56 protein-coding genes (2 of these 56 running past the window's edge) are annotated in these 56,607 nt (G+C 69.3%); 41 read left to right on the top strand and 15 right to left on the bottom strand.

Going from position 1 to position 56,607, the window contains the following annotated elements; genetic code table 11:
• Both ACGFIF_RS22845 and rpmB read left to right on the top strand, forming a co-directional pair.
• Nucleotides 1-631, top strand: the 3' portion of a protein-coding gene (locus ACGFIF_RS22845) for an aldo/keto reductase (protein WP_393157063.1). It extends 1,352 nt beyond the left edge of the window; 631 of the gene's 1,983 nt are visible here — the last part of the coding sequence; the start codon falls outside the window, past its left edge; the stop codon is at nt 629-631.
• Between the two features lie 83 nt (nt 632-714).
• A complete protein-coding gene (gene rpmB, locus ACGFIF_RS22840; protein WP_132153237.1) occupies nt 715-936 on the top strand; it encodes a 50S ribosomal protein L28 in 222 nt (73 codons plus the stop codon).
• Nucleotides 937-1,007: 71 nt separating this feature from the next.
• On the opposite strand, the gene ACGFIF_RS22835 is transcribed toward rpmB, so the two are convergent.
• Nucleotides 1,008-2,009, bottom strand: a complete 1,002-nt coding sequence (locus tag ACGFIF_RS22835; RefSeq protein ID WP_393157062.1) for an SAM-dependent methyltransferase — start codon at nt 2,007-2,009, stop codon at nt 1,008-1,010.
• 35 nt (nt 2,010-2,044) lie between these two features.
• On the opposite strand from ACGFIF_RS22835, the gene ACGFIF_RS22830 reads away from it, so the two are divergent.
• The 10 genes from ACGFIF_RS22830 to smc all read left to right on the top strand — a co-directional run bounded on the left by ACGFIF_RS22830 (nt 2,045) and on the right by smc (nt 13,751).
• Entirely contained in the window at nt 2,045-3,667 is a 1,623-nt protein-coding gene (locus tag ACGFIF_RS22830) for a DAK2 domain-containing protein (protein WP_393157061.1), read from the top strand.
• Nucleotides 3,664-5,910 carry an ATP-dependent DNA helicase RecG gene (recG, locus tag ACGFIF_RS22825; RefSeq protein WP_393157059.1) on the top strand — a complete coding sequence of 749 codons (2,247 nt, stop codon included), beginning with the start codon at nt 3,664-3,666 and terminating at the stop codon, nt 5,908-5,910. Before ACGFIF_RS22830 ends, recG begins: the two co-directional genes overlap by 4 nt.
• A 115-nt stretch (nt 5,911-6,025) precedes the next feature.
• Entirely contained in the window at nt 6,026-6,586 is a 561-nt protein-coding gene (gene rsmD, locus ACGFIF_RS22820) for a 16S rRNA (guanine(966)-N(2))-methyltransferase RsmD (RefSeq protein ID WP_393157057.1), read from the top strand.
• Nucleotides 6,579-7,049 (top strand): pantetheine-phosphate adenylyltransferase, encoded by a 471-nt coding sequence (gene coaD, locus ACGFIF_RS22815; protein WP_393157056.1) that lies wholly within the window; start codon nt 6,579-6,581, stop codon nt 7,047-7,049. Before rsmD ends, coaD begins: the two co-directional genes overlap by 8 nt.
• A gap of 129 nt (nt 7,050-7,178) precedes the next feature.
• A complete protein-coding gene (locus ACGFIF_RS22810; protein ID WP_393157054.1) occupies nt 7,179-7,700 on the top strand; it encodes a YceD family protein in 522 nt (173 codons plus the stop codon).
• A 78-nt stretch (nt 7,701-7,778) separates the two neighbouring features.
• Nucleotides 7,779-7,970 carry a 50S ribosomal protein L32 gene (gene rpmF / locus ACGFIF_RS22805; protein WP_130387616.1) on the top strand — a complete coding sequence of 64 codons (192 nt, stop codon included), beginning with the start codon at nt 7,779-7,781 and terminating at the stop codon, nt 7,968-7,970.
• Nucleotides 7,971-7,985: 15 nt separating this feature from the next.
• On the top strand, nt 7,986-8,714 hold the full coding sequence (gene rnc / locus ACGFIF_RS22800) for a ribonuclease III (protein WP_393157052.1): 729 nt from the start codon (nt 7,986-7,988) through the stop codon (nt 8,712-8,714).
• A 1-nt stretch (nt 8,715) separates the two neighbouring features.
• Nucleotides 8,716-9,570, top strand: a complete 855-nt coding sequence (gene mutM / locus ACGFIF_RS22795; protein ID WP_393157051.1) for a bifunctional DNA-formamidopyrimidine glycosylase/DNA-(apurinic or apyrimidinic site) lyase — start codon at nt 8,716-8,718, stop codon at nt 9,568-9,570.
• A gap of 182 nt (nt 9,571-9,752) precedes the next feature.
• Nucleotides 9,753-9,908, top strand: coding sequence for a hypothetical protein (locus tag ACGFIF_RS22790; RefSeq protein ID WP_233712037.1), 156 nt, complete (start codon nt 9,753-9,755; stop codon nt 9,906-9,908).
• 282 nt (nt 9,909-10,190) lie between these two features.
• Nucleotides 10,191-13,751 (top strand): chromosome segregation protein SMC, encoded by a 3,561-nt coding sequence (smc, locus tag ACGFIF_RS22785; protein ID WP_393157661.1) that lies wholly within the window; start codon nt 10,191-10,193, stop codon nt 13,749-13,751.
• A 76-nt stretch (nt 13,752-13,827) separates the two neighbouring features.
• On the opposite strand, the gene ACGFIF_RS22780 is transcribed toward smc, so the two are convergent.
• On the bottom strand, nt 13,828-14,151 hold the full coding sequence (locus ACGFIF_RS22780; RefSeq protein ID WP_393157050.1) for a nuclear transport factor 2 family protein: 324 nt from the start codon (nt 14,149-14,151) through the stop codon (nt 13,828-13,830).
• A gap of 89 nt (nt 14,152-14,240) precedes the next feature.
• Here ACGFIF_RS22780 and ACGFIF_RS22775 point away from each other — a divergent pair, with 89 nt between their 5' ends.
• The 5 genes from ACGFIF_RS22775 to ACGFIF_RS22755 all read left to right on the top strand — a co-directional run bounded on the left by ACGFIF_RS22775 (nt 14,241) and on the right by ACGFIF_RS22755 (nt 17,872).
• Nucleotides 14,241-14,735, top strand: coding sequence for a hypothetical protein (locus ACGFIF_RS22775; RefSeq protein WP_393157049.1), 495 nt, complete (start codon nt 14,241-14,243; stop codon nt 14,733-14,735).
• Nucleotides 14,736-14,781: 46 nt separating this feature from the next.
• On the top strand, nt 14,782-15,327 hold the full coding sequence (locus ACGFIF_RS22770) for a sigma-70 family RNA polymerase sigma factor (RefSeq protein ID WP_393157047.1): 546 nt from the start codon (nt 14,782-14,784) through the stop codon (nt 15,325-15,327).
• Nucleotides 15,324-16,004, top strand: coding sequence for an anti-sigma factor family protein (locus ACGFIF_RS22765; RefSeq protein WP_393157046.1), 681 nt, complete (start codon nt 15,324-15,326; stop codon nt 16,002-16,004). Before ACGFIF_RS22770 ends, ACGFIF_RS22765 begins: the two co-directional genes overlap by 4 nt.
• 41 nt (nt 16,005-16,045) lie before the next feature.
• Nucleotides 16,046-17,137, top strand: coding sequence for a threonine aldolase family protein (locus tag ACGFIF_RS22760; protein WP_393157044.1), 1,092 nt, complete (start codon nt 16,046-16,048; stop codon nt 17,135-17,137).
• Nucleotides 17,138-17,311: 174 nt separating this feature from the next.
• Nucleotides 17,312-17,872 (top strand): dihydrofolate reductase family protein, encoded by a 561-nt coding sequence (locus tag ACGFIF_RS22755; protein ID WP_393157043.1) that lies wholly within the window; start codon nt 17,312-17,314, stop codon nt 17,870-17,872.
• On the opposite strand, the gene ACGFIF_RS22750 is transcribed toward ACGFIF_RS22755, so the two are convergent.
• Together ACGFIF_RS22750 and ACGFIF_RS22745 are read right to left on the bottom strand one after the other, a co-directional pair.
• Nucleotides 17,865-18,770, bottom strand: coding sequence for a M56 family metallopeptidase (locus ACGFIF_RS22750; protein ID WP_393157041.1), 906 nt, complete (start codon nt 18,768-18,770; stop codon nt 17,865-17,867). The genes ACGFIF_RS22755 and ACGFIF_RS22750 overlap by 8 nt on opposite strands.
• Nucleotides 18,767-19,153 carry a BlaI/MecI/CopY family transcriptional regulator gene (locus tag ACGFIF_RS22745; protein ID WP_393157039.1) on the bottom strand — a complete coding sequence of 129 codons (387 nt, stop codon included), beginning with the start codon at nt 19,151-19,153 and terminating at the stop codon, nt 18,767-18,769. The genes ACGFIF_RS22750 and ACGFIF_RS22745 overlap by 4 nt, the downstream gene beginning before the upstream one ends.
• An 83-nt stretch (nt 19,154-19,236) precedes the next feature.
• Between ACGFIF_RS22745 and ACGFIF_RS22740 the strand changes: the two genes are divergently transcribed.
• From ACGFIF_RS22740 to ACGFIF_RS22705, 8 genes are all read left to right on the top strand, one after another.
• Complete coding sequence (locus tag ACGFIF_RS22740) at nt 19,237-20,655, top strand: cytochrome ubiquinol oxidase subunit I (RefSeq protein WP_393157038.1); 1,419 nt, start codon at nt 19,237-19,239, stop codon at nt 20,653-20,655.
• Between the two features lie 22 nt (nt 20,656-20,677).
• The gene (gene cydB, locus ACGFIF_RS22735; RefSeq protein ID WP_393157036.1) at nt 20,678-21,676 is read left to right on the top strand and encodes a cytochrome d ubiquinol oxidase subunit II; all 999 of its coding nucleotides are present in this window, start codon (nt 20,678-20,680) and stop codon (nt 21,674-21,676) included.
• The gene (gene cydD, locus ACGFIF_RS22730) at nt 21,673-23,298 is read left to right on the top strand and encodes a thiol reductant ABC exporter subunit CydD (RefSeq protein WP_393157035.1); all 1,626 of its coding nucleotides are present in this window, start codon (nt 21,673-21,675) and stop codon (nt 23,296-23,298) included. Before cydB ends, cydD begins: the two co-directional genes overlap by 4 nt.
• Complete coding sequence (gene cydC / locus ACGFIF_RS22725; protein ID WP_393157033.1) at nt 23,295-24,965, top strand: thiol reductant ABC exporter subunit CydC; 1,671 nt, start codon at nt 23,295-23,297, stop codon at nt 24,963-24,965. Before cydD ends, cydC begins: the two co-directional genes overlap by 4 nt.
• Before the next feature lie 43 nt (nt 24,966-25,008).
• Nucleotides 25,009-26,193, top strand: coding sequence for a signal recognition particle-docking protein FtsY (gene ftsY / locus ACGFIF_RS22720; RefSeq protein WP_393157032.1), 1,185 nt, complete (start codon nt 25,009-25,011; stop codon nt 26,191-26,193).
• A 40-nt stretch (nt 26,194-26,233) separates the two neighbouring features.
• The gene (locus tag ACGFIF_RS22715; protein ID WP_393157031.1) at nt 26,234-27,535 is read left to right on the top strand and encodes an NAD(P)/FAD-dependent oxidoreductase; all 1,302 of its coding nucleotides are present in this window, start codon (nt 26,234-26,236) and stop codon (nt 27,533-27,535) included.
• A 79-nt stretch (nt 27,536-27,614) separates the two neighbouring features.
• Nucleotides 27,615-28,022 carry a YciI family protein gene (locus tag ACGFIF_RS22710; protein ID WP_393157029.1) on the top strand — a complete coding sequence of 136 codons (408 nt, stop codon included), beginning with the start codon at nt 27,615-27,617 and terminating at the stop codon, nt 28,020-28,022.
• Complete coding sequence (locus ACGFIF_RS22705; RefSeq protein WP_393157027.1) at nt 28,019-29,248, top strand: RNA polymerase sigma factor; 1,230 nt, start codon at nt 28,019-28,021, stop codon at nt 29,246-29,248. Before ACGFIF_RS22710 ends, ACGFIF_RS22705 begins: the two co-directional genes overlap by 4 nt.
• On the opposite strand, the gene ACGFIF_RS22700 is transcribed toward ACGFIF_RS22705, so the two are convergent.
• The 5 genes from ACGFIF_RS22700 to ACGFIF_RS22680 form a co-directional block, all read right to left on the bottom strand.
• Entirely contained in the window at nt 29,202-29,858 is a 657-nt protein-coding gene (locus ACGFIF_RS22700; protein WP_393157026.1) for a DivIVA domain-containing protein, read from the bottom strand. The two genes, ACGFIF_RS22705 and ACGFIF_RS22700, sit on opposite strands and share 47 nt — an antisense overlap.
• A complete protein-coding gene (locus ACGFIF_RS22695; RefSeq protein WP_393157025.1) occupies nt 29,855-30,991 on the bottom strand; it encodes a globin domain-containing protein in 1,137 nt (378 codons plus the stop codon). The genes ACGFIF_RS22700 and ACGFIF_RS22695 overlap by 4 nt, the downstream gene beginning before the upstream one ends.
• A 7-nt stretch (nt 30,992-30,998) precedes the next feature.
• Nucleotides 30,999-31,388, bottom strand: coding sequence for a group 1 truncated hemoglobin (locus tag ACGFIF_RS22690; protein WP_393157023.1), 390 nt, complete (start codon nt 31,386-31,388; stop codon nt 30,999-31,001).
• A gap of 201 nt (nt 31,389-31,589) precedes the next feature.
• Nucleotides 31,590-32,549: an asparaginase gene (locus ACGFIF_RS22685; RefSeq protein ID WP_393157021.1), complete on the bottom strand. Its 960-nt coding sequence runs from the start codon at nt 32,547-32,549 to the stop codon at nt 31,590-31,592.
• Between the two features lie 33 nt (nt 32,550-32,582).
• A complete protein-coding gene (locus tag ACGFIF_RS22680) occupies nt 32,583-33,158 on the bottom strand; it encodes a helix-turn-helix domain-containing protein (RefSeq protein WP_393157020.1) in 576 nt (191 codons plus the stop codon).
• A gap of 80 nt (nt 33,159-33,238) precedes the next feature.
• Here ACGFIF_RS22680 and ACGFIF_RS22675 point away from each other — a divergent pair, with 80 nt between their 5' ends.
• From ACGFIF_RS22675 to ACGFIF_RS22665, 3 genes are read left to right on the top strand one after another with little or no spacing between them, the layout of a single operon-like run.
• Nucleotides 33,239-34,183: an NAD(P)/FAD-dependent oxidoreductase gene (locus ACGFIF_RS22675; RefSeq protein WP_393157019.1), complete on the top strand. Its 945-nt coding sequence runs from the start codon at nt 33,239-33,241 to the stop codon at nt 34,181-34,183.
• Between the two features lie 26 nt (nt 34,184-34,209).
• Entirely contained in the window at nt 34,210-34,662 is a 453-nt protein-coding gene (locus ACGFIF_RS22670; RefSeq protein WP_393157018.1) for a sigma factor-like helix-turn-helix DNA-binding protein, read from the top strand.
• Nucleotides 34,659-35,894: a hypothetical protein gene (locus tag ACGFIF_RS22665; protein WP_393157016.1), complete on the top strand. Its 1,236-nt coding sequence runs from the start codon at nt 34,659-34,661 to the stop codon at nt 35,892-35,894. The genes ACGFIF_RS22670 and ACGFIF_RS22665 overlap by 4 nt, the downstream gene beginning before the upstream one ends.
• On the opposite strand, the gene ACGFIF_RS22660 is transcribed toward ACGFIF_RS22665, so the two are convergent.
• Nucleotides 35,850-36,491, bottom strand: a complete 642-nt coding sequence (locus tag ACGFIF_RS22660; RefSeq protein WP_393157015.1) for a TetR/AcrR family transcriptional regulator — start codon at nt 36,489-36,491, stop codon at nt 35,850-35,852. The two genes, ACGFIF_RS22665 and ACGFIF_RS22660, sit on opposite strands and share 45 nt — an antisense overlap.
• A gap of 253 nt (nt 36,492-36,744) precedes the next feature.
• On the opposite strand from ACGFIF_RS22660, the gene ACGFIF_RS22655 reads away from it, so the two are divergent.
• Genes ACGFIF_RS22655 through ACGFIF_RS22640 form a run of 4 tightly spaced genes read left to right on the top strand, consistent with a single transcriptional unit; the run spans nt 36,745 to nt 41,766 of the window.
• The gene (locus tag ACGFIF_RS22655) at nt 36,745-38,097 is read left to right on the top strand and encodes an ammonium transporter (RefSeq protein ID WP_393157659.1); all 1,353 of its coding nucleotides are present in this window, start codon (nt 36,745-36,747) and stop codon (nt 38,095-38,097) included.
• Nucleotides 38,094-38,432 carry a P-II family nitrogen regulator gene (locus ACGFIF_RS22650; protein ID WP_132212583.1) on the top strand — a complete coding sequence of 113 codons (339 nt, stop codon included), beginning with the start codon at nt 38,094-38,096 and terminating at the stop codon, nt 38,430-38,432. Before ACGFIF_RS22655 ends, ACGFIF_RS22650 begins: the two co-directional genes overlap by 4 nt.
• Nucleotides 38,433-40,697, top strand: a complete 2,265-nt coding sequence (locus ACGFIF_RS22645; RefSeq protein WP_393157013.1) for a [protein-PII] uridylyltransferase — start codon at nt 38,433-38,435, stop codon at nt 40,695-40,697.
• 10 nt (nt 40,698-40,707) lie between these two features.
• Nucleotides 40,708-41,766: a DUF2332 domain-containing protein gene (locus tag ACGFIF_RS22640; protein WP_393157012.1), complete on the top strand. Its 1,059-nt coding sequence runs from the start codon at nt 40,708-40,710 to the stop codon at nt 41,764-41,766.
• 21 nt (nt 41,767-41,787) lie between these two features.
• Here the strand turns inward: ACGFIF_RS22640 and ACGFIF_RS22635 are convergent, their stop codons facing one another.
• The 3 genes from ACGFIF_RS22635 to ACGFIF_RS22625 all read right to left on the bottom strand — a co-directional run bounded on the left by ACGFIF_RS22635 (nt 41,788) and on the right by ACGFIF_RS22625 (nt 44,389).
• Nucleotides 41,788-42,678 carry an arginase family protein gene (locus tag ACGFIF_RS22635; protein ID WP_393157010.1) on the bottom strand — a complete coding sequence of 297 codons (891 nt, stop codon included), beginning with the start codon at nt 42,676-42,678 and terminating at the stop codon, nt 41,788-41,790.
• 77 nt (nt 42,679-42,755) lie between these two features.
• Nucleotides 42,756-43,934, bottom strand: coding sequence for a hypothetical protein (locus tag ACGFIF_RS22630; RefSeq protein WP_393157008.1), 1,179 nt, complete (start codon nt 43,932-43,934; stop codon nt 42,756-42,758).
• Nucleotides 43,935-43,936: 2 nt separating this feature from the next.
• Nucleotides 43,937-44,389, bottom strand: a complete 453-nt coding sequence (locus ACGFIF_RS22625) for a hypothetical protein (protein WP_393157006.1) — start codon at nt 44,387-44,389, stop codon at nt 43,937-43,939.
• 143 nt (nt 44,390-44,532) lie between these two features.
• On the opposite strand from ACGFIF_RS22625, the gene ffh reads away from it, so the two are divergent.
• From ffh to ACGFIF_RS22585, 8 genes are all read left to right on the top strand, one after another.
• The gene (gene ffh / locus ACGFIF_RS22620; RefSeq protein ID WP_393157004.1) at nt 44,533-46,104 is read left to right on the top strand and encodes a signal recognition particle protein; all 1,572 of its coding nucleotides are present in this window, start codon (nt 44,533-44,535) and stop codon (nt 46,102-46,104) included.
• A 252-nt stretch (nt 46,105-46,356) separates the two neighbouring features.
• A complete protein-coding gene (locus ACGFIF_RS22615) occupies nt 46,357-47,685 on the top strand; it encodes a lytic transglycosylase domain-containing protein (protein ID WP_393157002.1) in 1,329 nt (442 codons plus the stop codon).
• Between the two features lie 251 nt (nt 47,686-47,936).
• Nucleotides 47,937-49,088: a lytic transglycosylase domain-containing protein gene (locus tag ACGFIF_RS22610; protein WP_393157000.1), complete on the top strand. Its 1,152-nt coding sequence runs from the start codon at nt 47,937-47,939 to the stop codon at nt 49,086-49,088.
• 24 nt (nt 49,089-49,112) lie between these two features.
• A complete protein-coding gene (locus ACGFIF_RS22605) occupies nt 49,113-50,207 on the top strand; it encodes an amidohydrolase family protein (RefSeq protein WP_393156998.1) in 1,095 nt (364 codons plus the stop codon).
• A 130-nt stretch (nt 50,208-50,337) separates the two neighbouring features.
• Entirely contained in the window at nt 50,338-51,711 is a 1,374-nt protein-coding gene (locus ACGFIF_RS22600; RefSeq protein WP_393156997.1) for an N-acetylmuramoyl-L-alanine amidase, read from the top strand.
• A 123-nt stretch (nt 51,712-51,834) separates the two neighbouring features.
• Nucleotides 51,835-53,004: a sensor histidine kinase gene (locus tag ACGFIF_RS22595; protein WP_393156995.1), complete on the top strand. Its 1,170-nt coding sequence runs from the start codon at nt 51,835-51,837 to the stop codon at nt 53,002-53,004.
• A complete protein-coding gene (locus tag ACGFIF_RS22590) occupies nt 52,992-53,630 on the top strand; it encodes a LuxR C-terminal-related transcriptional regulator (RefSeq protein WP_393156993.1) in 639 nt (212 codons plus the stop codon). The genes ACGFIF_RS22595 and ACGFIF_RS22590 overlap by 13 nt, the downstream gene beginning before the upstream one ends.
• A 101-nt stretch (nt 53,631-53,731) precedes the next feature.
• Entirely contained in the window at nt 53,732-54,856 is a 1,125-nt protein-coding gene (locus tag ACGFIF_RS22585) for an alpha-lytic protease prodomain-containing protein (RefSeq protein ID WP_393156991.1), read from the top strand.
• A gap of 50 nt (nt 54,857-54,906) precedes the next feature.
• On the opposite strand, the gene ACGFIF_RS22580 is transcribed toward ACGFIF_RS22585, so the two are convergent.
• Both ACGFIF_RS22580 and ACGFIF_RS22575 read right to left on the bottom strand, forming a co-directional pair.
• Nucleotides 54,907-56,256 carry a flotillin family protein gene (locus ACGFIF_RS22580; protein ID WP_393156989.1) on the bottom strand — a complete coding sequence of 450 codons (1,350 nt, stop codon included), beginning with the start codon at nt 56,254-56,256 and terminating at the stop codon, nt 54,907-54,909.
• 25 nt (nt 56,257-56,281) lie between these two features.
• Nucleotides 56,282-56,476 (bottom strand): hypothetical protein, encoded by a 195-nt coding sequence (locus ACGFIF_RS22575; RefSeq protein WP_132212569.1) that lies wholly within the window; start codon nt 56,474-56,476, stop codon nt 56,282-56,284.
• A gap of 127 nt (nt 56,477-56,603) precedes the next feature.
• Between ACGFIF_RS22575 and ACGFIF_RS22570 the strand changes: the two genes are divergently transcribed.
• Nucleotides 56,604-56,607: the 5' end (the start) of a hypothetical protein gene (locus ACGFIF_RS22570; RefSeq protein ID WP_393156987.1), read on the top strand. 383 nt of this gene lie beyond the right edge of the window; the window shows 4 of its 387 coding nt (coding positions 1-4); its start codon is at nt 56,604-56,606; the stop codon falls past the right edge of the window.

Below are 56,607 nucleotides of genomic sequence, written 5' to 3'. Positions count from 1 at the left end.
CACCGAGAGTCTCGAGCGGCTGCAGACCGACCACGTCGACCTCTACCTGATGCACCGGGACAACGAGGACATCCCGGTCAGCGAGTTCGTCGACGTACTGGACGAGCACTTCAAGGCCGGCCGGATCAAGGCGTACGGCGGATCGAACTGGTCCACCACGCGGTTCGACGAGGCCAACGCGTACGCCGAGGCGAACGGCAAGCAACCGTTCACGCTGCTGAGCAACCACCTCAGCCTGGCCCGGGCCTACGACGTACCGTGGAAGGGTTGCCGGCACGTCTCCGACGACGAGTCGCAGGCGTGGTTGCGGGACCGGCAGGTCGCGCTGTTCCCGTGGTCGAGTCAGGCGCGCGGGTTCTTCACCGGACGGGCCACGCCGGAGGACCGCTCGGACGAGGAACTGGTCCGGTGCTTCTACTCCGACGAGAACTTCCGCCGACTGGACCGGGCCCGCGAGCTGGCCGCGGCCAAGGGAGTGGAGCCGACAGCGATCGCACTGGCCTGGCTGCTGCACCAGCCGTACCCGGTGTTCCCGCTGATCGGGCCCCGGCACATCAGCGAGACCAGGACCTCACTGCCCGGGTTGTCGGTGGAGCTGAGCGACGAGGAAGTGGCCTACCTCACTGCCTGAGCGGGACCCCGGACCGAATTGGTCGAGCGTCGGCGCCCATGTAACATGGTCTGTCGGTGTCAAGACCCTGAACACGGAGAATCATGTCTAAGAAGTGCGATGTCTGCGGCAAGCAGCCGACGTTCGGCAACAGCGTTGCCCGCTTGGGTAAGGGCGCGATGATCCGCCGGGTCAAGGCTCGTACGCCCCGGCGGTTCAACCCCAACATCCAGCCGGTCCGGGCGCTCATCAAGGGCACCCCGACCCGCATGAAGGTCTGCACGTCCTGCATCAAGGCCGGCAAGGTCCAGCGCGTCGTCGGCTGACCAACAGCTTTCCTCCGTGTAGGGCCTTGAATAGGCGCCCGGGATCACCCCGGGCGCCTCTTCGCGTGTCCTCACAGCTTCCGCGCGATCACGGTGATCTCGTTGCGGTTGTGATGGAGCTGCCGGGCGTGCAGTACGTCGTACTCCTGCCGCAGCACGTCCATCCCGCGGCGCGCCCCGTCGAGCGGGTTCTTCCCGCCGCCCTTCAGGGTCACGACCGCCAGCCCGCCGCGGCGCAGGTGCGCGCCGGCGTCGAGCATCATCCGGGCACTCATCACCTGGTCCATCCGCATGTCGTTCACCACGACGTCGAACCGCACCCGGTTCGCCGCGAAGAAGCGCCCGGCCGTCGTCGCCGCATGGTGAATCCGCCGGTCGCCGCGCAGCCGTGGATCGAGCGCGCCGGGATCCACCGACCAGACCTCCTGCCCGTGCTGCCGCAGAATCCGGGTCCAGCCGCCCGGCGACGCGCCCAGGTCCAAGGCCTTCCCGCCGGCCGGCAACTCCAGTCCGAAGGTCGCGATCGCCTCCTCCAGCTTGAACTCCGACCGCGACACCCGATCCTCCGACCGGGCCAGCCGCATCCGCCCGCCCGGCCAGTCCGACAGGCTGAACTCGAGCCGGTTCAGGCCCAGGAGCATGGCCCGGCGACCGGCGAAGCAGGACACCACGACCTCCTGGCCCGATCGCGTGACCGTCACTCCGCGGTCGGCGAGGGCGTCCTGGATCAAGTGGTAGTAGGACCCACCGGTGCTCGCGCTGTCGGTCCAGGCCTGCACGGCCAAGGCCTTGGGGTAGTCGCGAAGCTCTTCCAGGATGAGTTCGGCCAGCTCGTAGCCAGGGGGCAGCTCGTCCGGGGAGAAGCTCGCGATCTCCGTGGTCAGGTGCCGTACGAAGATGATCCGGCCCGCGTCGCACGCTCGCGCCAGGTCCTCGACCGGCGGCCCGGCGACACGCCCGAGGTCCGCGCTGACCCGCTCGATCCGCACGTCCCGGCCGAACTCGGCCCGGATCTCCCGCACCGCCCACTCGTAACTGTCGGCAGCGACCGAGAACAGGATCGGGGAGAGCACAGCACATGGTAGACGGACCGGTTAGCCTTCCGGGCGTGGAGGAACTGACCGTCGAAGTGTTGCGGGCCTGGGCTCGGACCGCGCTGGCCGAGCTGGGCCGGGCGCGGACCGAGATCGACGAGCTGAACGTGTACCCGGTGCCCGACGGGGATACCGGGACGAACCTCTACCTGACCTGGGAGGCCGCGTGCGACGCGCTGCCCGAGGGTGAGCTGACGTTCGCCGAGGCGGTCCAGGCGTTCGGCCGGGGCGCCCTGCTCGGCGCCCGCGGGAACTCCGGCGTCATCACCTCCCAACTGGTTCGGGCCTGCGGCCTCCGCCTCGCCGAGAACCTGCCGCGTCACCAGGACGCCGCCGAGCACGCCGTACTGGCCGATCCCAGGATGAGCGAGCCCGTCGCGTTCGCCGACGCGCTCCGGTACGCCGCCGATGCCGCGTACGGCGCGGTCGCACAGCCGGTCGAGGGCACCATGCTGACCGTCGCCCGAGCGGCCGCCACCGGGGCGATGACGGCCGCCAACGACGGGAAGAGCCTGGCCGACGTCTGCCTGGCCGCCGTCGCGTCCGCCCGGCAGGCGCTCACGAAGACGACAGAGCAACTGGACGTACTGCGGCGTGCAGGGGTCGTGGACGCCGGGGGAGCGGGCCTGGTCGTGATCCTCGGCGCGATGGAGTCGGTGCTCACCGGCAGGATCGTGCGGGTCGAGGTGCCGGCACGGGTCGAGCCCCAGGGTGAAGGCGCTGAGAGTCAGGACGGACCGGCGTACGAGGTGATGTACCTGCTGGACGCGCCGGACGACAAGGTCGGCGACTTCCGGCAGACCCTGGCCGGCCTGGGTGACTCGGTGGTTGTCGTCGGCGGCGACGGGCTGTGGAACGTGCACGTTCACACCGACGACGTCGGCGCCGCGATCGAGCAGGGCATCGACATCGGCCGGCCGCACCGGATCCGGGTCACCCACTTCGCCGACCACGCGCACCACCACGAACCGGTCCCGGGCCGAGCGGTGATCGCGGTCGTCGCCGGTGACGGCCTGGCCGACCTATTCGCCGAGGCGGGGGCGCACGTGATCCGCGGCGGTCCCGGTCGCAGGTGCTCGACCGGTGAGCTGCTGGCGGCGATCGAGAAGTCGAAGGCGCCCGAGATCGTGCTGCTGCCGAACGACAAGGACTCGATCGCGGTCGCCGAGGCCGCCGCGACCGCGGCCCGCCAGGACGGCATCCGGGTCGCCGTCATCCCGACCCGCGCGCAGGTCCAGGGTCTGGCCGCGATCGCCGTCCACGATCCCGAGCGCAGCTTCGACGACGACGTCGTCCACCAGTCCGCGGCCGCCGGTCAGACCCGGCACGGCGCGGTCACGATCGCGGTCAAGGACGCCTGGACGATGGCCGGGATGTGCCGTATCGGCGACGCGCTCGGCGTGGTGGACGGCGACTTCGCGCTGATCACGACGGATCTGGAGGCGGCCGCGATCGGCGTGGTCGACCGGCTGCTCGGCGGCGGTGGCGAGCTGCTCACGATCGTCACCGGACAGGACGTGGAGCCCGGTCTGGTGGTTGCGCTGGAGCGGCACGTACGCCGGAATCGCAAAGATGTCGATGTCGTGGTGTACGACGGAGGACAGGACAGGTACCCGCTGCTGATCGGGGTGGAATGACAACGGATATGGACCGGAAGCTCCGCGACTTCCTCGGTGCCAGGACGGCCAAGTCCTTCGCGGAAGTGCTCGGCCTGGAGACGGTCGGGGAGCTGCTGCGGCACTACCCGCGCCGGTATCTGAAGAAGGGTGAGCTGACCCCGTTCGACGAGCTCGAGGTCGGCGACCAGGCCACCGTGAACGGCCGGGTCAAGAAGGTCACCGTCCGCTCGCTGGACACCAAGGCGGAGATCCCGATCGCCGACGTCCAGAAGTGGGCCCGGCGCAAGACGCTGACCAAGGTGGTCGTCACCGACGGGCAGCGCGACCTGGAGCTGGCCTTCTTCAACCAGCCCTGGCTGGCGGCCAAGCTGCAGCCGGGCACCGCCGCCCTGTTCTGGGGCGAGGTGACGATGTTCCGCGACATCATGCAGCTGAAGAGCCCGGGCACCGAGATCCTCGACACCGACGACCTGTCCGAGGCCGAGATCGAGCGCCGGGCCCGGCCGTTCCGGCCGCTCTACCCGGCCACCGCGAAGTTGCCCACCGCAACGATCGAGCGCTCGATCAAGATCGTCCTGGACAGCCTGGACGAGAACCTGGACGACCCGATCCCGGAGCTGATCCGGCGCAAGGAGAAGCTGCTCGGCCTGCGCGAGGCGCTGCAGAAGGTGCATCTGCCGGACACCGAGAAGGACATCCGCGAGGCCCAGGCGCGGTTCCGGTTCGAGGAAGCGCTGGTGATGCAGACGATCCTGGCCCAGCGCCGGGCCGTCACCGACGCGCTGAACGCGGTGCCGCGGCCGCGGACCGAGGGCGGGATGCTGGACGAGTTCGACCAGCGGCTGCCGTTCAAGCTGACCGAGGGCCAGGCGGAGGTGGGCGAGGAGATCTTCGCCGATCTCGCCCGCCCGCACCCGATGCACCGGCTGCTCCAGGGCGAGGTCGGTTCCGGCAAGACCGTGGTCGCGCTGCGGGCGATGCTGTCGGTGGTCGACGCCGGCGGCCAGGCCGTCCTGCTGGCGCCGACCGAGGTGCTCGCGACCCAGCACCACAAGACGTTGACGAAGATGCTCGGTGACCTGGCCGAGGAGGGGATGCTCGGCGGCGCGGAGCGGGCCACCCGGGTCGGCCTGCTGACCGGGTCGCTCGGGGCGGCAGCCCGTCGTACGGCGATGCTGGACGCGGCCAGCGGCGCCGCCGGGATCGTCGTCGGCACCCACGCGCTGCTCGAGGACAAGGTGCAGTTCGCGGACCTCGGGCTCGTCGTCGTGGACGAGCAGCACCGGTTCGGCGTGGAGCAGCGGGCGGCGCTGAGCCAGAAGTCCGGCGACAACACCCCGCACGTGCTGGTGATGACCGCGACCCCGATCCCGCGGACCGTGGCGATGACCGTGTTCGGCGACCTCGCGGTCTCGACGCTGACCGAGCTCCCGGCCGGGCGCTCGCCGATCCAGTCGTCGGTGGTCCCGGCGAAGGAGAAGCCGGACTGGCTGCAGCGGGCCTGGGCCCGCGTCCGCGAGGAGGTCGGCAAGGGCCATCAGGCGTACGTCGTCTGCCCGCGGATCGGCGACGACGTGAAGAACGCGGCCGACGAGGAAGGCGAGTTCGTCGCCGGCGAAGACGAGAAGGGCGGCGCGAAGAAGCAGGCGCGGCCGCCGATCTCGGTGCTGCAGGTGTCGGAAGCGCTGGCCGAGATCCTGCACGACCTGCGGGTGGAGATCCTGCACGGCCGGCTGCCGGCCGAGGAGAAGGACGCGGTGATGTCCCGGTTCGCGGCCGGTGAGATCGACGTCCTGATCGCGACCACGGTGATCGAGGTCGGCGTCGACGTACCGAACGCCTCGACGATGGTGATCATGGACGCCGACCGGTTCGGCATCTCCCAGCTGCACCAGCTGCGCGGGCGGGTCGGCCGGGGGCGCGTGCCGGGACTGTGCCTGCTGGTCACGGACCTGTGGCCCGGATCCAAGTCGTACGGGCGCTTGGACGCCGTCGCCTCGACCACGGACGGGTTCGAGCTGTCCCGGATCGACCTGGAGACCCGGCGCGAGGGTGACGTGCTCGGCGTCGCGCAATCGGGTAAGCGGAGCAGTCTGAAGCTGCTCAGCGTGCTGCGGGACGAGGAGATCATCTTCACCGCACGGCACGTGGCCAACTCGATCGTCTCGGTGGACGCCGAGCTCGCCGAGTACCCGACACTGCGGTCGTTCGTCCGCAGCGCCCTGGAGTCCGAGACCACCGAATATCTGGAGAAGACATGACCCTGTCGAATTCCGCGCCTCCGGCGCGGGGGTCACGGGGCCTTGGCTCCCGTTCTTCCCTCGTCGCTTCAGTCGCTTCGCTCCCTACGCTCCTCAGTCCAGAACGGGAGGCCCCGTGACCCGGATCGTCGGGGGAGCGGCCGGAGGGCGGCGGATCGCTGTGCCGCCGGGGACCGGGACGCGGCCGACCGCGGACCGGGTCCGGGAGGCGTTGTTCTCGTCGCTGGAGTCGGAGTTCGGCAGCTTCGACGGGCTGGCGGTGCTCGACCTGTACGCCGGTTCCGGGGCGATCGGGCTCGAGGCGCTGTCCCGTGGCGCCGCTCGCGTCGTGCTGGTCGAGTCGGACCGCCGGGCCGCCGAGGTGATCTCCGCGAACGTCCGGGCGGTCGGGCTGCCGGGGGCGACCGTGCTCACCCGGCCGGTGGAGAAGGTCGCGGCGGGAGACAGCCAAGGACCGTTCGATCTGGTGTACGCCGACCCGCCGTACAAGCTGGAGACGGTCGAGCTCCAGGAGATCCTGATCGCGTTGGCCCAGGGTGGCTGGCTGGCCGGCGACGCCGTGGTGGTGGTCGAGCGGGGCAAGCGGGAGCCGTGGGAGTGGCCGGAGGGGTTCGCCGCGCTGCGGGATCGCAAGTACGGCGAGGCCCGGCTTTGGTACGGTCACCGCCATGAGTAAGGCCGTGTTCCCAGGCACCTTCGATCCGCCCACCAACGGGCACCTCGACATCATCGCCCGGGCCTCGGCCGCCTTCGGCGAGGTGATCGTCGCGGCCGGGGTGAACCAGTCCAAGAACCGGCTGTTCGAGGTGGACGAGCGGATCGCGATGCTGACCGAGATCGCCGCGCCGTACCCCAACGTCCGGATCGGCACCTTCGAGGGTCTGCTGGTGGACTACTGCCGGGCCGAGGGCGCCGGTGTCATCGTCAAAGGGCTGCGCTCGGCCGCCGACTACGACTACGAGCTGCAGATGGCCCAGCTCAACCACGCGATGACCGGGGTGGACACGGTGTTCCTGCCGACCCGGTCGGAGAACGCGTTCATCTCCTCCAGCTGGGTCAAGGAGATCGCCAGACTCGGCGGCGAGGTCGCCTCCTTCGTGCCGCCGGGTGTTCACGCACGGTTACTGAAGAAACTCTAGAATCGCCCCGAATTGGGCGACTGGCCGCGGAGTTGGTAATGTTGAGCACCGGTCTCGACGAGACCGAGATCTTGCCTGCCCACGCCTGAAAGGGATGTCCTGAGCGTCTTGGACCCGCGGTCCCCCCTCGTGATCGATACGCACGAGCTGACACGCCGCGCCGGGTCCCAGCGCGAAGTCACCTTCACGGCACCGGCTCCGGCGGATCTCGGAATCGACGTGATCGGCGTCCCTGAGGGCGATCCGATCCAGTTCGACCTACGGCTGGAATCGGTTGTCGAAGGGGTTCTCGTCACCGGCACGGCCCGCGGCCGTCTGGTCGGGGAGTGCGCGCGGTGCCTGGTCGATATCGAGGACGAGTTCCTCGCTGACGTCCAGGAGCTGTACGTCTACCCGGAGAGCGAAGCCGAACCCGACGAGGCCAGCCGGATGGAGGGCGATCTGATCGACCTCGAGCCGGTGCTGAGGGACCAGGTGGTGCTCGCGCTGCCGTTCCAGCCGTTGTGTACGGACGACTGTCCGGGTCTGTGCCCCGAGTGCGGGGTACGCCTGGCGGACGAGCCCGGCCACACGCACGAGGACGGTGGCGATCCCCGCTGGGCCGCCCTCAGCGGCCTGCTCCAGCAGGACGAACGACCGCAGGACAACTAGATACCGAGCACGAGTCATACACACGCACACCAGCCGGCCGGGTCCACCAGCCCCCGGCCGAACCGAGGAGTCATAACCGTGGCCGTTCCGAAGCGGAAGATGTCGCGCAGCAACACCCGCAGCCGCCGGGCCCAGTGGAAGACCACTGCCCCGTCGCTGGTCACCTGCGTGAACCCCGCCTGCCGCGCGAAGCACCTGCAGCACACCGTTTGCCCCAACTGCGGCCAGTACGGCGCCAAGGGCGAGCGTCGCCAGGTCGTCGAGAGCTAAGCGACACCTCACCCAGTGAATTCGGTCAACGAAACGGGGCTCTACGCCGAGCTGAACCAGCGGCTCGGCGTATCGCTGGCTGACGAACTACTGGAGCACGCCTTCACCCACCGCTCGTACGCGTACGAGAACGGCGGGTTGCCGACGAACGAGCGACTGGAGTTCCTGGGGGACTCCGTCCTCGGCGTCATCGTCACGGAGTCGCTGTTCCGTAACCATCCGGACCTGTCCGAGGGCCGGCTGGCCAAGCTGCGCGCCGCTGTGGTCAACATGCGCGCGCTGGCCGGTGTCGCTCGCGAGCTCAAGCTGGGCAAGTACTTGCGGCTCGGCCGGGGCGAGGAAGCGACCGGTGGGCGGGACAAGTCGTCCATCCTGGCCGACTGTGTCGAGGCGCTGATCGGTGCCGTGTACCTGGACCGCGGCTTCGAGACCGCCGGTCTGGTCGTGCACACGCTGTTCGACGACCTGATGGAGTCCTCGGCCCGGCTCGGTGCCGGCCTGGACTGGAAGACCTCGCTGCAGGAGCTGGTCGCCCAGCTCGGCGTCGGTGTGCCCGAGTACGTGATCGCCGAGTCCGGCCCGGACCACGCCAAGACGTTCGAGGCGCGGGTCCGGATCGGCGCGGACACCTACGGGCACGGCATCGGCCGGAGCAAGAAGGAAGCCGAGCAGCAGGCCGCGGAAACCGCCTGGAAGGCCCTGCGGGCGGCGCATCCGGACAGCACGGACCCCTCCCAGTCCTGAGGTGCCCGAGCTTCCGGAAGTAGAGGTCGTCCGCCGCGGGCTGGCGGAGTTCACCACCGGCCGGACGATCGACGCCGTCGAGGTCCTGCATCCCCGCCCGGTCCGGCGACACGCCGCCGGGCCGGACGATTTCGTCGCCCGGCTCAAGGGCCAGGTGTTCGCCGAGCCGGCCCGGCGCGGGAAGTACCTGTGGCTGCCGCTGGAGTCCGGTGACGCGGTGCTGACCCACCTCGGAATGAGCGGCCAGTTCCGGGTCCAGCCGGTCGGCGCGCCGGACGAGCCACACCTGCGGGTCCGGTTCCGGTTCGCCGACGACGGCGGAGAGGTCCGGTTTGTGGACCAGCGGATGTTCGGTGGTCTGTCGTACTCCGACGGTGGCGCGCAGTTGCCGCCGGAGATCGCCCACATCGCCCGCGACCCGTTCGATCCTCTGTTCGATCCGGACGCTTTCGTGGCCGCGGTCCGCCGCCGCAAGACCGGGCTGAAACGGGCTTTGCTGGACCAGTCGGTGATCAGCGGCGTGGGCAATATCTACGCAGATGAAGCGTTGTGGCGGGCCAAGCTGCACTACGCCCGGGCGACCGAGACGCTGAAACCCTTGCAGATAAGGGAGATCCTGCGGCACGCCCACGAGGTGATGGCCGAGGCGCTGGACGTCGGCGGCACCAGCTTCGACGCCCTGTACGTCAACGTGAACGGGGAGTCCGGCTACTTCGAACGCGGCCTGAACGTCTATGGACAAGAGGGTTCGCCGTGTCCGCGCGACGGCCGGCCGATCCGTCGCGAGCCGTTCATGAACCGTTCGTCGTACCGGTGCCCGAAATGTCAGCCGGTCCCTCGCCAGGTCCGCTGGTAAGAGAGGTATCGTTAAAGAGTGTGGACCCAGGTTGACCGCCGGGCCCACCGGTGTCACCCTGAAAGACGGCACACATTTATAGGCGCTCCGGGGACCAGGGGCGCTCACAGGCCAGAACCCTTCCGGAGGACAGCACAATGGCCAAGGCTCTTCTAGGGCACCTTGGAGGCACTGACCCGCGCATGCTCGAGCAGGTTCGTCTGCTCAACCGGCGTGTCGCCGATCTGGAGGCGCACGTGATGCGCCTGCAGGCAGAGAACGACCACCTCGTCGCACAGGTCCACGAGGGCCGGTTGCTGACCGTCGACGAGGCTCTGCGCGCCCCCGCTTCGGTCTGAGGACCCGAGCCGCGACAACGAGAGTTCCATCTCTACCGTCCGCACAACCACGGCGGTGGCCCCCGTCCGGGCCTCCGCCGCCTTTTTTGCTCACATTGCACTGCATGTACCAGCTTCTGTGCCCTGTGCCGGCCACTCTCACGGTCGGCCTCCACCGGTTCGCGCGCATCTGTTTGTAGACTGCGAAGCGGAACTACTTCCCCCGGGTAGCGGCAGCATCACGAGCAGTTACGACGGTTCCTTCGGTATCGTCTGTCCTTTCACGGGTTGGAGAGCTTCGCCTTGTACCTGAAGAGCATGACGCTCCGAGGCTTCAAGTCGTTCGCGTCGGCCACGACGATGAACTTCGAACCGGGCATCACCTGCATCGTCGGCCCGAACGGCTCCGGTAAGTCCAACGTCGTCGACGCACTCGCGTGGGTGATGGGCGAGCAGGGTGCCAAGTCGCTGCGCGGCGGCAAGATGGAAGACGTCATCTTCGCCGGCACCTCCGGCCGCTCCCCGCTGGGTCGCGCCGAGGTGGTGCTGACCATCGACAACACCGACGGCGCGCTGCCGATCGAGTACGCCGAGGTGACGATCTCGCGGACGATGTTCCGCAACGGCGGGTCCGACTACCAGATCAACGGCCAGAACTGCCGGCTGCTCGACGTCCAGGAACTGCTCAGCGACTCCGGTATCGGCCGCGAGATGCACGTCATCGTCGGCCAGGGCCAGCTCGACTCGATCCTGCGCGCCACGCCGGAAGGCCGCCGCGGCTTCGTCGAGGAGGCGGCCGGTGTCCTGAAACACCGCAAGCGCAAGGAAAAGGCGATCCGGAAGCTGGAGGCCACCGAGGGCAACCTGCACCGGCTCGGCGACCTGATCGCCGAGATCCGCCGCCAGTTGAAGCCGCTCGGGCGCCAGGCGGAGGTGGCGCGCCGGGCGGTGACGATTCAGGCCGAGGTTCGCGACGGCCGGGCCCGGCTGCTCGCCGACGACATCGTCCAGGCGCAGTCCGCGCTGGAGGCCGAGCTCAAGGACGAGGCCGCGCTGACCCAGCGCCGGGCCGAGACCGAGGCCAGGCTGCGCGAGGCGCGCGAGCTCGAGGCGGAGCTGGAGGACGCGCTCCGCGAGGACGCACCGGCCCTGCAGGCCGCCCAGGACACCTGGTACCAGCTGTCCGGCTTCGGCGAGAAGATCAAGGGGACGGCGCGGATCGCGGCGGACCGGATCCGGTCGCTGAACGACGAGGCCGACGAGCCGCGGGCCGGGCGCGACCCGGACGAGCTCGAGCTCGAAGCGGCCCGGGTCCGTGAGACCGAGGCGCGGATCGAGGCGGAGGTCGAGGCGCACTCGGAGCTGCTCGCCGAAGCGGTCGAGCGGCGTCAGCAGCTCGAGTCGCAGGAGGCCGAGGAGGAGCGCCGGATCTCGGCGCTGATCCGGGCCGCCGCCGACCGTCGCGAGGGGCTGGCCCGGCTGACCGGCCAGGTGAACGCGCTGAAGAGCCGCGCGGCCGCCGCCGAGTCCGAGATCGGCCGGCTGGCCAGCAACATGCGCGAGGCCGAGGCGCGGGCGGCGAAGGCGCAGCACGACTTCACCGCACTGGAGACCCAGGTCGCCGGGCTGGACGCCGGTGAGAAGGGGCTCGACGACCAGTACGAGGCCGCCCAGGCGGTGCTCGACGAGATGGACGAGCGGCTGGCCAAGCTCCGGGCCGAGGAGCGCGACGCCGAGCGCGAGCGCACCGGTCTGGCGGCCCGGAAGGAAGCGCTGGAGCTCGGTCTGAACCGCAAGGACGGCGCCGGCGCCCTGCTGGCCGCCTCCGAGCAGGTGAACGGCCTGATGGGCTCCGTGGCGGCGCTCCTGAGCGTGCGGCCCGGCTACGAGACCGCCATCGCGGCCGCCCTCGGCGAGGCCGCGGACGCTGTCGCGGTCACGCACGCCGACGCGGCTCTCCACGCCGTCGGTCACCTGAAGGAACACGATCTCGGCCGTGCCGGGTTGCTCCTGGGCGATGCGCCGGCCGACGACTACGCGTCGTGGCCTCCGCTGCCGTATGGAGCGTCGTACGCCGTGGATGTCGTGGAGTGCCCGCAGAACCTGCGGCCCGCGCTGCGGCGGCTGCTGCGCAAGGTCGCCGTGGTGGACGACGTACCGGCTGCTCAGTCGCTGGTGCGCCACCTCCCCGACGTCACCTGCGCCACGCGGGCCGGCGACGTACTGGGAGCGCATTTCGCGTACGGCGGTTCGGACGCGGCGCCGAGCCTGATCGAGGTGCAGTCCGCGGTCGACGAGGCGGCGGAGAAGCTGACCGAGGCGACGGCCCGGAGCGAGCGGCTGCGGTTCGAGCTGGCCGCGCTCGAGGACGAGCGGACGCGGCAGAAGGAGTCCGTCGAGATCACGCTGGCCCGGTTGCACGAGTCGGACGCGGCGATGGCCGCGGTGGCCGAGCAGTTGGCGCACTTCGGCTCGCTGGCGAAGGCGTCTCGCGGCGAGGCGCAGCGGATGGCCGAGGCGATCGCGGCGGCCGAGGAGGAGCGCGACCGGAACCTGTCCGGCCTGGCCGAGCTGGAGGAGCGCCTCACCGACGCCGAGCAGTTCGACGACGACGGCGACGAGCCGGACACCACCGACCGGGACCGCCTGGCCGAGGCGGCCAAGGCCGGCCGGGCCGCCGAGATGGAGGCGCGGCTGGCGCTGCGGACCACCGAGGAGCGGGCGCGAGCGCTGTCCGGGCGTGCGGACTCGCTGGAGCGCGCGGCGCGGCAGGAGCGCGAGGCACGGGCCCGGGCGATCGCGCGGGCCGCACGGCGGGCGCGGCAGTCCGAGGCGGCGCAGGCCGTGCATCTGGCCGCTGGTCACGTGCTGGCCCGGCTGGAGTCCTCACTGCAGCAGGCAGCGGCTGAGCGGGCCGCGATCCAGGCGCAGCGCGCGGACCGCGAGCAGGCCCTGGCGCAGTCCCGCTCCGCGACGCGGAACCTGAGCTCCGAGCTGGAGCAGCTGACCAACACGGTGCACCGGGACGCGCTGGCGCGGGCCGAGCAGAAGATGCGGCTGGAGCAGCTGTACGAGAAAGCGCTGGGCGAGCTCGGGATCGAGGTCGAGGCGCTGGTCGCCGAGTACGGGCCGGACCAGCTGGTGCCGCCGCTGCCGAAGGATGGTGACGACAACACCCTCGAGCTCGAGGGCGAGCCGTTCAACCGGACGAAGGTGGAGAAGCGGCTCAAGCAGGCCGAGCGGGCGCTGAACCAGCTCGGGCGGATCAACCCGCTCGCGCTGGAGGAGTTCGACGCGATGGAGGAGCGGCACCGCTTCCTGTCCGAGCAGCTCGACGACCTGAAGAAGTCCCGGCGCGACCTGATGGACATCGTCAAGGAGGTCGACGAGCGGGTCGAGCAGGTCTTCACCGAGGCCTACCGCGACGTCGAGGTGGCCTTCCAGCACGTGTTCAGCCGGCTGTTCCCGGGTGGTGAGGGCCGGCTGGTGCTGACCGACCCGGACGACATGCTCGGCACCGGCATCGATGTCGAGGCGCGCCCGCCGGGCAAGAAGGTGAAGCGGCTGTCGTTGCTGTCCGGTGGTGAGCGGTCGCTGGTCGCGGTCGCCTTCCTGGTCGCCCTGTTCAAGGCGCGTCCGTCGCCGTTCTACATCCTCGACGAGGTCGAGGCGGCGCTGGACGACACCAACCTCGGCCGCCTGCTGGAGATCTACGAGGAACTGCGCGAGACCAGCCAGCTGCTCGTCATCACCCACCAGAAGCGCACCATGGAGGTCGCCGACGCCCTGTACGGCGTGACCATGCGCGGCGACGGCGTGTCGTCGGTCATCTCCCAGCGAATCCGCGAGCCCGAGCCGGTCTGACCTTCGTCGACCCGTACGGCGCCGAGCCGAGCCAGCTCGAGGACCGTGCCGCCGGGTCGGTCGAGCGTTTGATCGGTCAGGCGGTGATCGTCATCGACGCGATCTGGTCGCCCTGGACGTCGAAGGTGAAGTGGGACGGGCCGTTGAAGCCGTCGCCGCCGACCTGGGTGAGGATCGTCAACGGGTTGCCCGGCGTCGACACCTCGGTCCCGGTGAAGGTGGCGCGCTTGCCGATCAGCTCGTTCTCGCTCCAGAACCGGATCCGGTCCGGTCCGCGGAACTGGCGGCCCCAGTCGTCGACGTAGCCGTCCGTGGCGAAGGCCGCGACGAAGGCGTCGTTGTCCTGTTGGTCGATCGCGGTCAGCGCGCGCTGGACCGCGGCCGGGATCTCTTGGCTCATGCCGACGACGATAACGCCCCCCGGTTGAACCGGTCGGGGGTTCCCCACGTGTAGGGAGTGAAGGGTCGGCAACCGTGAAGGGAGTCATCATGAAGCGTCTGGGCATTGTCATCGGTGTGTTCGTGCTCGGCCTGGCCGGGTTGACGGCCTGTGGTGACGACAGCGACACACCCGCGAGCGGGGCAACCGCGGCCAGCATCGGGACGAAGCTGGCGACCGCGGACGTCGCCGGGCTCGGCAAGGTCGTTGTGGATGGCAACGGGCGGACCGTGTACGTCTTCGACAAGGACGCCTCCGGCAAGTCGAACTGCGAGGGCGACTGCCTGGCGAAGTGGCCGGTCGTGCCGGCCGGCGAGGGCAAACCGCAGCTCGACGGCATCGACGCGTCCCTGGTCGGCACGGTGACCCGCAGCGACGGCAGCAAGCAGCTGTCGATCGACGGACTGCCGATCTACCTCTTCGCCCAGGACACCCAGGCCGGCGAGGCCAAGGGCCAGGGCGTCGGCGGCATCTGGTGGGTCGTGGGCGCGGACGGCAAGAAGAACAAGACCCAACCGGCCGGCGATGACAACGACGGCTACTGAGTCCTTCCCGATGTGGGTGCCCGCTGTTACCGGTATCGTGCGGTCGGTGGGTGACTACCGGGGTCCGGACGCTGCCGAGGCGCTTGTCCGGTCTCTGTACGCCGAACACGGCCGGAGCCTGCTCGCCTACGCGACCAGGCTCACCGGAGACCGGGCAGCCGCGGAGGACGTCGTACAGGAGACGCTGGTCCGGGCGTGGAAGCATGCGGACGACCTGACCGAGGGCAAGGGGTCCGTGCGGGGCTGGCTGCTCACGGTGGCGCGCAACATCGTCACCGACCGGGCCAGGGCCCGAGCGGTCCGGCCGACCGAGGTGGCGGACGTGGTGGACCGGCCACCCGTGGAGAGTGACCACTCCGAGTCTGTGGTGAACACCATGGTGGTGCTGGACGCGCTGGACCAGGTGTCTCCTGAGCACCGTGAGGTGCTGGTGCAGCTGTACTACCGCGGTCACTCGGTGACCGAGGCAGCGAAGGAACTCGGCGTCCCGCCGGGTACGGTGAAATCGAGATCGTATTACGCCCTCCGAGCCCTGCGCGCGGTGATGGCAGGACAGGCTGAGTTGGCTCCAGGAAAGGGGGTGGCCCGATGAATGAGCACGACCGCTCGCAGCTCGGCGCCTACGCCCTCGGCGCATTGGAGCCCCACGAGGTCCGTGAGGTCGACGAGCACCTGGCCACGTGCGCGGAGTGCCGCGCCGAGGTGGCCGAGCTCGAGGAGATGAAGGAGTTCCTCGGCGAGGTGCCGCCGGAAGCGTTCCTGGAGGGGCCGCCGCCTGACGGCGACCTGCTGCTGCAGCGCACGTTGCGCGAGGTGCGGACGACGGCGCCTGCGGCTGCGCCTCCTGCCAAGCGGTCTCGGTGGCTGACGGTTGCCGCTGCGCTCGTCGTGGTGGCCGGAGCGCTCGGTGGCGGTGTCCTCATCGGGCGGCAGAGCGCGGAGCCGGCCGACGTGCCAGTGGCCGGGGCCAAGCACGTGGCAGCGACCGATGCGACCACTGGTGCGCGAATGGCAACCACAGTGGAGCCGCGGGCCGGGTGGAGCTGGATCCAGGTCGAGATCGACGGACTGAAGGCCGGAGCCGAGTGCGAGATGCTCGTGACCGACACGGCCGGCAAGACGTGGGTAGCGGGCACCTGGCGGGTGTCGGAGAAGTCCGCACGCGAAGGCAGTGAGTTCGGCGGCGGTGTGCTGGTCCCGATCGACAAGGTGAAGTCGGTGGAGATCAGGACGCTCCAGGGCCAGCACGTGGTGACCACCACGATCTAGTCGCTTGCTCTCGCGCTTGCCGGGCGCGAGAGGATGGGGCCGTGGCTACTACCTCCGACGACCTTCGGGCCCGCCGTCAGGCCGCGGCCGACAACTGCGACCGCTGGGTGTCAGCCCGCCGGGTGCCGGTGCCGGACAGGTTGCAGCAACTCGCTGACGCCGCGTCTGAGGGCAAGAGCGACATGTACGGCAGCGGCGGTGACGTTGCTGCGTTGGAGCAGGAGGTAGCCGAGCTGCTGGGCAAGCCGGCGGCCGTGTTCATGCCGACCGGGATCATGGCCCAGCAGAGCGTCCTGCGGGTGTACGCCGACCGCGCCGGGGCCAGCCGGGTAGCGGTGCATGGGCTCTCCCACTTGCTGGTGCATGAGCTGAACGCGTTGGAGGAAGTGCACGGGTTGCGGATCGAGCGGCTGACGTCGGAGCCGCGGCAGCCCCGGCCGGACGAACTGGCCGCGATCCCGGGGAAGCTGGCCGCGGTGACGTTGGAGCTGCCGCTGCGTGAGGCCGGGTTCGTTCTGCCGACCTGGGACGAGCTGGTCGTGTTTGCGGAGTCCTGTGCGGAGCGCGGCGTACCACTGCATCTGGACGGGGCTCGGTTGTGGGAGAGCACGCCGTACCTGGAGCACAGCCTGGCTGAGGTCGCTGCACTGGCTTCCAGCGTCTACGTGTCGTTCTACAAGGTGCTGGGCGGGCTGAGTGGTGCAGCGCTGGCTGGTCCGGAGGACGTGATCGCCGAGGTACGACGTTGGCAGCGCAGGCTGGGCGGCAACCTCTTCACGCTGTTCCCGTACGCCGTGTCCGCGCGCGAGGGACTCGAGACGGTGGTGCCGCAGATGGGGGACCTGTACCAGCGGGCCGTGGAACTCTCGATGGCCTTGCAGAGCGAGGGATTCCGGGTGTTCCCGGAGCCGCCGCACACCAACTCGTTCCGCGTCTACGCGCCCCGGGCCGCCGAGGCGATCGAGCGAGCGGCGGTGGAACGGATGGAGGCGACGCGGGAGGCGATCTGCCAGCCGTGGCAGCCGGCCGACGTACCGGGCTGGTCGTGGGTGGAGCTGGTGGTGACTCCGAACACGTTGTCCTGGCAGGTGGACGAAGTGGCGAAAGCCTATGGGGAACTTCTGGAACAATGAACGCGTAGCACCTTCAGTGAGGTTGGTGTGGGGATACGGGGAGAGAAGTGCTGACATTCGTCATCACCATGGTGGTTCTGCTGGTTCTGTCGGGGCTTGTGCTGCTGGCGGTCGCTCGGGGGGAAGGTAAGCACTTCGGGTAGTACCAGCGCTTTCGGGGAGTACCGTGCCGGGATGAGACGGTTGATCTTCCAGGAGTACGTGACGCTCGACCTGTACGCCGCCGACTCCGACGGCGGGCTGGACTTCTCCGGCACGATCGCCGAGCAGGCGGACGTGGACAATCTGGCGTTGCTCGAGACGGTCGACACGATGCTGCTCGGGGCGGAGACGTACCGGTTGTTCGCGGCCTTCTGGCCGACGGAGGCCGCGACCGGGGATCCGATCGCGCCGAAGCTCAACGGGTTGCGCAAGGTGGTCGTGTCGCGAACGCTCGAGTCCGCGCCGTGGGGTTCGGGCGAGCCTGCCCTGGTGATCCGTGACGCGGTCGAGGACGTGCGGGAGCTCAAGAGCGAGGAGGGCAAGGACATCATCTTGTGGGGCAGCATCTCGCTGTTCCACACGCTGCTGATCGCCGGTCTCGTCGATGAGGTGCAGCTGCGCGTCTGCCCGGTGCTGATCGGTGCGGGGAAGAGCGTGTTCCCCGGTGGTGGCGAGACGCGCGTGCTGGAGCTGATCGAGGCCAGGCCGTGGGCGAACGGCGGCGCGCTGCTGCGCTACCGGCCGGCTAGCTGACCGCGTTGACGATCGCTCTCACGATCGGAGCCGCGACGGTGATCGTCGGCAGCACGAGTAGCCCGATGGCGACGGCGTATGTCCCGGCGGAGAGCCATGGGTAGCGCGGCTCGGGGTCGGCCAACCGCTGGACCCTGAGCACGGTGGCTGACTTGGCTGCGGCCAGTCCGGCCTCCGGAGCAGGTGCGCCGGCCAGTGCGACCAGGGCCCGGGCCAGTGGGCGAGGACCGTTGCGGCGGCGCGCGTCGTCGTCCGCCAGCAGCTCTACCAGCGTGCGTGCCTGCTCCAGAGCCACCTCACTACGCACCCAGCGTGGGAAGGCTTGGTGCAGCGCGGTGAACGCTTCCAGCACCAGGTCGTGGCGTGCACGGAGGTGAGCCTGCTCATGCGCGAGTACGGCGTGCAGCTCGCTCTCATCGAGTCTGTCGAGGGCTCCGACCGATACGACGACCCTCGCGCCACGCAGCGCGGGCAGGCAGTAGGCGAGCGGCGTCTCCTCGGACAGCACCCGCAGACCGGGGATGAGACCGTCCGGTGTGGCCAGTACGTCGACCAAGTCGCGGTGCCGTTTACGCCGGGCTCTCGTACCGACTGCTACGTGTCCTGCCGCCCAGACGAGCTTCACGAAGACCAGCGCGGTCATGGCGAGAATCGCTGCGGCCACGAGGTCCCTGATGGAGGACGGGTTGAAACTGGGCTCACCTGGCTGGCCTGCAGTGGAGTACGAGAGGGCAATACCCGCGCCTAGTGCTGCCAGGACCGCGGCGATGGCTATCGCTTGCCAGAGCGCAATGGCGGCCCGCGGAATCCGGTAGGGCCAGGCGGAGCGGGCCAGTAGCGCCGGAGCGGGTCCGGTCAGCACCAGGGCCAGTGCGGCGAGTAGGACCGGGGTGATCACCCCGCCTGCTCCTCCAACCGCGAGAGGGCCGCGCGCAGGAGTGCGGCTTCCTCGTCGCTGACCTGACCGACAAAGCGGACCAGAGCCTCGCGACGATCACCCGCGCGGTCGAGAGCGTCGCGCATGAGGTCGGCGGCGAGCTCCTCGCGGGGCGCCGCGGCCCGGTACCGCCAGGCCTTCCCGTCGCGCTCCCGCTCGGTCAGCTTCTTCTTGGCCAGCCGGTCCAGCACTGTCATCACGGTCGTGTAGGCGAGCTCCCGCGTGGCCGACAACTGCTCGTGCACCTCGCGCACGGTCAGCGCGGCCGGTGCTGCCCACAGCTGCTCCATGACCAGGCGCTCCAGGTCGCCCAGGGGCCTCGGTGCCTTCTCTTCGCTCGCCACGTGACCAGTATAACTACACATCGTAGTAGATCCGCGCTAGCATCTACTACGTAACGTCGTAGATGGTTGGGGAGCGCCGACGCGTGGACACTCTGGACCTGGCTCGATGGCAGTTCGCCATCACCACCGTGTACCACTTCTTCTTCGTCCCGGTGACGATTTCGCTGGTCGCGATCACTGCTGGGTTGCAGACCGCGTGGTACCGGACGGGGAAGGAGAAGTATCTGCGGTTGACCAAGTTCTACGGGAAGTTGTTCTTGATCAACATCGCGATGGGTGTGGTCACCGGTTTGGTGCAGGAGTTCCAGTTCGGGATGAACTGGAGTGATTACTCGCGGTTCGTCGGCGACGTGTTCGGTGCGCCGCTGGCGTTGGAGGGGTTGCTGGCGTTCTTCTTGGAGTCGACGTTCATCGGGTTGTGGATCTTCGGCTGGGACCGGTTGCCGCGGCGTGTGCACCTGGCCTGTATCTGGATGGTGGTGCTGGGCACCCAGTTGTCGGCGTATTTCATCTTGGCGGCGAACTCGTGGATGCAGAACCCGGTCGGTTTTCGCTACAACGCCGAGCGGGGCCGCGCGGAGCTGACCGATGTGTGGGCGGTGCTCACGAACAAGGTGGTGCTGGTCACCTACCCGCACACGATCTTCGCGGCGTTCATGGTTGGTGGCGCGTTCGTGGCCGGGGTGGCGATCTGGCATCTGGTCCGGCGTCCGTCGGTGGACGCCGATGTGTTCCGGACGGCGCTGAAGCTTGGTGCGGTGATCGTGCTGGTGGCCGGGGCGGGGGTGGCGCTGAGTGGGGATCAGCAGGGCAAGGTGATGACCGAGGTGCAGCCGATGAAGATGGCCGCGGCCGAGGCGTTGTACGAGACGGAGAAGCCGGCGTCGTTCTCGGTGTTCACCGTCGGCACGCTGGACGGGTCGAAGGAGATCTTCTCGGTCAAGCTGCCGTACCTGTTGTCGTTCCTGGCGACCGGGCACTTCGACGGTGAGGTGCAGGGGATCAACTCGTTGCAGGATGCGTATGAGCAGTTGTACGGGCCGGGGTCGTACAAGCCGAACATTCCGCTGACGTATTGGACCTTCCGGTTGATGATCGGGGTCGGGATGGCGTCGGCGGCGATCGCGTTGTGGTTGCTGTGGGCGACGCGGCGGGGCCGGGCGCCGAACCGGCGGCTGGTCTGGCTGGCGGTCCCGTTGCCGCTGCTGCCGCTGGCGGCGAACACGTTCGGCTGGATCTTCACCGAGACCGGCCGGCAGCCCTGGCTGGTGTTCGGGTTGTTGCCGACGGCATCGGGTGTGTCGCCGGGGACGACCAGTGGTGAGGTGATCACGTCGCTGGCCGGGTTCACCCTGCTGTACGGGGTGCTGGCGGTGGTCGAGCTGAAGCTGCTGTTGCGGACCATCCGGGGTGGGCTGGCCGGGACGGACGGTACGTCGGGGCCGGGCACACCGGACTCGCCGTCGGACGAGGCCGACAAGCCGTTGTCGTTCGCGTACTGATTCGCGTGTTGAGGAGCGTTTCATGGAACTCACGACTGTCTGGTTCCTCGCGATCGCGGGGTTGTGGATCGGGTATTTCGTGCTGGAGGGCTTCGACTTCGGCGTCGGCATGCTGCTGCGGGTGCTCGGCCGCGACGAGCCCGAACGGCGGGCGGTGATCACCACGATCGGGCCGGTCTGGGACGGCAACGAGGTGTGGCTGATCGTGGCCGGCGGGGCGACGTTCGCGGCGTTCCCGGAGTGGTACGCGACGCTGTTCAGCGGGTTCTACCTGCCGCTGTTCGCGATCTTGGTGGCGCTGATCCTGCGCGGGGTGGCGCTGGAGTACCGCGGCAAGCGCGACGACCTGACCTGGCGCGGCCGGATGGACACCCTGATCACGATCGGGTCGGTCACCCCCGCGTTCTTGTGGGGGCTGACGTTCGCGAACCTGGTCCGCGGCGTCCCGCTGGACGCCTCTCACGAGTACGTCGGCACCTTCGGTGACCTGCTCAGCCCGTTCGCCCTGCTCGGCGCCGCCGCGTTCACCGCGGTCTTCGTCGCCCACGGCGCGATCTTCCTGGCGCTGCGCACGACCGAGGACCTGCGCCACCGCGCGAACCGGCTGGCCACCCGGGCGGGCGTGGTCGCCGCCGTTCTGGTGGTCGCGTTCTTGTGGTGGGCCCAGGCGATCCGCGGCGACACCGCCTCGGTGATCGTCGCGGCCGCCGCGGTGGTTGCCTTGGCCGGCGGCCTGGTCGCGAACCGCGTCCGCCGCGAGGGCTGGGCCTTCATCGGTACCGCGCTCGCGGTCGGGCTGGCCGTGACATCACTGTTCGCCGCGATGTTCCCCGCCGTCATGCCGTCAACACTTGATCCCGTATCAACATTGACCACAGTCAATGCGGCATCAACGCCGTACACGTTGAAGGTGTTGACGATCATTGCCGCGATCTTCCTGCCGCTGGTGCTGCTCTACCAGGGCTGGACCTACTGGGTGTTCCGCAAGCGCGTCACGGTCGAGCCGGTCGCCGTCTCATGAAACCGCTCGATCCGCGGCTGCTGCGCAGAGCGCGGGCCGCCCGGATCTTTCTGGCCGCCTCGGTGCTGATCGGTGTTGCCAGTGGGCTGCTGATCATCGTGCAGGCCGTGCTGCTGGCCCGCGGCATCGCCGGCGCCGTACTGCATGGTGACCCGATCACCGGCGTCGCGTGGGCGCTCGGCGCTGTGGTGGTGGGTCGGGCGTTGCTGGTGTGGGGCCAGGAGGTGGTGGCGCAGCGGGCGGCGGCTGCGGTGAAGTCGACGCTGCGCCGCCAGGTGCTGGAACACTCCCTGAAGCTGGGACCGGTCTGGCTGAGCGGCGAACGCAGCAGCGCCCTGACGACCCTGCTGACCAAAGGACTCGACGACCTCGACCCATACTTCGCCCGCTACCTCCCACAGTTGGTGCTGGCAGCAACCGTCCCCGCCGCGGTGATCGGCTGGATGGCGACCGGCGACCTGATCGCGGCCGGGACGGTGCTGGTCACCCTGCCGCTGATCCCGATCTTCATGGCGTTGATCGGTTGGGCGACCCAGGCGCACAGCAGACGTCGTCAGCACGCGTTGTCCGTCCTGGCCCACCACTTCGCGGACGTCGTCGCCGGACTGCCCACGCTCAAGCTGTTCGGCCGCGCCAAGGCCCAGGAAGCCGCCGTACGACGAGTGACAGACAAGCACCGGGTGGCGTCGATGAGCAGCCTGCGGCTGGCCTTCCTGTCGTCGCTGGCGCTGGAGTTGCTGGCCAGCATCTCGGTGGCACTGGTCGCGGTCGGTGTCGGACTCCGACTGGTCGAAGGCCAGCTCGGACTCGAGACTGCGCTGATGGTGCTGATCCTCGCGCCCGAGGCGTACCTCCCACTGCGACAGGTCGGCATGCACTTCCACGCCAGCGCTGACGGCGTCGCCGCCAGCGAAGAGGTGTTCCGCGTCCTGGAGACACCACTACCCGAGCGAGGCGAGCGGACCGACGTACCTGACCTGCGCGAGACCTCCCTCCACCTGTACGACGTGACAGTGCGGTACCCGGCTCGCGACGAGCCGGCACTCGACGGCTTCGACTTGGATATCCGACCGGGTGAGGTGATTGCACTCACCGGCCCGAGTGGGGCGGGTAAGTCGACAGTGCTGGCTGTTCTGCTCGGGTTCGTCGAGCCGGAGCGCGGTGTGGTGGTTGCCGGTGGGAGTGCGGCCGACGAGTTCGCGCCGACGGTCTGGAGGCAGCAGTTCGCGTGGGTGCCGCAGCGGCCAGGGCTGCGCCTGGGCACAGTCGCGGACAACGTGCGGCTGGGCCGTCCGGGTGCGTCGGACGACGAAGTGCGACTGGCGTTGATCGGCGCCGGGGCGAGTGAGCTCAGTCTCGACAAACCAGTGGGGGAGCAGGGGCAACTCCTGTCGGGCGGGCAACAGCGTCGGGTGGCGTTGGCGCGCGCGTTGATCACGGAGGCGCCGGTGCTGTTGCTGGACGAGCCGACGGCCGGCCTGGACGCGGATGCCGAGGCCGCTGTCGTCGCTGGGCTGCGTGCCACCGGCCGGACAGTGCTGATGATCGCCCACCGGCCGGCGCTGATCGCTGCCGCAGACCGAACAGTCACCGTTGGCGCAAGGGAGCTGGTGAACGCATGAGCGCAGGGAGGGTGGTCGCCGGGGGAGCGCCTGGTGTGGTTGCCGGGGCTGAGGTTTGGGGGCTGGTGCGGCCGCAGGGGCGGGTGTGGGGGCGACTGGGCCTGGCGCTGCTGACAGGGGTGCTGGCGGCGGGATCGGCGGTGGCGTTGCTGGCTACCTCGGCTTGGTTGATCACCACTGCGGCTGCTCAGCCTCCGGTGCTGATCCTGATGGTTGCGATCGTGGCTGTGCGGGCGTTCGGCGTCGGCCGCGGCGTGTTCCGGTACGTCGAGCGGCTGGTGGGGCACGACGCGGCGTACCGGGTGCTGGGGGAGACCCGGGCGCGGATCACCGGACGGCTGGAGAAGCTGGCTCCGGGAGGCCTGAGCTCACGCCGCAAGGGCGATCTCCTCGCGCGACTCGTGCTGGATGTCGACGCGGTGCTCGACCTCTGGTTGCGCGTCCTGCTGCCGGTTGCGGTCGCAGCAGTCACCGCAACAGCAACCGTCGCTCTCCTGGCACTGCTGCTGCCCGCAGCAGGCGTTGCCGTGGCACTGGCAGTCCTCGTCGCGTGCACCGTCGTCCCGTGGCTGACTGCCCAAACCGCCGCCCGGGCTGAGCGGAAGATCGCCGGCGCACGTGGCGAGGTCGCCGCCGCGGCAACCGAGACACTCCTCACCGCAGGTGACGTGGTCGCCTTCAACGCGGTCGACGACGTACTCGACTCCTTCAGCGCCAGCGACGCGAAGCTGGCCGAAGCGGAGCGACGCTCGGCCTGGAGCGCAGGGCTCGGCAGTGCGTTGCTCATGCTGTGCGTCGGCGGCGCGAGCCTGGCCGGGCTGGTGCTCGGCAATACGGCGAACATAACCGGCGCGGTGTTCGCTGTACTCGTCCTGACGCCGCTCGCGCTCGCCGACGTACTCGGAGGCATACCGGCCGCCGCACAGCTCGCCATCCGGGTGCGGGCGTCACTCAGCCGAGTGCAGGAGCTCCTGGACAGTCCCGAGCCAGTGACCGAGCCCGCAACCGCGCTGCCGTTGCCGGACGGGCGCGACCTGGAGGTGAAGCTCCTACGGGTCGGGTACGGCGACGACGACGTACTGGACGGGTTGAGTCTGGACATGCCGGCCGGGAGCCGGGTGGTGATCACCGGGCCGAGCGGTTCGGGGAAGAGCACGTTGGCGGCGGTGCTGCTGCGGTTCCTGGAGCCGCGGGCCGGTGAGGTCCTGCTGGACGGTGTGGACCTCGCGAGGCTCGAAGGGGATCAGGTGCGGTCTGTGGTCGGGCTGCTGACGCAGGAGAGCCACGTGTTTGACACGAGCATCCGGGAGAACCTCCTGCTCGCCAGGCCCGGTGCGAGTGACCTGATGCTGTGGAGAGCGCTGTACCGGGCTCGGCTCGGGGTGTTCGTGGAGAAGCTGCCGGACGGGCTCGACACGATGGTTGGCGAGCACGGTGCGCGTCTGTCGGGCGGTGAGCGCCAGCGGCTCGCGTTCGCCCGGCTACTCCTGGCCGATCGCGACGTACTCGTGCTCGACGAGCCGACGGAGCACCTGGACGAGGAGACCGGCCGGGCACTGCTCGAGGACCTGTTCGCCGCGGCCGGTCGCCGGACCGTGGTGCTCCTCACCCACCGGCCCGAGTTGGTACCTCCTCACGTACCGCGACAGCTGGTGTGCCTGCCGTGACGAATGCGGTTGGCGGGCTGGGTGTCTGTCAAGATGGGGAACCGTGTTGACTCCCCAGCTCGTCGCCCAGCTCGCCGACTCCGTTCTGATCGCCATCATCGTGGCCGCTGTGGTCCTGGTCGCCGGTACCGCCGGACTGGTCGTGACCCGCCGCCGCAAGGCTCAGCTGTCGTCATCCACCCCGCCGGCACCGCTGGAGACCGCCGAGCCGAAGGTCGGCGACGACGCGGAGGAGCCGCGCGACACGCCGACGCGGACACTCGAGGACACCGAGCTCCCCGAGGAGCCGGTCGCGACGATCGAGAAGCCCGAGTCGGCGCAGGGCCGGCTGGTCCGGCTGCGGACCCGGCTGGCGCGGTCGCAGGGCTCGCTCGGCAAGGGGCTGCTCGCGCTGCTCTCGCGGGACAAGCTGGACGAAGAGGCGTGGGAGGACATCGAGACCACCCTCATCACCGCCGACGTCGGTGTGACGCCCACGCAGGAGCTGGTCGAGCGGCTCCGAACCCGGATCCGGGTCGAGGGCGTCGGCGGCGAGCAGGCCCGGCAGATCCTCCGCGAGGAGCTGATCGAGCTGGTCAACCCGTCGCTGGACCGCTCGCTCAAGGTGAGTCGTAAGGACCATCAGCCGGCCGTCGTCCTGGTGGTCGGGGTTAACGGCACCGGCAAGACCACCACAGTGGGCAAGCTCGCCCGGGTCCTGGTCGCCGAGGACAAGCACGTCGTACTGGGTGCGGCGGACACGTTCCGCGCGGCGGCAGCGGACCAGCTGCAGACGTGGGGCGAGCGGGTCGGTGTGCGTACGGTCCGCGGGCCGGAGGGCGGTGACCCGGCCAGCATCGCGTTCGACTCGGTCAAGCAGGGCATCGAGGAGGAGGCGGACGTCGTACTCGTCGACACCGCCGGACGGCTGCACACCAAGACGGGCCTGATGGACGAGCTCGGCAAGGTTAAGCGGGTGATCGAGAAGTCCGCCGAGGTGGACGAGGTGCTGCTCGTCATCGACGCCACCACCGGCCAGAACGGGCTCACCCAGGCCCGGGTGTTCGCCGAGGTCATCAACGTCACCGGTCTGGTCCTGACCAAGCTCGACGGTACGGCGAAGGGCGGCATCGTGATCGCGGTCCAGCGCGAGCTCGGTGTCCCGGTCAAGCTGGTCGGCCTCGGCGAAGGCCCGGACGACCTGGCCCCGTTCGACCCCGAGCAGTTCGTCGACGCGCTGCTCGACTGAGGTCTCGTTTGTCCTGGGAGATATCTGGTACCCAGGGAGGATGACACGACCGAGGATCGTCATCGTCGGGGCCGGGTTTGCGGGGTACAACGCGGCGAAGACGCTGTGCCGGCTGGCCCGTGGGCGGGCCGACATCGTGGTGGTCAACTCCACGGACTACTTCCTGTACGTGCCGTTGCTGCCCGAGGTGGCGAGCGGGATCCTCGAGCCGCGCCGGCTGACCGTGTCGATCGCCGACACGTTGCCCGACGTACGCCTGGTGCTCGGTGAGGTGGACGGGCTCGACCTGGATCATCGGAAGGTCCGGTACGCCGATCCGGTCGACAGACGCGAGGAGATCCACTACGACCGCCTCGTCATCGCCGCAGGCAGTGTGAACAAGCTGCTGCCCATCCCCGGCGTCACGGAGTACGCGCACGGCTTCCGCGGCATCCCCGAGGCCGTGTTCCTCCGCGACCACCTGACCCAGCAGGTCGAGCTGGCCGACGCCACCGACAACATGGCCGAGCGGAACGCGCTCTGCACCTTCGTAGTCGTCGGAGCCGGCTACACGGGCACTGAGGTGGCCGCACACGGTGTGCTCTACACAGAGCTCCTCAAGAAGCGCCGGCCACGTCTGCGCCACCAGCGGATGCGCTGGATGCTCTTGGACATCGCCGACCGGGTCCTGCCCGAGCTGGACGAGCGATTGTCGCGTACGGCGGACAAGGTGCTGAACGAGCGTGGTGTCGAGGTACTGATGGGCAGATCGGTCGAGGAGGCCATGCACAACGGCGTACGGCTCACCGACAAGTCATTCGTACCGACACACTCGCTCATCTGGTGTGTCGGCGTACGGCCGGATCCCATGGTCGACGGACTGGGTCTCAAGACGCAGAAGGGCCGCCTGCTCGTCGACGAGTACCTGAACGTGCCGGATCGTCCCGAGGTGTTCGCCTGCGGTGACGCGGCGGCTGTGCCGGACCTGACGAGGCCGGGCGAGCTCACACCGATGACAGCGCAGCACGCCGAGCGCCAGGGCAAGCGAGCGGCCAAGAACGTCGCGGCCGGCTTCGGGACCGGTGAGCGGCGGCCGTACGTCCACAACGACCTCGGGTTCGTCGTGGACCTCGGTGGCACCCAGGCAGCGGCCAACCCGCTGCACGTCCCGCTCTCCGGCCTCCCGGCGACGGTGGTGACACGCGGCTACCACCTGCTCTCCATGCCCGGTAACCGTGTCCGCACTGCCACTGACTGGCTGTACGACGCCGTACTGCGGCGCCAGACCACCCAGCTCGGTGTCATCCCCGCGGCCGACGTACCACTGGAGACCGCGAGCCCGGAGCGCACCAGAAAGCACTGAAGAAGGATGTAGAGAACTGCGTGCCGGTCTCGTCCTCCGGGTGACAAGGCCCCAGGATGGGGCCGGAGGAGGAGATGACATGACCAGGTTCCTGCTGTTGGTGAACCTCGACGGCGGCAACGTCGACACTCCGATGCTGGAGTGGGACGAGGCCGACATGAAGGCGCACATGCAATTCCTGAACGACCACCTGGCGGGGCTGCGGGAGAGCGGCGAACTGGTGGAGGCCCAGGCGCTCAGGTGGCCCAAGCACGCCAAGGTGGTCCGTGCGGCCAGCGTGAACGCGCCGGTGGTGACCGACGGTCCGTACGCCGAGTCCAAGGAGATCCTGGCCGGCTACGAGATGATCGACGTCGAGTCGGAGGAGCGGGCGCTCGAGATCGCGGCCGAGCTCTCCAGTGTGCCAGGACCCGGTGGGGTGCCGACTCAGCAGCCGATCGAGGTCCGCCGGGTGATGGACGGCGACACGGACCTCTACGACGTGTGACCAGCACAAACACCGAGGACCTGCTGCGTGAGCTCACGCCGCAGGTCCTCGGCGCGGTCGTCCGGTGGTCCGGCGACTTCGCCGCGGCCGAGGACGCTGTCCAGGAGGCCCTGCTGGCCGCCGCGACCACGTGGCCGCGCGACAGTAGGCCGGACAACCCGAAGGCGTGGCTGATCCAGACCGCGTCGCGACGCCTGATCGACGAGGTCAGGCAGGAGCAGGCCCGGCGTCGCCGCGAGGAGCGGGCCGCACTGCGCGACGTACGGCCCGAGGACGTCGAGGAGCAGGACGACACGCTGCGGCTGCTGTTCCTCTGTTGTCATCCGACGCTCACGCCGGCCTCCGCGATCGCATTGACGTTGCGCGCGGTCGGCGGCCTCACCACCGCCGAGATCGCCCGGGCCTACTTGGTGCCTGAGGCAACGATGGCGCAGCGGATCAGCCGGGCGAAGCAGCGGATCAAGGGCGCTTCCTTCGAGCTGGACGCCAGCGAGGAGCGACTGCACAACGTGCTGCACGTGCTCTACCTGATGTTCAACGAGGGCTACACGAGCACCAGCGGTCCAGAACTGCACCGCAGTGACCTGTCCGGTGAGGCGATCCGTCTGATCCGCACTGTGCACGCGCTACTGCCTGACAACGGCCAGGTGACCGGACTGCTCGCACTGATGCTGCTCAACGACGCACGCCGGGCAGCACGCACCGGCAGCGCGGGGCAGCTGATCCCACTGGCAGAGCAGGACCGCACGCGGTGGAACAAGGGCTACATCACCGAAGGCGTCGCCCTGGCGGTAGAAGCCTTCAGTACGCCGCCACTGGGCGAGTACCAACTGCAAGCCGCGATAGCCGCGCTGCACGACGAGGTGGACCGTCCGGAGGACACCGACTGGCCGCAGATCCTCGCGCTGTACGGCCTGCTGGAGAATCTGTCCGGCAACCCGATGGTGAAGCTCAACCGAGCCATCGCAGCGGCCATGGTGCAAGGCCCTGACGCCGGTCTGAAGCTCCTGGAGCCGCTGGACAAGGAGTTGGAAGGTCACTACCGCCTGGACGCCGTACGCGGGCACCTGTACGAGATGCGCGGCGACACAGAGGTCGCCGCGCACCACTTCCGCGAGGCCGCCCGCCGGACGACGAGCCTGCCGGAACGGAACTACCTGACCACGAAAGCGGCCGCGCTCAGATCGGGCGGCGATGACCGGCCGCCGGCCGGGAATCGCGGATAGCGTCGGCCGTGTCGGTGGACAGGTCGGTCCACCACTGGATCTCCTCGTGGGTGGTCGGCTGCTGCGAACTCTGCGGGTCCTGCGGCACCTTCGGTAGCTGACCGAGTCGCTCCACCTGCTCCGCGAGGGCGTCCAGGACGGACCTGAGCTGGACATGGGCTACCTGCGTGAAGGTGCGGACGTACTCGAGCTCGGCCACCTGCGCGTCGCTGGGCGGTAGGTGCTTGACCGCACTCTCCACCGAGTCGCGTGCCTGCTCCAGTGCGTCCCGCTGCTGACCGCGGGCCGACTCCACCAGATCCTTCGCGTACTGCTCGGCCTCGGCGACGAGGTTGTCCGCGATCTGCTGGGCCTGGCTGAGCAACCCGACGGCGTGCGCGGTGATGTGAGCGCGCTGATCGGCGTCAGGGGTGCTGCTCCGGAGCCGCTCGACCTCGGCCCTGAGCTCGGCCCGGTCCGCGTCGGCATACTCGATCTGTTCGGCCAGCTCGTTCAGGTACGCCGCCACGTCGTCCGGGTCCAGGCCCCGGCGCCGCGAACGAAAGGTCTGGTGCCTGATCGCGTACGGGGACTGGGTGGGTCTCCGGGCGAACGGATCTTCGCGCGTCACTGCTGGCCCCCTGCCGAGGTCGTGGTCCCGAGGGACTCGGTGCGGATGTCGGCCGCCGGGACACCGGCTCCGGTGAGTTCTTCGACGGTCTGCCGGACCATGCCGGGGGAACCGCACACCAGGGCGGTACGGCCCGACCACGGCCCGTGGTCCGCCGCGACCGACCCGACCGGCCCGCGCGGGCCCGGGTACGACCTGTCGTCGGAGACGACGCCGGTGTAGCTGAACCACGGTCGCTGGGTGAGGCTGTTGAGTGTCTTGTGCTCGTAGAGGTTCCACGGCATGCGCGCACCGTGGAACAGGTGCACCCGCGGTACCACGGCCGGTGGCGTGCGCCGGTCGAGCTGTTCGAGCATCGCCCGGAACGGCGCGAGCCCGGTCCCACCGGCCACCATCAGGATGTCCTGGCCGTTGTCGGGCAGCTTCAGGCTGTCGCCGACCGGAGCGCCGATGCGGACCGGGTCACCTCGCTTGAGCGAACGCACGGCGGGCCCACTGACCTGGCCGCCGGGGACCAGTCCGATGTGCAGTTCGAAGGAGCCGTCCTCGCGCGGCGCGCTGGCCGGGCTGTAGTACCGCCAGCGCCGGGGCCGATACGGAATCTCCAGCGCGACGGACTGTCCGGGCTGGTAATCGAGGGGCTTGTCCGGCCGGATCTGCACGATCGTCACGTCCATCGTGCGTCGATCGACCCCGAGGACCTCGCCGGCCCACCACGCGGGGCTGTCCTCCGCCGACTCCTCGGCAGCCTGGACCATCACGGTCGCGACCAGGCCGTACGCCTCGGCCCAGTCCGCCGCCAACTCCGCGGTCCAGGCGGCGCCGAGGAAGTGCTGCAAGGTCGCGAGCAGCGACGCCCCGACCGCTGAGTAATGCTCGGCGACCGCACCGAACCGGCGGTGGTCCCGGCCGAGTTGCTGCAGGACGGGCACGACCTGGTCGAGCTGTGACGCGTTGCTGACCACGGCACCGAGCGCGCCGACCAGCTTGTCCCGCTGGTGGGCCATGGAGACCGGGAACATCTCCCGGACCTCCGGATGGGACAGGAACAGGTGTGAGTAGAAGAACAACGGCACCTCGTCGCCCGACTTCGCGACCAAGGCCCAGCTGCTCTTCAGTGCTGCCGGGTCCATCCCCGGCTCAGTGCACGGCGACGATGTCGTCCTGGGTCGCTCCCAGTGCCGTCACCACGCGCCCGACGATGTCGGCCGGCACCTCGTGCGCCTCCAACGCGTCGACCAGGTGCACGACCACCTTGCCGAAGTCGTCGCCGGTGATCCCGCGGCCCTGGTGTGCCTGCGCCAGGTCGGCGCCCTCGTACGACACCGGACCACCCATCACCTGCGAGACCAACTGCACCTGGTGCCGCTTGAGCCTGGCCAGATCGGTGTCTGCGAAGTAACCGGCGAGCTGCGGATCACCAAGCACCTTCTGGTAGAAGAGATCCACAACCGAAGCGATCGCCGGACCACCGCCGACCGCCGCGTAATCGCTGCTTCCCCCGCTGCTGCCCTGTGCCTGCTCGACCACGGCGCAACCATCTCCAAGTCCTCGAAATCGGTCCCCGAGCGGTGACGATCTGAGCACTCTGCGGCGTGCCGGGTCAAGCTTTTGGCGAAGATTTGTCACGATTCGTTCGATCTTCCGATAAGCCGTTGACACTGCGGCCCGGCCTTGTGAGAGTTGTTAGCCGCTGTGTCCAGCGAAGGTTGCCGAAGGCAATTATCAGGGTCATCGGTACTGCGCGAACGCCGCGTCGATGTCGTCATCCGTTGCCAAGAGCAACCGAAGCAGAACGCGCGCCTTGTAGGGGTCCAGGAAGCCGCCGTCGATCAGTCCACGCTGCAGCAGGTCGGACTCCGACCCCACCGACGTGTACGTGTTCCGCAGTACCGAACCACCGCCGGTCCGCGACGTCAGCACCACCGGCATCGCAGCAGCCAGCTCACCCAGCACAGGGGCGAGCGCAGACGGCACGTGGCCCACACCGAACCCTGCAACGACCAGACCTTGGTGGGTGTCCGCCAAGCCCTGCAGCAGCAGGCCGTCGTCGTCCATCGTCACCGTGTACAGCGCCACCCGGGTCGCATCGAGCTCAGCCGGCTCAGCCCTGCCGTGTACGCCGTCCAGCCGCAGCGGACGGGTGAGGATGCGGACCCGGTCCTCGACCACCTGGCCGATCGGACCGGTGTTGGGCGATACGAACGTCGCCGTACTGGTGCTGTGGGTCTTACGTACCCACCGGGCCGCGTGGATCTCCTCCTTGAACACGACCAGTGCACCGAGGTCGCGGGCCGAAGGGGAGCAGGCAACGCGTACGGCGGCCAGGAGGTTGGCCGGACCGTCAGGACCGGCCAGAGTCGGGTTGCGCATCGCACCGGTGAGGACGAACGGCTGCGGGTGCGGCCACATCTGGTCGACGAGGAAGGCGGTCTCTTCGAGGTTGTCGGTGCCCTGAGTGACCACGACACCGGTGGCACCGTCCGAAACGGCCTTCGACGCGGCGTCGACCACGTCGAGCATCTTCGAGGCGGTCAGGTTGGCACTGGGCACCTTCTCGACGTCCTGGATCTCGACGGCGTGACCGACCTCGGCCAGCCCTGGCACGGCCGCGGTGAGGTCGTCACCGGTGAGCCGGTGGTTGCCGGCCATCGAGATGGTGCCGCCCAGCGTGAACAACGCGACGCTCACAACCGTTCCTCCTCCGGATCGAACGGGCGCAGGCTACCGGGTGCGGGCGCGCACATGCATCCGCTCGCCCTGCGGGCCGTACAGACACAACATCTCGGCCGGACCCGGCCCAGGATTGCCGAACCAGTGCGGCACCCGGGTGTCGAACTCCGCCACCTCTCCCTCGGCCAGCACGAAGTCCTTGTCGCCGAGCACCAACCGGATCCGCCCCGACAGCACGTAGACCCAGTCGTACCCCTCGTGCGTCTTCTGCTCGACGTCACCGCCCGGCCAGCCCTCCGGCACGATCTGCTTGAACGCCTGCAGCCCACCCGGTCGCCGGGACAGCGGAATGTGCACGACGCCGTGGCGCGTGATCGGCTTCGCGTGGATCCGCGGATCACCCGTCGGCGGCGCGTCCACCAGCTCGTCCAGCTGCACCTGGTGCGCACGGGCGAGCGGCAGCAACAGCTCCAGCGTCGGGCGCCGCTGCCCGGACTCGAGCCGAGACAGCGTGCTCACCGAGATCCCGGTCGACTCGGACAGCTGGGCCAGTGTCGTCTTCCGCTCGGCCCGCAGCATCCGCAGCCGCGGTCCGACCGCCTCGAGGACGTCGTCGAAGGAATCCATGTTGCCATTGTGGCAAAGAAAGTTGTCGAAAACGAAGGCCGGCGCGGATCCTCGAGTTACCGAGCGAAGGAGTCCGAGAGATGAAGAAGTACGACGTGATCGTGGTCGGCGGGGGAGCCGCCGGGCTGAGTGGTGCGCTGGCGCTGGTGCGGTCGCGCCGGTCGGTGCTGGTCGTCGACGACGGTACGCCGCGCAATGCCCCGGCCGAGGGGGTCCACAACTACCTGACCCGCGACGGCGTCCCACCGGCCGAGCTGTACGCGATCGGCCGCCAGGAGGTCGCCGGGTACGGCGGTGAGTTCGCGACCGGCACCGTGACAGCGGTCCGCCGGGACGAACTGTTCACAGTCGAGCTTGCGAACGGTACGACGTACCAGGGCCGGCGGTTGCTGGTGACGACCGGGCTGACCGACGTGCTGCCCGACGTACGTGGGCTGACTGAGCGGTGGGGGCGGGACGTGCTGCACTGCCCGTACTGCCACGGGTGGGAAGTGCGTGACCAGGCGATCGGCATCCTCGCGACCAGCGGGATGGCGACGTTCCAAGCGCTGCTGTTCCGGCAGTTGAGCGACGACGTGACCCTGTTCCTGCACACTGCGCCGGAGCCGACCGAGGAGCAGTGGGAGCAGCTCGCAGCTCGCGGAATCTCCGTAGTGCAAGGGAAAGTCGAGCAGCTGGAGGTAGAGAACGACAAGCTGACCGGTGTGCGGCTGGAGGGCGGCACAGTCATCCCACGCCAGGCGCTGGCCGTGCAGACCAGCATGCGTGCGCGTGCGAGCTTCCTGATCGACCTGGGTCTCGAGATCGTCGAACAGGAGACGAACGGTCTGGCGACGAGCACAGTCGTGGCGGCCGACCTACAGGGTGCGACCTCCGTGCCCGGCGTCTTCGTCGCGGGCAACGTGACCGACGCCCGGGCAACGGTGATGCCGGCTGCCGCGGCGGGTTTGACCGCCGCCGGAGGTATCAATGCTGATCTGATCGCGGAAGAGACCCGCCTGGCGGTGGCCGCGCGCAGTAGTTGAGGAGTTGAATAGGGGCGGGAGGGTGGATGCAGGAATCGGTCGACCCGGACTTCGCCTCGTATGTCGACGCGCGGCAGGGCAGATGGCTCCGTACGGCGTACCTCGTGTACGGCGATCTGGAGCGAGCTGAGGACGCACTGCTGCACGCCTTCACCCGGCTGGCGCTGTCCTGGGTCAAGGTGGACGACCCGGACGCGTTCGTCCAGCGGCTGCTCTACCAACCGGCCCTGGTCCGGTGGAACCGGGTGAAGGCGTTCCCGGACGAGGATGACCCGGTCAAGCTCGCGCTGGCCGAGCTGACTCCCGCCCAGCGCGCTGTGTTCGTGCTGCTGCACCTCGAGGAGCTCACCGAGTTCGAGGTGGCCGACGTCCTCAACCTGTCCCACTCCACCGTCCACGGACACGGACTCACCGCGCTCAGTCGCTTCCGTACGGCGCTCGGTGCGGGCGACTGGCGGGACGCGGGAGAACCGCGATGAGGCGCGAGGACATCCCGCCGCTGCTCTACCGGGCTGCCGACCGGATGCCAGAGCCTGACCTGGCCGACGCGGCCTGGGCCGGTGGACTGGCAACCAGGCGCCGTCGGCGTCGCACCATCGTGATCAGCTTGCTGACTGTCCTGGGCATCGCCGTGGGCGCGGCGATCGGAGTCGGAGTCAGCGGGAGCCGGAACGCCGAGCTCATCCCGCCACCGACCACACCGACGCTCCCGCCCGGCTATGTCCCACCGGCCGGGCAGATCGCCGGGATCGACTACTGGGTCGCGCCACCCGCCGGCAGTGAGCGATTCCTCGACCGGGTCTACACACCGCTCGGCGACCGCCTGCGGCTGCCGGACGACCCGGAGCCGCTGTCCGAGCACCCGATCGAGAACCTGGCCGCAGTGGTGCTCGAGGAGCGAGGCGGCCGGTACGACGCGCTCCTGCTCGGTGCCGACTCGACCTGGGCGCGTGCCGACCTGCAACTGCGCCCGATCCGCACCGGATCGCCGCTGAGCTCAGGCGCGATCTCGCCCGACGGGCGGTTCGCGGCCTTCCCACAGCCGGGCGAACTGGTCACCGTCGACGTGACGACCGCCGAGGTCTTCCGCTTCACCCTGCCCAGTCAGGAGCTCAGCAGCGTGTCCTGGCTGTCGAGCGCCGAGCGCATCCTGGTGAGCGGCCCCAATGTGGCCTATCGCGTCGTGGTCGGCGAGGGCGGTGACGGTGAGAGATCGGTGACCGCGATCCCGTCGGCCAGGAATCCCGCGTCGATCACAGCGCCGTACCGGATCGACAGCTATGCCGTGCTCCGGTACCTGGTCAACGGCGAGTACTCGGTCGACAGCGAGCTGCAACTGCCGGTCCGGACCTGGGTCGGCCAGACCTTCTCGACGTACACGATGGCGGCCCGGCTGTTCGTCGCGAACGACATCCAGCAGGTGCCGACCAAGTCCTCTCAGCCACAGGTCGTGGCGGCCATCTCCACCCTGCGCGCACTGCCCAGCAGCCTGCTGGTCCTGGGGGAGACCGACCGCAGCACCCCCGCGATGGACCCGCAGGGCGTCCGGGAGCCCGGCTGCTGCGCCGTACTGGGCTGGTACGACGAGTACAAGCCGATGATCCAGGTCCGTGGCTGGGTGCTCGCCTGGGACGTCCGCACCGGCAAGGTGGAGCGCGTCACGGAGCTAGACGTCGACGGGGTCGCGCTCGGGCCCGGGGTCCGGCCCTGACTGCTCCAGGATGCAGCGCATGGTGAACGTCAGCAGGCGGTCCGCGTCCTCGGGCGTCGGCATCGGCTCACCGGTCAGCGCACGGATGACGAACACGCCGGCCAGCCACTGCACCATCAGCGCCGTGTCCACGTTGCTCCGGATCGGTTCACCGCGGGCGCGGGCCCGGTCCAGCGCAGCCTCGGTCAGCTGGATCCGCCGCTCCAGGAAGGCGCGGTAGATCGCCGCCGACCGCTCGTCGCGCGTCGCCTCCGACACCGCCAGGCGGATCAGAGCCAGCCCTTCTTTGCTGTTCACGAACGTCAGAGCATCGGTGTAGACCTGGCGCAGGTCGCCCTCGATCGACCCGGTGTCGGCATCCGGGATCTCGATGTCGAACAGGTCGGCCAGGGCGTCGTTGGCCAGTTGCTCCTTGCTCACCCAGCGTCGGTAGATCGTCGCCTTGCCCACTCCAGCGGCTTCGGCGACGTCGTCCACCGTCATTCCGTCGAACCCTCGCTCCAGCAGCAGCTGGACGGCGTACCGGCGGATCCTCGGCTCCGCGTCCGGGTCCCGTGGCCTGCCGCGGCGCGGCGTCACCCCGTGGTTGGTCCCCATTTCGTGTTCCCCAGCTCGGACGGGTGCAGTGGCGCGGCTGCGGGCCCGTGTGGTCCAGGCCAGAGTGCCACAACTTCGCCGATGTCACGCCGATGTCACCTGAACGCCCGGTTTGTCACATGCCTGAAACAAACGGACCGATCGGCTGAAACGGCGCGCCGACACCGTTTGCGGTGTGGCTGAGCGCGGGCTCCCCGGTGTTGTGGAGTTCTCCCGACTGAGGACGCCGGCCACCCCCAGATCGATGGAAGGGATGACGTTGATGGAGATCAACGCCGGCGATACCGCCTGGGTCTTGGTAAGCGCCGCCCTGGTGATGCTGATGACACCGGGCCTGGCTTTCTTCTACGGCGGCATGGTGCGCGTCAAGAGCGTGCTGAACATGATGATGATGAGCGCCATCACCATCGCCGTCGTCACACTGTTGTGGGTGCTGGTCGGTTACTCACTGACGTTCGGTGGTGACACCGGGCACGTGATCGGCAACTTCTCCGAGGTCGGCCTGTCCGGCCTGATCTCGCCCGACGCGGTGAGCGGGACGATCCCGACGCTCGCCTTCGTCGCCTTCCAGCTGATGTTCGCGATCATCACGCCGGCGCTGATCTCGGGCGCCATCGCCGACCGGGCCTCGTTCCGCGGCTGGATCGTGTTCGTGGTGGGCTGGACGACGCTGGTGTACTTCCCGGTCGCGCACTCGGTCTGGTTCCTGGACGACGGCAACGGCGGCTGGATCGGCGACAAGCTGGGCGCGATCGACTTCGCCGGCGGTACGGCGGTGCACGTGAACGCCGGTGCGGCCGCGCTGGCCCTGGCGATCGTGCTGGGCAAGCGGATCGGCTGGCGCAAGGACCCGATGCGACCGCACAGCCTGCCGCTGGTCGTTCTCGGTGCCGCACTGCTGTGGTTCGGCTGGTTCGGCTTCAACGCGGGCTCCGCGCTGAGCGCCGGCACCACCGCCGCGGTGACGTTCGTCAACACCCAGGTCGCCACCGCGGCCGCCGTGATCGGCTGGCTGATCGTGGAGCGGATCCGGCACGGCAAGGCCACCACGCTGGGCATGGCCTCCGGTGCGATCGCCGGTCTGGTCGCGATCACCCCGGCCTGTGGTGCGCTCACGCCGGTCGGCTCGATCATCCTCGGCCTCGTGGCCGGCGGGATCTGCGCCTTCGCGGTCTCGCTGAAGTACAAGTTCGGCTTCGACGACTCCCTCGACGTGGTCGGCGTCCACCTGGTCGGCGGTCTGGTCGGCTCGCTGGCGATCGGCTTCCTGGGTACGGCGGCCGCGCCGTCGGCCGTGGACGGTCTGTTCTACGGTGGTGGCGCCTCGCAGCTGGGCAAGCAGGCACTGGCCAACCTGGTGGTCGCGGTGTACTCCTTCACCGTCGCCTTCCTGCTCGGCAAGGTGATCGACAAGACCATCGGCTTCCGGGTCAAGGAGGACGACGAGGTCGCCGGTGTCGACCAGGTCGAGCACGCGGAGACGGCGTACGACTTCCTCGGGGCGTCCGGCCTGCGCGGCCACAGCCCGCTCGCCCGGCCGCAGGCCGCGGCCGAGGTCGACGACAATGAGACCACTGAGGCTTCGAAGGAAGGTGCGAACGCATGAAGCTGATCACCGCGGTGGTCAAGCCGCACAAGCTGGAGGACGTCCGGGCCGCGCTGGAGACGTTCGGCGTCACCGGCATGACGGTGACCGAGGCCAGCGGCTACGGCCGGCAGAAGGGCCACACCGAGGTCTACCGCGGCGCGGAGTACGAGGTGGACCTGGTCCCGAAGGTCCGGGTCGAGGTCGTCGTCGAGGACGGCGACAGCGCGGACGTGGTGGACGTGATCGTCAAGGCCGCGCAGACCGGCAAGATCGGTGACGGCAAGGTCTGGGTGACTCCGGTGGAGTCGATCGTCCGGGTGCGCACCGGCGAGCTCGACGGCGACGCACTGTAGATGGTTGATCGAGCAGCACAGCGGCGCGTCCGTGCCGAGGAGGCCGACGCGCTGCTGTACCTGCTCCTCTCGAAAGCCTGCGACGCCCTCGGTGTACCTGCCGAGGGCGTCGCGCTGGTCGCTGTCGGCGGCTACGGCCGGGAGGAGCTGTCGCCGTACAGCGACCTCGACGTGATGCTCGTGCACGCCGAGGGGTACCCACGGGTGGACGAGCTGGCCGCACAGATCTGGTACCCGCTGTGGGACTCGCGGACCAGGCTGGACCACAGTGTCCGCACGGTCGCGGAGGCCCAGAAGGCGGCTGCCGACGACATCCGGGTCGCCCTCGGCCTGCTGGACGCACGGCACGTCGCGGGAGACTCACACCTCACACTGCAGCTGCGGTCCGTGCTGATGGCCGACTGGCGCCGGACTGCCAAGACTCGGCTGCCTGCACTGGCTGAGGCGTGCAAGGACCGTGCCTCGACCGTCGGAGAGCTCGCACACCTGGCGGAGCCCGACCTGAAGGAGGCGTACGGCGGTCTGCGGGATGCCGTCGTACTGCGTGCCTTGGTGGCGTCGTGGCTGATCGACGTACCGCACCCGGTGGTGGAGCGGGCGCGACTGGACCTGCTGGAGATCCGCGACGAGCTGCACACGGTTGCGGGGCGTTCCACTGACAGGCTCGTTGCTGACGTGTCTGGAGAGGTTGCCGCGGGGCTGGGCATGGATGGGCGGGACGAGCTTCTGCGGCACGTGTACTCGACCGGCCGGACGCTCGCGCACGTGTGCGACGTGTCCTGGCGGCGGATCGAGAGCCTGATGACCCGGCCGCCTCGGTCCCGGCGTCGTCAGCGGACCGGTGGACCGTTGCTGCTGGCACTCGACGAGGGAGTCGGCCAGCACGAGGGTGAAGTCGTACTGATGCCGGACGCGCGACCAGAGCGGGACGCAGTACTGGGCCTGCGGGCTGCTGCCGTTGCTGCGGACCGAGAGCTCGTCTTGTCGCCTGCTGTCTGTGGACGGCTGGCTAATCGGGCGCTGGCGCTTCCTGAACCCTGGCCGGGTGAGGCGCGGCGGCTGCTGTGCGCTCTGCTGGGTGCGGGCAGCGGTCTGCTCGAGGTGTGGGAGGCGCTGGACCAGGCCGGGTACATCTCGCGGATCCTGCCGGAGTGGGACACCGTGCGGTTCCGGCCGCCGCAATCGGCCATCCACCGGTTCACGGTCGACCGGCACCTGCTGGAGACGTGTGTCGAGGCCTCGAAGATGGTCCGCGACGTACGGCGGCCTGACTTGCTGCTGGTCTCCGCACTGCTGCACGACCTCGGTAAGGCGGTCGAAGGCGACCACAGCGTGACAGGCGCGGTGATCGCGGGGCGAGTGGCTCGCCGGCTCGGGTTCGGGGAGTCGGACGCGGACACGATCGCACTGCTGGTCCGGCAGCACCTGATGCTTGCGCAGGTCGCTACCCGGAGGGACCTGGACGACCCCATGACTGTTGAGCTGGTTGTCGGGATCGTCCGCACTACAGAGACTTTGGACCTGCTGGAAGCCCTCACGTACGCCGACGCGCGTGCGGCCGGCCCTGCGGCATCATCGCCGTGGCGGATGCGGCTGGTCGGTGAGCTGTGCCGACGCGTGCGCAGTGAGCTGTCCGGGGGAGGGGAGAGCATGTGGACCGATGCTCCGCCGATCCCCGTGCCCACGCTGCACCAGATCGTCGGAGTTGGACGGCTCGGCGTGACCGTCTCCGAGCATCTCGGTGACTTGCGGGTCAATGTCGCCGTACCCGATCAAGTGGGCACGCTGTCGACGGTGGCGGCTGTGCTTGCGGTTGAGCGGCTCGCCGTACGGTCTGCGGTCATCACCTCCGTCGAAGGGCTGGGGATCTCGCAGTGGACCGTGGCCGGCTCGCCGCCCGACCCAGTGCGGTTGCGGGACCGGCTTGCGGTGGCCCTGCGCGACGACACCGACCTGGTACGGCGTTTGGCCGCGCGCGACTCGTCTGCGGCGAAGGTACGAGTCGCCAGCCGGGTGGATCTGTTGCCTGGTGCATCGGAGACGGCCACTGTGCTGCAGGTGCGAGCACACGACCGCCCGGGCCTGCTGTACGACGTCACCTCGGCGATCGCATCCACAGGTGCTGACATCCGCTCGGCTCACGTGAGCACGCTGGGTGCTGAGTGTGTGGACGTCTTCTACCTCACCGACAGCCACGGCTCGCCGCTGGACGACGAAGACGCGCGCACGACGGCAAAGACCGTCCTGGATCGTCTGACCTTCTAGTCTCGGCACTGTGCATGTCGTAGAGACACTCCAGCGTCAAGCGGTTGCCTGCGAGGACCTCGGGTCGTCGATGTACGCCGAGCTGTGCCGGCTCCTTGTGGACGACTACGAGGTCGGTGGGGTGTCCACCGGCGTACTGGCCGGCTATGAGGACCGCTCGTTCGGTGATGCGATCGCCCTGCGGCTGCTGGGCTCTGTGCACCGGCTTGTACTGGCAGGGGAGGCGCCGGAGCTTGCTGCGTTCTATCCGAGCGTGGGCGGATCGTGGGACTCAGTGCTCGGGTGGGAGGCGTTCGAGCAGGTGCTGCAGTCCCGGTCGGCCGAGCTGCGGTCATTGCTGACCCAGCCGCCGCAGACCAACGAGGTAGGCCGGGCTGCCGCGCTGTACGGCGGCCTGCTGCAGTTGGTCGACGCTGTGCCGCTGCCGGTGCGGTTGTTCGAGATCGGGGCGAGTGGCGGACTCAACCTGCGGGCGGACCACTTCCGGTACGACGCGCCCGACGGGACGTCCTTCGGTGCCGTGGACAGTCCGGTGGTCTTTGACGAGGCCTGGTCGGGTCAGTCGCTGAAGCCGGTGCCGTTGCGGATCGCTGAGCGGGTCGGGAGCGACATCGCGCCGGTGAACCCGCTGACCGAGGACGGTGCGCGCACTCTGACGTCGTACGTGTGGCCGGACATGCCTGTGCGACTGGCCCGGCTGCGCGGGGCCCTGGAGATCGCCCGTGAAGTCCCGGCCGACGTACGGCGGGAGGACGCGGTCTCGTTCCTGCACGGGCTTGAGTTGTCCCGCGGGCACGTGACCGTCGTGTGGCACTCGATCATGTGGCAGTACCTGACCCGCGACGACCGGGCGGCGGTGGAGGCTCGGCTTGCTGAGCTCGGAGCCACGGCAGGGGAGTCGTCGCCGTTGGCCCGCCTGCGGCTCGAGCCGCTTCCCCGGACGCCGGGCGGGCCCTACGACTTCCTGGTGGAGCTGCAGCTCTGGCCGGGCGGCGTACGGCGAATCCTCGGCCGAGCCGAGCCGCATGGCCAGGGATTGGTCTGGGAACTTCCCATCGAGGTCAAGTAAGCCCTTGTTGCCGGGCGGCGTTCAGCTGAGGGCCGCCACCAGGGTGTCGGTGAGCTCGGCGGCGTAGCTGCCGTCCGGGTCCAGGTCGGGGTCGAAGATGCCGATGTCGATACCCCGGCAGGTGGGTGCCGCAAGCAACGGTCGCAGCAGCTCGGCGAGCTGGGCGTGATCGATCCCGCCCGGGTCGGGACTGTCGACCGCCGGCATGATCTTCGCGTCCAGGATGTCGACGTCGAGATGCACCCAGAACCCGTCGAGCTCGTCCCGCTCGAGGTGCTGCAGCACACCGCTCGCTGCCGCGGCCGCGTCCTCGGCGATCTTGAGGGCCGGCCAGACCGGGATCCCGGCTGCCTCCACGTCGCCGACGTACTCGTCGTCCGCCCGGATGCCGAGCAGCGCCGCGTCAGTGTCGCGGGTGTACGGGCCCTGTTGCTCGAGATCGGTGAGATCCGCCTGCCCGCGTCCGGTGATCAAGGCGAGCGCCTCGCCACCGGCGGCCCCGACGTGCGGTGAGTTGTCGACCGTGCGAAAGTCCGAGTGCCCGTCCAGGTAGACGACGCCGTACCGCCCGCGCCGCTTCAATGCCAACGCCGGACCGAGCACGTTGCTGCACTCACCGCCCAGCAGGACCACGAATCGCTCTTCGTCGAACAGCTTCGTCAACCGGTCTGCCAGCTTCACCGTGTACGTCGCGATTCCCTCGGCGTTGAACACCCCGTCCCCCGGCTTCCACCCCTCCCGGTCATACCGGGGCGGCGTCACGCAGCCGGCGTCCCCGGCTCCGATCCGCTGGAGGAACCCCTGATCCCGGATCGCGCCCGCCAGCTTGTAACACCCCGGTACGGCGCCTGTCACCGGCGGCCTCAAGCCCAGGTTGGAAGGCCCGTCCAGCACGACCCGGCTCTTCGCCATCACACCCCCCTAACCGTTAGATCATCGATTACCGGTTAGATCGTGGTGCCCCGGTGGGCACCCTGTCAATCGGCTTGTTACCCGCGCCCGCCGCGGTCGGGTGGCGTCGCACCTTTGTCGAGGCCGGGTTTGGCGACCCCCGCGCCGGCCGGTGCTCCGGCGCCGCGGGCGCCCTGTCCGAGCGAGGGGCGATGGTTTGTCGCCCCGGCGGCGGGTGCCTGGTCGGCGAGGAAGCGCATGGAGTCGGCACGTCCGCCGACCCCGGCCGGCGCAGCCTGCTCGGCGCCGGCAGTTGCGCGCTCGACGCGGGTGCCGGCCGCGGGTGGCGGAAGTTTGCTCAGGTCGACCGTCTCGCTCCGGCCGGCAGTGCGGGCCTGCTCCTGCCCGTTGACGCGGGCCTGCTCGCCACCGTTGCCGGCTTCGGTCGAGAGCGCGGCCGCCGGGTTGGGGGCCTTCGCCGGATACGGCTCGCCGGGGTTGTTCTGGTAGTGCTCGCGGAGCTGCCCGACCGCCCGGTCCACGCCGGCCGTGGCGAGGTCCGCGGTCAGCGGTCCGCGGCCAGGGCGGTTCTGGACCCCGTCCCATTCGCCGACCGCCATCTGATTGACCACGTGTGCCCGAGCCGCCTGCTGGTGCTCCGGGTCCGGCGGCACGACATCGGCGAGCTCGTTGCGGACGACGTGGTCCGCCACGGCATCCCAGCCCATCACGACGGGCTGGTCGATCGCCGAATGCAGGAGTTGCGTGCGCTCCTGCTCGGACGAGGTCGCTCGGTTCAGCAACTCGGAGGTGGCATGTACGGCGCCGGCGTACTCGGGCTGGGGTTGCGGCAAACCGTCGTACCCGGCTCGCTGGGCGAACTCGCCGAAGTCCTCCATGGTGGCGAGTTCGGTCAGACCCTCGTTCAGTCCGAACGACTCCCGCCGCCGGACCGCGTTCGGCTCGTCCTGGGCGTCGATTCCGGCCCGGGCGTGCTTGGACTCGTGCAGGACGGTGGCCAGGGCCTGCGCCTGACGCTCAGGATCGTCGCCGAGCTCGCCGCCGGTGAGGTGGTCGAGGACCAGATCCTGGTTCAGGCGCATCGTGCCGTCGGGCGCCATCCCGCCCCACTTGTCGTCGGTGCGGGCGTACAACTCGCCGTTCCAGCGATCCTCGCCGCCCGGGTGCAGCTCCTGGGCGATCCGGTAGAGCCGGGCGAACTCCTGATAGGTCGCCGAGGACGGCTCGATCCGGACCATGCCCTCGTTGCTGACCACGGTCAGGCTCCGGCCGTTTCCTCATCAGCCCAGGGCGGACCCTCGGTCAGCAGCTCCTCGGACTTCTCCAGCCCACGGGTGAGTCCACGAATGGCGCCGCTGTCCCGGCCGGCCCGGTCCGCGATCGCCCAGATCTGCTGCCGGGCGGCGGTCAGCGCGGCCAGCCGCTGCTCCTTCGTGCCGGTGTCGAAGTCGGCCGTGTCGAGCACCCGCAGGGCCTCGGCCATCTCCGGCGACTGCCCGGAGTCGGTCGGCGTCGCCGCGGTCAGCTGCTCGATCAGGCCCTCCGCGACCCGGAGATCGGTCTCGTCGGACAACGTGGCGGCCATCTCCCGCAGTTGCGCCTGCACGCCGGCGACGTCCGGGATGCTCCCGGCCGACAACTCCTCGCGCGCCGCGACGTACTCCTGCTTGAACCGCTCGAACTCCATCGGCACCTGCCCCCTGCTCGTCACACACCGTCCCCAGCACCTTAGCTGCCGGGAGGCCCGCGGGGGCCGGCGACGACAGCCGGTGCCCGCGGGAGTTATCCACAGGACGCACGGTCGGTAGACTCGGTGGGGTTGTACTGGGTTTTCTCTGGAGAACGGACTTTTTCGTGTTCGATACGCTTTCCGATCGGTTGTCGGCCACCTTCAAGAACCTGCGTGGCAAGGGCAAGTTGACCGATGCCGATATCGACGCGACGACGCGGGAGATCCGGATCGCGCTGCTGGAGGCGGATGTCGCGCTGCCGGTGGTGAAGGAGTTCATCGCGGCGGTCCGGGAGCGGGCCAGCGGCGCCGACGTGCGCGGCGGGCTGAACCCGGCGCAGCAGGTGATCAAGATCGTCAACGAGGAGCTCGTCACGATCCTCGGCGGCGAGACCCGCGAGCTGCGGATGGCGAAGCGGCCGCCGACGGTGATCATGCTCGCCGGTCTGCAGGGTGCCGGTAAGACCACCCTGGCCGGGAAGCTGGCCAAGTGGCTGAAGGAGACCAGGCACCAGACGCCGATGCTGGTCGCGGCCGACCTCCAGCGGCCGAACGCGGTGACCCAGCTGCAGGTGGTCGGCGACCGGGCCGGCGTACCGGTCTTCGCACCCGAGCCGGGCAACGGCGTCGGCGACCCGGTGGACGTGGCCCGCCGGGCGATGGACGAGGCCCGGACCAAGCAGCACAGCGTGGTGATCGTCGACACGGCCGGCCGGCTGGGTGTCGACGAGGAGCTGATGAAGCAGGCCGCCGACATCCGCGACGCGGTCACACCGGACGAGATCCTGTTCGTGGTCGACGCGATGATCGGTCAGGACGCGGTCACCACAGCCCAGGCGTTCCTGGACGGGGTCGGTTTCGACGGCGTCGTGCTGTCCAAGCTGGACGGTGACGCCCGCGGTGGTGCCGCGCTGTCGATCGCGCAGGTGACCGGCCGCCAGGTGATGTTCGCCTCGAACGGCGAGAAGCTCGAGGACTTCGACGTCTTCCACCCCGACCGGATGGCCTCGCGCATCCTCGGCATGGGTGATGTGCTCAGCCTGATCGAGAAGGCCGAGCAGACCTTCGACGCGGAGGAGGCCGCCAAGACCGCGGCCAAGCTGCAGAAGAAGGGCGGCAAGGACTTCACCCTGGACGACTTCCTCGCCCAGATGCAGTCGGTCCGCAAGATGGGCCCGCTGACCAAGATCTTCGGCATGCTGCCCGGCGCGTCCCAGTTCAAGGACCAGCTGGAGAACTTCGACGAGCGCGAGATCGACCGGATCGAGGCGGTCATCCACTCGATGACGCCGGCCGAGCGGACCGATCCGAACATCATCAACGGCTCCCGCCGGGCCCGGATCGCGAAGGGTTCCGGCACCGAGGTCGCCACCGTCAGCGGGCTGGTCGAGCGGTTCTTCGAGGCCCGCAAGATGATGAACGCGATGGCGACCGGCAAGGGCATGCCCGGGATGCCGGGAATGCCCGGGATGCCGGGGATGGCCGGCGGTGGCGGCGGCGCCCGGAAGGCGAAGCAGCAGGCGAAGAAGGGCAGGAAGCGCGGCTCGGGCAACCCGGCCAAGCGAGCCGGCCAGGCCAACCAGCAGCCGTCCGCGCCGCAGCCGGGCCAGCTGCCCGCCGCGTTCGGCGGCGCCGGCCAGACCGGCGACGACTTCGAGCTCCCGGACGACCTGAAAAAGATGCTCGGCGGCCAGTAGGTGAACCGTCGCCGCGGTGGCCGATTCGGTCGTACGGTTGTGGGGCCTCCCGGCCTGGACTGAGGAGCGCAGGGAGCGGAGCGACTGGAGCGACGAGGGAAGGCCGGGAGCCGAGGCCCCACAACCACGCCGTGCCGGAGGCGCGGCCATGAAATGGCGCACCGTTACCGGTTGTCCATAACCCTCTGGCGACTAAGATCGTGCCTACGCCCGAACACCCGGTACTGCGGAACACGTCGAAGGACGGCTCGGATGAGGCAGCAGTTCAAGAACCTGGACACGTGGCGGGGTAAGTTGACCGCCACCTGGGTCATCTTGGCGCCGCCTACCGCCATGGTTGCCGTCTTCGTCGCCGGTGGCGTCACCTCGAACACGTTCATCGTCGACGCGCACGCGCTGGCCCAGCCGCGCCAGGACGCGCAGTTCGACGACCTGGTCGACCAGCTACCGACGCAGCCGGGTGCCGACGGCAGTCTGCCGACCCAGCAGAAGTCGCAGATCCAGGTGCCGGTGACCGGTGCGGTCGACGGCCCGGTGCAGCCGATCCCAGGGGTCACCGGCAACCCGTCGGGCATTCCGGGGACCGTGCTGGCGGCGTACCAGAAGGCTGCCAACGAGCTGGCCGTGGCGATGCCGGGTTGTCACATCACCTGGCCGTTGCTGGCCGGGATCGGCAAGGTCGAGTCCGCGCACGCCAGCGGCGGCAGGGTCGAGCCGAACGGGAACACCCGCGGCAAGATCCTCGGTCCGGTCCTCGACGGCGGTCCGGGAATGGCTGCGATCACCGACACCGATCAGGGTCTGTACGACGGGAACACGGCCTGGGACCGTGCGGTCGGGCCGATGCAGTTCATCCCGGGGACCTGGGCGGCCTTCGGGGCGGACGGCAACGGTGACGGGACCAAGGACCCGCACAACGTGTACGACGCGGCCCGGGCGGCCGGCGACTACCTGTGCTCGGGTGGGGCGAATCTGTCCGATCCGCAGGGCCTGGTGCAGGCGGTGCTGCGCTACAACCACTCGATGGACTACGTGTCGACGGTGCTGCGGTGGATGCAGACCTACGCCAACCAGACGGTGACGATCCCGGACACCGACGGCATCATCAACCCGCCGGTCGACGACAACGGCAACGTGGACGAGTCGAACGACCCGACCCGGACGGACACCTCCACCCCGGCGACGACCCCGACGACCACGCCGACGGTCCAGCCGAGCACGCCGATCCCGTCGCAGAGCACGACGTCGAAGCCGCCCGCTACGTCGAAGCCGCCGGCCACGACGCCGAAGCCCCCGATGACGGCGACGCCGAAGCCGCCGTCGAACACCCCGACGACTCCGCCGACCAACACCCCCGGCACGCCGTCGGAGACGCCGACCACGACACCGACGCCGACTCCGACTCCGACTCCGACGCCGACGCCCACCCCGACTCCGGACCCGACCTGCACGCCGACGGCGACCACCACACCCACCGAGACGCCGACGGTCACCCCGACCCCGGAGCCGTGCACGACGGCGCCCGCGGGCGACCCGAGCTCCGAGTCCACTCCGGAGCAGGCGCCTCAGGCGGGTAGCTGAACCGGTAGGGTTTCAGCCGGGGTAAGCGGGCAGATTACCTGCGTCTCGCGGGTCCTCAGCCCGCCGATTCACGCCTGAGTGGTGCCCGTTGTCGGGGGTGTTGGCGGGTCAGGTAACTTTGCGTCGACTTGATGTAACTTTCTGGCGTATAGATCGTTGAGGGGACTATGCGCCTAACCCGTAGTGGAAACCGTCGGGTCAAAATCATCATCGCTTCACTGTGCACGGCCCCTCTCCTGGTCGGGGCCATCGTGACAGTCGCCTCGGGCGGGGCCGGTGCCTCCGGTCAGCTCGCGGCGGACAGCCCGGTTGCCCCATCGCCTGGAGCCGGGCTGAACAGCGGTGAGTTCGACGAACTGACGATGATCGTCCCGCAGCGTCCCGGAGTGGACGGCCGGCTCGGTTCGGACAAGCCGGCCCGTGCCGACGTGCCCGTCCAGGGTGCGACCGACGGCCGGTCCGTGGTCCGGCCGGGACGACCGGATGCCGTCAACGGCATCCCGCGCGGGGTGTTCCCCGCCTATCGCCGCGCCACCGCGAATCTCGCCGTGGTCCGGCCGAACTGTGGGCTCACCTGGCCGTTGCTGGCCGGGATCGGCAAGGTCGAGTCCGACCACGCCAGCGGCGGCCGGGTCGACGTGGCCGGCACCACCCGGGGCAAGATCCTCGGCCCGGTGCTGAACGGTCGCGGTGGCAACGGCCGGATCACCGACTCCGACAAGGGCCGGTACGACGCCGATCTGACCTGGGACCGCGCGGTCGGCCCGATGCAGATCATCCCGCAGGTGTGGACCGAGTTCGGCGCCGATGGCAACGGTGACGGCTTCCGCAACCCGAACAACGTGTACGACGCGGTCACCACGGTCGCGGTGTACCTGTGCTCGGAGGGCGACGACCTGAAGCGGCCGCGGGACCTGGTCGCGTCGCTGCTGCGATACCAGCACTCCAAGGACTTCGTCGCCACCGTGCTGAAGTGGATGCGGGTCTACAGCAAGAACGCGGTGCTGGTGCCGAACGAGAAGGGCAGCCTGTCGGTGCCCAGGGCAACCGGTAACGCCGAGCGCAAGGTCGACCCACGCGAGGTGCCGGACATCCCGGACGACAGCAAGCCGGCCACGTCCACCACGCCGAAGCCGAAGCCGACCGCGCCGACCACGACGGACGAGCCTACGGTTCCGGACCCGGCGGACACGCCGACCAAGGAGCCGACGCACAAGCCGACCCGGCCGCCGACGAAGCCGACGCCGACCCCGACGCCGACTCCCACGCCGACGCCGACCCCGACACCGACTCCCACCCCGACACCGACTCCGACCCCGTCGGACACGCCGACCAGTTCGCCGTGCTCGTCGGCCGATCCGACCACGCCGACCTGCACCCCGGGCGGCGGCTCGCACGGCTGACACTCCTCCGGTTAACGTCGCGGTATGACGGAAACCGGCGTACTCAGGCTCGTCGGCACGGTGTTGCCGGCCGGCGAGCGGCAGGAGCTCCACCTCAGCGGTGGGCTGGTCGTCGACCGGCCCACCGCTGCCGATGTCAGTACCGTCCACACCGGCGGCTGGATCCTGCCCGGTCTGGTCGACGCGCACTGTCACATCGGGCTGGACCAGCACGGTGCCGTCGGCCGGGAGACCCAGGAGCAGCAGGCGATCGCCGATCGGGAGGCCGGTGCGCTACTGGTCCGGGACGCGGGATCGGCCGCGGACACCCGGTGGCTCGACGACCGCGAGGACCTGCCGAAGATCATCCGGGCCGGCCGTCACATCGCCCGCTCCAAGCGCTACATCCGCAACTACGGCTGGGAGATCGAGCCGGAGGAACTGGTCGCGTACGTCGAGCAGGAGGCCCGGCGTGGAGACGGCTGGGTCAAGCTGGTCGGCGACTGGATCGATCGCGACGCCGGCGACCTGACCGCCTGCTGGCCGGCCGAGGCGCTCGATGCGGCGATCGCCCGCGCCCACGAGCTCGGCGCCCGGGTCACCGCGCATGTCTTCGGTGAGCACGCCCTGCCGGACCTGCTTGCCGCCGGCATCGACTGCATCGAACACGGGACCGGCCTGCTCCCGGAGATGCTGGACCGGATGGCCGAGCACGGTGTCGCGGTGGTCCCGACACTGATCCAGCTGGAGAACTTCCCGGAGTACGCCGACCAGGCTGCCGCCAAGTTCCCGGTGTACGCGGCCCACATGCGCGAGCTGTACGACCAGCGCCTGGTCCGGCTCCGGGACGCCTACGAGGCCGGCGTACCCGTGTATGCCGGGACCGACGCGGGCGGGGTGCTCGGGCATGGCCTGGTGGCGCAGGAGATCCAGGCGCTGACGAGGATCGGCCTGTCGGGCGAGCAGGCGCTGGCCGCCGGGTCGTGGGCCGCGCGCGAGTGGCTGGGTGCCCCGAGCAACCTCCAGCCGGGTGATCCGGCCGATCTCGTCGTGTACGACGAGGATCCGCGGGCGAATCCCGCCGTACTGAGCCACCCGCGGGTGATCCTCCTGCGTGGCAAGGTGGTCTTCAGTGCGTGATGGCCTGAATTCATGCCGTGACGGGAAAAAGTTCACTCAAACCCTGGCCGCGGCGGAAGAATTTGGCCTAGCGTGACTTCCGGGACCGCCGACGCCCCTCGGCGGACCGAATCAGGGAAGGAACCGCCCCATGGGGAAAACCGCCCGAGTACCCGTGTCCAGACTCTCCGCCCTCCTCGCCACCGCGGCCGCCGGCGCCCTCGCACTGAGTGCCCTGCCGAGCAACGCGGCCGAGCCTGTCGACCCGACGTCGTCCACGAGCGAGCTCGCCGCCGCATTCGAGACGGCAGCGGCCAAGTACGACGTACCCCGGGAGGTGCTCGTCGGCGTCGGCTACGCCGAATCGCACCTCGACGGTCACAAAGGCCTGCCCAGCCAGGCGAACGGCTACGGCGTCATGCACCTGGTCAGCAACAACAAGAACCCGACGATGTCGCAGGCAACCGAGCTCACCGGTCTGCCGGTCGAGAAGCTGGCCAAGGACACCGCGTCCAACATCCTCGGTGCCGCGGCCGTCCTGGACTCGTACGCCGACGCCGCGAAGCTGACCGACAGGTCGAACCTCGGCCAGTGGTACGAGGTGATCGCGAAGTACTCGCACTCCGCCGACGCGCCGACCGGTCGGCTGTACACCGACGAGGTCTACCGGATCATCGGCCAGGGCGTGAACGCCGCGGGCGTCACCACCGAGCCGAAGAAGGTCACCCCGGACCGCGGCGCCTACGCCAAGGTCGCTCCACTCGGGACGCGGACGCCGACCTCGGTCGCGGCCGTCGACTACCCGGGCGCGATCTGGAACCCGGCCAGCACCAGCAACTACCGCGTCGGCCGGACCGCGGCGATCTCCACGATCGTCATCCACGTGACCCAAGGCTCGTACGCCGGCACGATCAGCTGGTTCAAGAACCCGTCGGCCCAGGTCAGCGCGCACTACGTGATCCGGTCCAGCGACGGCCAGGTCACCCAGATGGTGGCCGAGAAGGACACCGCCTGGCATGTGCGGACCGAGAACCCGTACACGATCGGCATCGAGCACGAGGGCTGGGTGGACCAGCCGTCCTGGTTCACCGACGCGATGTACCGCTCGTCGGCCGCGGTGACCAGGAACATCGCCGACCGCCGAGGCATCCCCAAGGACCGGGCCCACATCAAGGGTCACAGCGAGATGCCCAACAACGACCACACCGACCCGGGTCCCAATTGGAACTGGAACTACTACATGGAGCTGGTGAACGGCGCGAATCCGAACCCGCCGGAGTACAACTTCACCACCTACGGCACCGGCGTCCGGGTCCGCTCGGCGCCCAGCCTGTCCGCCTCGATCGTGACCACACTGCCCGGCCCGACCCAGGTGTACGTCGTCTGCCAGGTGCAGGGTGACCCGGTCACCGCCGAAGGCACCACCAACAACTGGTGGGCCAAGCTCCGCGACCAGGGTGGCTACATGACCAACATCTACATCGACCACCCCGACCCGAAGCTCCCCGGCGTACCTGAGTGCTAGTGAACGGCCGAGGGCCCGGGAGATCCGGGCCCTCGGCCTTGTCAGCGTGGTCCAGTGCAGGCCCGGGTGAAGAGTAGAGCCTGCTGTAGCGACTGGGGTGTGCTGGTGCCGGAGGATTGAGGCATGTTGACCAAGATCCTGTCCCGTGGCGGCAGAGCCAGCGGCTACCTCGCCCTCCGCTTCCTGACGGGTCTGGGCATCCTCGCGGCGCTCCCGCTGGGCCTGCTGTTCAGCTGGGTCCCCGGTGTACGGGCGGGTCTGGTCCGGCTGGCGAAGCTCGAGCGGGCCCAAGCCTCCCGGTACCTGGACCTGCCGGCTGAACCCGGTGGCAACTCCTTGAAGCGCAGCCTGTGGCTGCTGTGGATGCCGCTGCTCATGGTGCCCGAGCTGTTCGTGGCGGTCATCGCGGTGATCGGGGCGCCGGCCGCACTCGCCGGCATGGCGCTGTGGTGGCTTGACCCGGGCAACTTCAGCCTGATGGGTCTCGACGTCGACAGCTGGTTCGAAGCACTCACACTCGGCCCGCTGCAGATTCTGGTCAGCCTGGGCCTGCTGGGCTGGGGTGCTCCCGCAGTAGCGCGTCGCCACGCTCAGACGGTCCGCGACGTGCTGGCACCCAGTGAGGCCGAGCTGCTGACGCAGCGAGTGGAGGAGCTCACCCGGAGCCGGGCAGGTGCTGTCGACTCGCACGGGGCCGAGCTGCGTCGCATCGAACGCGACCTGCACGACGGCACCCAAGCACAGCTGGTCTCTCTGGCCATGCGGATCGGCATCGCCAAGCAGATGATGGCCGACGACCCGGAGAAGGCTGCCAGCCTGCTCGACGACGCCCGTGACGGCGCAGAGCAGGCTATGAACGAGCTGCGCGGCGTACTGCGGACCATGTACCCGCCGATCCTCGCCGACCGCGGTCTGGCCGGAGCGGTCTCCGCACTGTGCGCCCGCTGCCCACTGCCGGTGGAGCTCAGGCTGGGCGAGCTCGGGCAGGTCCCGGCGGCTGTGGAGGCCGCTGCCTACTTCGTCGTTGCCGAGTCGCTCACCAACATCACCAAACACGCCGCGGCCGGGCATGTCGACGTACTGATGGAACGGCGTGGTGCGGAGCTCTACCTGGCGATCACCGACGACGGGATCGGCGGTGCGCGGATCGGCGAAGGGTCCGACCAGCTGGGCCGGGGGAGTGGTCTGCATGGCATGCTCCACCGGGTGGAAGCGATCGACGGACGGCTGGAGCTGCAGAGCCCGATCGGTGGGCCGACCACGGTCGAGGTGGTGCTGCCGTGCGGGTCGTGATCCTGGAGGACAACCCGATCCTGGCCGAGGGCCTCAGCCTGCTGCTCGGCAACTCCGGCTTCGAGGTGGTCGCGGTCGCCGGTGACGCGGACGAGTTCGCGAAGGTCATGGCCGACAACGCGCCGGAGATCGCGATCGTCGACGTACGGCTGCCGCCCACGTTCACCGACGAGGGCCTGCGCGCCGCCATCGAGGCCCGCCGGGTCCGCCCGGGTCTCCCGGTGCTCGTGTTCTCGCAGTACGTCGAAGAGGTGTACGCCGCCGAGTTGCTGGCCGCCGGGAGTGAAGGCGTCGGCTACCTGCTCAAGGACCGGGTCTCCCGGGTGGACGAGTTCCTGGAGGCGGTGCGACGGGTGGCGGCCGGCGGGACTGTGCTCGACCCGGAAGTGGTCAGCCAGTTGATGGTGAAGCGGAGCAGTCCGCTGGACCGGCTGACGCCGCGCGAACGTGAGGTGCTCGCGCTGATGGCCGAAGGTCTCGGCAACACGGCGATCGCGGAGAAGTTGGTCATCTCCGAGGGTGCCGTCCACAAACACGTCGGCAACGTGTTCCTCAAGCTCGATCTGCCCCCGACCGACTCCGGTCACCGCCGCGTTCTCGCCGTACTGGCTCACCTCGGCCTCTGACAACGTCGGTCATTCGCCCTTGACGAGTCGTGCTCGGTAGGCCACTCTCAAGTGCGAGAGCGCTCTCACGCACCGAACCGCCCCTAGGTGAGGAGAGTCCGATGAAAGTCCTTCTAGCCGCCGTGCTCGTAGTGAGTGCGGTGACCGTCCCCAGCCAGGCCGTAGCGGCGAGCCCTGACCAGCCGCTCGCAGTACCGCGTCAAGCGGCAGCCATGCAGCAAGACCTCGGTCTGACCGAGCAGCAAATGAAGCAACGCCTGCAGGCCGAAACAGCCGCGGCCAAGCTCGTTCCGGCCGCTCAGCGAGCTGCTGGCGCCGCCTTCGGTGGCGCGTGGTTCGACGCGACCACACAGAAACTGGTGATCGGCTTGGCCGGGCAGGATCGTGCGGCTGCGGTGAAGGCGACTGGTGCGCAGACCGTCGCCGTACCGGTGACTGCTGCGGCGCTGGACCGGCGCAAGGCAGCTGTCGACAAGCTGGCCGGCAAGGCGGTACCCGATGCGGTCAGTGGCTGGGCGGCTGACCCGCGCACAGGCAGCGTCGTGATCAATGTGCAAGCAGGTAAGCGTTCCGCGGCCGTCGACGCGTTCGTGGCCAGGGTCGCGAAGGCCGGCGCGGTCACGGTCCGGGAGGTGGCTGCCCAGGCACCACAGACGTTCGCGGCCGGCACGGTCGGCGGCGACCCGTACTACGTCAGCAACATCCGCTGCTCGATCGGGTTCTCCGTACATGGCGGCTTCGTCACGGCCGGCCACTGCGGTCGCGGCGGCACGGTGCGCGGCTGGGACGGCTCGGACATGGGCAGCTTCCGCGGATGGTCGTTCCCCGACAACGACTACGGCTGGGTGTCGGTCGGCAACGGCTGGTGGACCGTGCCGGTGGTGCTCGGCTGGGGCCAGGTGAGCGACCAACTGGTCCGCGGCTCCTGGGAGGCGCCCGTCGGTTCGTCGGTCTGCCGGAGTGGGTCGACGACCCATTGGCACTGCGGCCAGATCCTGGCGAAGAACGAGACGGTGAACTACGGCAACGGCCAGTTGTTCCACGGCGCGACCAAGACCAGCGTCTGCGCCGAGGGCGGTGACTCCGGCGGGTCGTTCATCACCGGTGACCAGGCCCAGGGCGTCACCTCCGGTGGCTGGGGTAACTGCAGCAGCGGCGGGGAGACCTGGTTCCAGCCGGTCAACGAGATCCTCTCGGCCTACGGACTCACTCTGCACACCGCCTGAAACGCAACGATCCCGGATCCCCGCCGCGCGGGGATCCGGGATCGGTTGCGTCACGCAGGTTCGTTGGGAACCGACTCGAGGGTGGGCTTGTTGCCGTTGCTGGTCGAGAGCGAGTCGATCAGCTGCTTGGCCAGGGCGAAACCGGAACCGCCCATCGTGATGGTCTTCACCAGGGTGTCCTCGATGCCCTGGGCACCGTTCAGCACGACCATGTTGCCGACCTTCTCGAACGAGCCCGCCGCCGCGGCGACGATCTGCGGGTAGGCCTCGGCCAGCTGCTGGGCGACGACCGCGTCGGTGTTGGTGGCCAGCGCCTCGGCGCGGGCCTTGATACCGGCCGCCTCGGCCATCGCCTTCGCCTGGACGGCGGCCGCCTCGGCCTTACCGGTCAGCTCGGTCGCCTTCGCCTCGGCCTCACCGCGCAGCGCGACCTCACGGGCCTGAGCCTCGGCCGCGGCGATCTGCGCGTCCCGGGCGGCCTGGGCCAGCGTGCGCTGCCGGTACGCCTCGGCGTCGGCCGGCTTCAGCACCGTCGACTCCAGCTGCTTCTCGGCCAGCGACGCGTTCAGCTTCGCGGTCTCCGTCTCGGCGACGACGACCTCCTGCCGGGCCAGCGCCTCGGCCAGCGGACCGGACTGCGAGGCCTTCGAGTTCGCCTGGTCCACCTCGGCCTGGTAGCCGGCCTGTGCGATCGAGCTCTGCCGGACCGCGGCCGCCTTGGCCGCGGCTGCGACCTGCTCGCGCTCGGTCGCCTCCCGGTCCCGCTCGGCCTGCGCGATCCGGGCGGCCGCCTCGACCGCGGCGGCCTGCGGACGGCCGAGGTTCTTGATGTAGCCGGACTCGTCGTCGATCTCCTGGATCTGCAGCGAGTCCACCACCAGGCCGAGCTTCTCCATGTCGCCGGCCAGCGAGCCGCGGATGTTCGTGGTCAGCGTCTCCCGGTCGTGCAGCATCTCCTCGACCGTGGTCGAACCGACGATCGCGCGCAGGTGACCCGCGAACAGCTCGTGGATGGTGCTCATCACCTGCTCGTCGCTCTGCTCCAGGAACCGCCGGGCCGCGTTCGCGATCGAGCCGTAGTCGTCACCGACCTTGTACGCCGTGACGCCCTTGATGTGCAGCGGGATGCCCTGGCTGGACACACACGTCACCGTCAGCGGCGTGGCCCGGATGTCCAGCGGCAACCGCCGTACGGTCTGGAAACCGGGCAGCACCGCGGTGCCGCGGCCGACGACGATCTTGAAGCCGAGCGTCTCGTTGACCTGCTCGGAGCTCGAGTGCGCGCCGAGGCCGGAGATGATGAGGGCCTCGTTCGGTTCGGCCACCCGCCAGACCATCCGGAACAGGATCAGCAGGACCACCAGCGCGACGGCACCGATGATCAGGTACGTCCAGAGCATTTCCCCTCCAAGGGAACAAGATGTTTCAGAAGGCGCGAGCGACGTAGACCGTGCGGGGCGGGTCGAAGTCGACCACCACCACCGGGGTGCCCACCTCGATCACCTCGTCGGTCGCCGGGTAAGCGTAGAAGGCCTCGGTGGCACCCCGGACCGGCAGCATCACCTCGCCGACGATTCCCGGTGCGATCCGGCCGATCACGCGTCCCCGCTTCCCCACCATGACGCCCCTCCGACGTAGCTCAGCCGAGTTCAGTTCCCGAAGCCTAGTGCCATCACAGCTTGTGGCCGCGGCGGTACAGGCGCATCGTTGGAACTGGGTCGGCCTGGGGGCGTTGGGGGAGAGGTTGATGG

Source organism: Kribbella sp. NPDC049174 (genome assembly GCF_043197365.1).
Lineage (GTDB): Bacteria > Actinomycetota > Actinomycetes > Propionibacteriales > Kribbellaceae > Kribbella.
This window is presented reverse-complemented; position numbering and strand designations above follow the sequence as displayed.

Bases quoted from the DNA above. Each gene is read 5' to 3' on its own strand.
- ACGFIF_RS22645 (WP_393157013.1), top strand. From the start codon at position 38,433: ATGGTTGATCGAGCAGCACAGCGGCGCGTCCGTGCCGAGGAGGCCGAC.
- ACGFIF_RS22580 (WP_393156989.1), bottom strand. From the start codon at position 56,256: ATGCTCTGGACGTACCTGATCATCGGTGCCGTCGCGCTGGTGGTCCTG.
- ACGFIF_RS22635 (WP_393157010.1), bottom strand. From the start codon at position 42,678: ATGGCGAAGAGCCGGGTCGTGCTGGACGGGCCTTCCAACCTGGGCTTG.
- ACGFIF_RS22695 (WP_393157025.1), bottom strand. From the start codon at position 30,991: ATGGACCCGGCAGCACTGAAGAGCAGCTGGGCCTTGGTCGCGAAGTCG.
- cydC (WP_393157033.1), top strand. From the start codon at position 23,295: ATGAGCGCAGGGAGGGTGGTCGCCGGGGGAGCGCCTGGTGTGGTTGCC.
- ACGFIF_RS22755 (WP_393157043.1), top strand. From the start codon at position 17,312: ATGAGACGGTTGATCTTCCAGGAGTACGTGACGCTCGACCTGTACGCC.
- ACGFIF_RS22585 (WP_393156991.1), top strand. From the start codon at position 53,732: ATGAAAGTCCTTCTAGCCGCCGTGCTCGTAGTGAGTGCGGTGACCGTC.
- ACGFIF_RS22650 (WP_132212583.1), top strand. From the start codon at position 38,094: ATGAAGCTGATCACCGCGGTGGTCAAGCCGCACAAGCTGGAGGACGTC.
- ACGFIF_RS22710 (WP_393157029.1), top strand. From the start codon at position 27,615: ATGACCAGGTTCCTGCTGTTGGTGAACCTCGACGGCGGCAACGTCGAC.
- ACGFIF_RS22595 (WP_393156995.1), top strand. From the start codon at position 51,835: ATGTTGACCAAGATCCTGTCCCGTGGCGGCAGAGCCAGCGGCTACCTC.
- rpmB (WP_132153237.1), top strand. From the start codon at position 715: ATGTCTAAGAAGTGCGATGTCTGCGGCAAGCAGCCGACGTTCGGCAAC.
- ACGFIF_RS22675 (WP_393157019.1), top strand. From the start codon at position 33,239: ATGAAGAAGTACGACGTGATCGTGGTCGGCGGGGGAGCCGCCGGGCTG.
- coaD (WP_393157056.1), top strand. From the start codon at position 6,579: ATGAGTAAGGCCGTGTTCCCAGGCACCTTCGATCCGCCCACCAACGGG.
- ACGFIF_RS22660 (WP_393157015.1), bottom strand. From the start codon at position 36,491: ATGGGGACCAACCACGGGGTGACGCCGCGCCGCGGCAGGCCACGGGAC.
- cydB (WP_393157036.1), top strand. From the start codon at position 20,678: ATGGAACTCACGACTGTCTGGTTCCTCGCGATCGCGGGGTTGTGGATC.
- ACGFIF_RS22790 (WP_233712037.1), top strand. From the start codon at position 9,753: ATGCTCGAGCAGGTTCGTCTGCTCAACCGGCGTGTCGCCGATCTGGAG.
- ACGFIF_RS22680 (WP_393157020.1), bottom strand. From the start codon at position 33,158: ATGGATTCCTTCGACGACGTCCTCGAGGCGGTCGGACCGCGGCTGCGG.
- ACGFIF_RS22615 (WP_393157002.1), top strand. From the start codon at position 46,357: ATGAGGCAGCAGTTCAAGAACCTGGACACGTGGCGGGGTAAGTTGACC.
- ACGFIF_RS22605 (WP_393156998.1), top strand. From the start codon at position 49,113: ATGACGGAAACCGGCGTACTCAGGCTCGTCGGCACGGTGTTGCCGGCC.
- recG (WP_393157059.1), top strand. From the start codon at position 3,664: ATGACAACGGATATGGACCGGAAGCTCCGCGACTTCCTCGGTGCCAGG.
- ACGFIF_RS22665 (WP_393157016.1), top strand. From the start codon at position 34,659: ATGAGGCGCGAGGACATCCCGCCGCTGCTCTACCGGGCTGCCGACCGG.
- ACGFIF_RS22575 (WP_132212569.1), bottom strand. From the start codon at position 56,476: ATGGTGGGGAAGCGGGGACGCGTGATCGGCCGGATCGCACCGGGAATC.
- ACGFIF_RS22775 (WP_393157049.1), top strand. From the start codon at position 14,241: ATGAAGCGTCTGGGCATTGTCATCGGTGTGTTCGTGCTCGGCCTGGCC.
- cydD (WP_393157035.1), top strand. From the start codon at position 21,673: ATGAAACCGCTCGATCCGCGGCTGCTGCGCAGAGCGCGGGCCGCCCGG.
- ACGFIF_RS22600 (WP_393156997.1), top strand. From the start codon at position 50,338: ATGGGGAAAACCGCCCGAGTACCCGTGTCCAGACTCTCCGCCCTCCTC.
- ACGFIF_RS22765 (WP_393157046.1), top strand. From the start codon at position 15,324: ATGAATGAGCACGACCGCTCGCAGCTCGGCGCCTACGCCCTCGGCGCA.
- ACGFIF_RS22780 (WP_393157050.1), bottom strand. From the start codon at position 14,151: ATGAGCCAAGAGATCCCGGCCGCGGTCCAGCGCGCGCTGACCGCGATC.
- ACGFIF_RS22655 (WP_393157659.1), top strand. From the start codon at position 36,745: ATGACGTTGATGGAGATCAACGCCGGCGATACCGCCTGGGTCTTGGTA.
- ACGFIF_RS22670 (WP_393157018.1), top strand. From the start codon at position 34,210: ATGCAGGAATCGGTCGACCCGGACTTCGCCTCGTATGTCGACGCGCGG.
- ACGFIF_RS22715 (WP_393157031.1), top strand. From the start codon at position 26,234: ATGACACGACCGAGGATCGTCATCGTCGGGGCCGGGTTTGCGGGGTAC.